Here is a 50,840-nt window from a genome sequence, read left to right on the forward strand (position 1 = left end):
GCTGCGCTCTCTCGGCTTGCGCGTCGCGGTTCGGGCTCGGCTTCGCGTTCGATCTACGGCGGTTTTGTTAAGTGGATGAAAGGAACAGATGATGCGAGTTCTTATGCGGTTCCGGTTGATCCGGCAAAGTGGCCGATTTGCCTCGTGTCCGTTGCTGTGAACAAGCAGCCCAAAAAGATTTCCAGTCGTGAAGGAATGAGGCGAACCGTCAAGACATCATCCTTTTATCCGGTTTGGATCAAAGAGGCGGAAAGGGATCTTGCCAGAATTGAACCGGCGATTCGCAAACACGATTTGGACATGGTCGGCAAAATTGCTGAAGCAAATGCACTGAAGATGCATGCGGCTATGCTGGCAGCGGATCCTCCCTTTACATACTGGGAAGAAGGAACAATGACCGTAATGCGGTGCGCCGTTCATCTGCGCGAGCAAGGCATACCATGCTATTTTACGATGGATGCCGGCCCAAATGTCAAACTGCTTTGCTCGGAAGCAGATGTCGGGCGGATTCTCGAAGATCTATCTGAATTTTTCCCTTCAGAATCCTTAACTGTTGCCCGGCCAGGACCTGGCGTTGACTATTTGAAGAACCCTATTCAATAAAGGAGACATTCACAAATTGCATGGCGTACAATGTGCACCTGGAAAACTTTATATAGCGGGAGAGTATGCGGTTGTTGAACCGGGCTATCCTGCCATCATTGCTGCAGTCGACAAATCCGTCACCGTAACCATTGAAAGAAGGGAAACATGTGGCCGAATTCAATGGGCCAATGCAACACTCGACTTGAAACGCAGTGCGACGAACCAATGGAACACTGAGGGTGATGTTTCTACGTTCCGTTTTGTCTTATCGGCAATCGAACGAACCGAGCAGTACGTACAATCGCTCGGAAAACAACTCGGCGTTTATCAACTGACCATCAGCAGTGATTTGACTAGAACAGACGGTAGAAAATACGGATTAGGTTCCAGTGCTGCTGTGACGGTTGCCTGCACGAAGGCAATCCTTGCTTTCTATGAAGTGAAAATTGAGCAACAAATCGTATTCAAGCTGGCTGCCCTTGCACATCTTTCTGTTCAAGGAAACGGATCATGTGGGGATATTGCTGCCGGCGTTTACGGCGGCTGGATTGCCTATACCTCATTTGATCGCAAATGGCTGGCACCGTTCATTTCTTCAAAAAAGGATTGGCTGCCGCTGCTCAAAATGGATTGGCCGAAGTTATCGATTCGGCCGCTTGTGCTTCCCGCGGATCTGTACTTAATTGTCGGATGGACAGGTATCCCCGCCTCAACAGCCAAGCTCATTGATCGGGTGGAAAAAGCAAGACGCGGTCAGAAAAAAGGCTACCAGCACTTTTTGAAGCAAAGCAAAGCCTGTGTAGAAAAAATGATCGCCGGTTTTTTAAACCAGCAATCCGAGTTAATTTTGGAAGGGATTCGCGAAAATCGCAGGATTCTTGCTCAATTATCCAAGCTGTGTGGGGTCTTCATTGAAACCGATAAATTGCATCAGCTCTGCAGCATTGCCGAAAATAATCGAGGTGCAGCAAAAACATCGGGTGCCGGCGGAGGCGATTGCGGCATCGTTCTTGCTGACCAGGAGACCGATCAGAAGGCACTAATCAAAGCATGGAAAGAACATGGAATTACTCCGCTTGCTCTGTATGACAGAGAGAGGTAAAAGGAAGAAGGATCGTGAGATGGAATCGCGTAAAGATCAGCATGTCCGACTATTTCAGGAAACCCACCAGAAGCATACGAATGATTTTGATTCTGTAAAATTCATCCATGATGCGCTGCCGGAAATGAGTCTTAGGCAGGTCACTTACACAACGGATCTGTCTTTCGGCAGTTGGCCGGTTCCTTTTTTTATCAATGGGATGACCGGGGGAAGCCAGAAGACAAAGAAGATCAATGAATGTCTGTCAAAAGCAGCGGCAGCAACGGGGCTTGCGGTTGCATCCGGCTCGCAGAAGGCGGCTTTAAGAGATCCGGAATTGTGCGACACTTTTCAAGTGCTGCGCCGCGTCAACCCGGATGGATTTATTTTTGCAAATATCGGTGCTGAGCTCGATGAGGAGCAAGCGAAACGTGCAGTCGATATGCTAGAAGCGAATGGGCTGCAAGTGCATTTAAATGCCCCACAAGAAATCGTAATGCCTGAAGGTGATCGCGATTTTTCTTCATGGCTAAAAAATCTGGAACGGATTGTCCGCTCTGTTGATGTTCCTGTTGTCGTGAAAGAGGTGGGGTTCGGAATGAGCCGTGCGACTTATCAGAAGCTGATCGATGCAGGTGCCGCGGCCATTGATGTTGCCGGTAACGGAGGGGTGAATTTTATCACGATTGAGAATCTCCGCCGGGAGCGGGCACGATTTGACTACTTGCAGGACTGGGGCCAATCGACGATCATCTCGATGCTTGAAGCGCAGCCCTATATTGATCAGACGGTCTTCTTTGCGTCCGGAGGGGTGCGCAATCCACTGGATGTTCTGAAAGCTCTTGCACTTGGGGCCCGTGCGGTCGGTATTTCAGGAACCTTTCTTCATACAGCACTCGCAGAAGGAAAGGATGGACTGATTGCCCAGATTAATGAATGGAAAGAACAGATGAATCAGATTATGCTGCTCCTCGGCTGCTCAAATGTACAGGCACTTCGGAACAAGAATCTGATCCTGAGCGGTTCCCCTTTAGAATGGGCACGTCTAAGAGGACCACGGCCCGAAGCGCTGGCGACCCGTTCAGCTAAGGGAAGAGAAGAGGCGTGAAAAGGGGACTGTCCTACTTGCACACCATGCTCCTGTTACTGAATCAGAAAGGAGAGTCATTGTCTATGACTGCACGTTCAAAACAGGATTCCGAATTGATTGAAATATGGGATGATGTCGTCCGGATCAAGGATCTTGTCCTCGCGATTGTGATCAACAGCATCACAACATTAGGCGGTTATTTTGCTGCACCAAATCACGCGCCGATGCCGCTCTTGTTTGGCTTAATCGGAGCGGTTATCGGGTTTATAATTTGCTCACTCTTCATTAAGCCGAAACGCATCTTTGAAGAGACGGAAAGTGAGGAATAATGGATGGATCTTATCCTTTTAGCAGAAATGATCGTTGCAGCTGTTGCGGCTGCACTTTTATATACAATTATTGGCATCATCCCGGGGACGGACGAAACGGCCGTTCTGGTTCCCGTCACGCTTATCTTAGTGCTCGCCGGTGTTCAACCCGTTGTTGTCCTCTGCTTTTTTATTTCAGCTGTGATTGCCAACAACCTCATGGATGCGGTACCTGCCGCCATTGCCGGGATTCCCGGCGGCGTTATGGCGAGTCCGCTCGTGGACCATGCGCAGTTGCTTAAACGAAAGGGAATGGCCGATCGGTCGCTGCGCAAAATGGCCGCGGGTTCGCTGATTGGCGTACTGGTCAGTGTTCCAGTCAGTCTGCTGCTTGCAAGAAGTCTGATCCCGCTTGCTGAAGCAATTAAAGCGTACGCCGATCCGCTCTTCTTTGCCGGCGCTGTTTTACTTGCCTTACTGAGTAAGAATAAGTTACTGGCCCTTGCCTCCATTCTCCCTTTCACATTGCTCATTGAAGGGCTGCGCTATCTCTATTGGGGCATCGGCATTGTACCAAGGGGAACCACAGTGTTCATCTCGTTCTTTCTCGGCATAACGATTGGACCGGTCGTTCTGACTCTATTTGAGTTGCTGAATAAAGAGAAAAGAGAATGTCTGAAGTGTGATCAACCGCGCAGGATTACCCTTCAGAAAGTACCCTTCGAATGGAAATCGCTCAATCCGTTTCGTGCGTTGAAAAAACAGGAATGGACCACAAGTGCCGGAGCTTCATTGATCAGCTGTTTTACTTTTATTCTTAGCCCGGTCGGGATGACGACGCTTCTTGGCGAACTCTTTTCAAAACGGACGCAAGATCCGGTTGATCGGTCGGTGCTTGCCATTACAACCATGAATGCACTGGCAAACGCGACCTATCTTTCCGGAACGCTGATCCCGTTGATCGCGTTAGGCGTGCCCCTTTCTCCGGTTGCCATAGGCCCTGCTCATGCGCTGTTTGACGCACCACCGGTCTTTACCACAACGCACAATATGCACCATATCCTTTCGCAGACTGATTTCATTTTGGCGACAGTGATTGGCGCCGGCGTTGCCCTCATTGTCACGTATACGCTGGCAATCAAATATGCGCAATCGATTTGTGCCTTTGTGTTCAAACGGATTCCTCACGAAGCAATACTCGGCTTGTTTTGTGCTTTCGTTCTCCTGCTTGCGTATATGGATGCGGGTTGGATGAATATCGGTGGCGTCATGCTGATCGGACTTGTTTCCGGACTGCTTCACCGCTGGGGCGTGGGTTACGGGATATTATTTATGGTCTTGTATGCGGCGCCATGGCTCGTTTCGGGCTTGTGATTATGATCCATTCGCTCGCCGATACGAGCGCTGGGCGCAGGGATGAACATCGATTTCTGATTGAATTGAATGGGTCCATTAATTTTAGCGGACGAAACATAGGTTATTCTCATATTTTGGAGGCGACGAAGATGACTGCGTTAAAAGATATTTTTAATCGAATAAAAGCGGATCCTGAAAATAGTCATTTCACAAATAAAAATATCGAACCACTCTACTATGCCACTCCGACGGCAAAGCTGTTAATCATCGGCCAGGCTCCGGGTGTGATCGCGCAAAATACAAAGATAGTGTGGAACGATCGAAGCGGCGCGCGTTTGCGAGACTGGATGGGTGTATCAAGAGATACTTTCTATCATTCGGGAAAAATTGCTGTGCTCCCGATGGATTTTTATTTTCCCGGCAAAGGAAAGAGTGGCGATTTACCGCCGAGAAAGGGATTCGCTGCAAAGTGGCACGATCCAATCATTAGGGCAATGCCGGATATCGGGTTAACCTTATTAGTCGGCTCCTATGCACAAAGGTACTACCTGAAGACGCATTCGAAAATGACGTTAACTCAGACTGTTAAAGATTATCGCAGTTATTTACCTGACTATTTTCCATTGGTTCATCCGTCACCGCGGAACTATATTTGGATAATAAGAAATCCTTGGTTTGAGAAAGACGTTTTACCGGATTTGAAGAAGTATATTAACCGAATTCTATCAGATCAGTAAGTGATGATTGAAACGCATACCGAATACATGTTGATTCGAGCACCTGTTGATGCTCCTAAAAAAGCCGAGGGAATAGATACCGTTGATGATTTATAGCCGCATAGCGGATGAGCAGCTTTTTTTTTCAAATCAAATCCGGACGGAAACTTACAACGACCGGGATAATCACGGTGAAGACCGGATACCCATCCAAATAAAACAGCACCCTCCTTTTTCAAGAAGCTACTGCTACGAAGCCTTCCTTGGTAAGGAACGAAAAATAAAAAGGATTGAATTCTTGTATACCGCAAGAACTCAATCCTTTTTGTCACGCACAGAATACACAATCGCTTCTCTGTCCTCTTTTTTGCCAAGTGCATAAACCTTTTGGCTATCTTCTTCTTCAAAAAAATGAAACGGCACTTTTCGGTTATAGTCATGAGGAAATCCGTCGAGCAGAACGATGCCGTCTGTGTACTTTAGATCGTCATCCAGATAGGGATCAAATAAATAGAGATAGTGATTCGACGTGTCTGACTTTGTTGCCAGCACATAATGCTCGCCGCCATAGTTTAATCGGAAAATGGCCGCACCGCCATTCTTAATCGCATCAACGATTTCGCTGCCTTCTCGCAAATGAACGTGTTCACCTGCATCATAGTTTCCGTGGATGTGCAGTCCTTTAATTGGTCCGTTATGATTCAGCCATTCGGAGATAAATTTCATTGCCGATTTTGACGTGCCGCTCTTGCCGACTTCACCAACTGAATTATAGGTATCGAGGGATTAGGCGGTAATTGCTTTGATCACGTCAGACGGAATCACTTCTCGCGGAAATAGATAGTTTATGGCATTCAATAGCGTTACTGTTCCGCAGTCATACTCAGACATCTGGTAATACAATGGTGTCTTCATGCGATTCCCTCACTTATTATGATTGTTTGAATCAAAGATGCCCCGGAGTGCATTGCTTATCTGTTGTTTTTAGTTAGCAATGTGATCCAAAAGATAACTGATATCTGTGATGATCAATTTTCGATTTTTGACAATCAGCGCGCCGTCATTTTTTAATTCACTAAGCATTCGATTGACGCTGCTGCGCGCGCTGATGCCGCAGAAACCGGCAATGTCATCATTTGTTAACATGAAATCAATCAAAATACCCTCGCGCACTTTGCGGCCGAATAAATCAATCAGACTATATATAAACGCACAAACGGCACCTTTTTTTCCATTCATGATCATTCGCTGGGAACGGAAAATATTCTCCGATAATTTCTTGCGATAATAACTTTTGATATAGTTCTGCAGTTCTGGTGTCGCATTGACGTATTTCCAGAAGGTGACACGGTCCACTTGATAAAAGGTTGCTTCACTTGATTCCACGCGTACATTAAAAGGCTGTTCCGTAAACTTGGAAACCTCATCCCGAAGCAGTGAGATTACATCGGGTTTTACGATATAAGAGAGATTGAATTCTCGTCCGTCTTGAAGAATAATGCTGTTTTTTATAATCCCTTTTTTGAGAACATAAGTATACCGTTCTTCTAGGCCGTGATAAGTCAGATAGGTATGTCTACTTTTGTTAATTGTTGGTACATCGTGCGCATCCAGAAAATTAATCAAATATTCAATTTCACTTAATACCATGAATTTTTCCTTCCCATCACAAACGTTCAAGTTAAAAAATAGAGATACAATTGTTACATTTAACCCTATTTTAACTGCTTTTTATCTGATGTATGTCACAAATAAAGTAAACATTTGTTAACTTTTTTTGATAATAGCAAACGAAACGGACAGTCTTTTTGTTTTGATTTATAACAGATGGTGCACGCAGAAGGGTTTGTGGGACCTTGTGATACGCATGTCACGCGTCACTTTTTCTCATACTAAGGATCACAAATCTTTTCTACTTGCTATTTTCAAAGTAAAAGAACTGAAAAGAGGGCTGTCCATTTATGGTTAGCATTGAACTTCCTTATGACAAAACAACAATTAAGGCTAATCTGCCCGATCACAATTATGCAGGCAAATTAGTATCTCAAGCGGCGACTTACCACACAGATCGGTCGGAAAACGAGATCGTCGAGGATTCGCTTAATCATCCAATTGGATCCGCGTCTTTGGAGGAACTGGCCAAAGGCAAGAAAAATATCGTAATTATCAGCTCGGACCACACGCGTCCGGTTCCGTCGCACATTATTACACCGATCCTTTTGCGAAGGTTACGTGAAGCGTCTCCGGAAGCACGCATCCGTATTCTTGTTGCGACCGGCTTCCATCGTCCGTCCACTCGCGCTGAACTTGTTAACAAATATGGACAAAAAATTGTCGATGAAGAAGAAATCGTGATGCATATCTCGACCGATGACGCAGCGATGGTTAAAATCGGCCAGTTGCCGTCCGGAGGCGACTGCATCATCAATCGAATCGCCGCCGAAGCCGATTTGCTGCTTTCGGAAGGATTTATTGAATCGCATTTCTTTGCAGGATTTTCCGGAGGACGCAAATCCGTGCTTCCAGGTGTTGCTTCCTACAAAACGATTATGGCCAATCACTCCGGTCCGTTTATTGATTCAGACAAGGCGCGTACGGGCAATCTGAATCACAATCCGATTCATAAGGACATGGTCTACGCGGCACGCACAGCAAATTTAGCATTTATCGTGAATGTTGTTCTTGATGAAGATAAAAAAATTATCGGGTCTTTCGCGGGAGATATGGAAGAGGCACATCGAGAGGGCTGCGAATTTCTTCGCGAATTGTCCAGTGTAACGAAAATTGACTGTGACATCGCTATTTCTACGAATGGCGGCTATCCTTTGGATCAGAACATCTATCAGGCAGTAAAGGGGATGACTGCGGCAGAGGCGACAAACAAAGAAGGCGGCACGATTATCATGGTTGCCGGCTGCCGAGACGGACATGGCGGCGAAGGCTTCTATCATAATCTCGCGGATGTTTCCGATCCGAAGGAATTCTTGGATCGCGCCGTCAATACGCCGAAACTGAAAACGATTCCCGATCAATGGACGGCTCAGATTCTGGCACGGATTCTTGTCCATCATCATGTAATTATGGTTTCTGATTTGGTTGATCCCGAACTGATTACCGGCATGCACATGGATCTCGCCACTTCTCTTGATCAGGCACTTGAAATGGCCTACGCGCACGAAGGCAAGGACGCTAAGATAACCGTCATTCCTGATGGACTGGGTGTCATTGTCCAATAATGATTTCGGTAAAAGAGGAGGGGCGGACAGAAAATGGAAAAGGACGAACTGCATGCGCTGTTTCAAGATATTGCTGAACCTAGTCAAGCCGCGACACGTGGAAAGGATAGCGGTTTTGCAGATCTCGGTTTTGCGAAGGTTGACCTGACACGCAAGCAGCGCAACGGCTATCCGGAAGTGATTTACGGCGAAGGGAAAACAGCGGAACAAATCATTGGCATCATTGAGACGATGCGCAAGCAGACGGTGAACATTTTATGTACACGCCTTTCCTCGGAAAAATTTGAACAGATAAAAAAAGTTGAGCCGGATGCTGCTTATCACAAAGAAGCACGCTGCGCGCTCGTGAATCGTGCTGAAGTGAAGAAAACCAGCAGCTATATCGCGATTGTGACCGCTGGGACCTCAGATATTCCGGTTGCCGAAGAGGCGGCTGTAACCGCGGAAGCCTATGGAAACCGTGTGGAACGAATTTATGATGTCGGTGTTGCCGGTATTCATCGGCTGTTTGCCCGTTTGGATGTCATTCGCGCAGCCAAAGTTGTGATTGTCATTGCCGGCATGGAAGGCGCGCTCGCTAGTGTTGTCGGCGGATTGATTGACAAACCGCTGATTGCCGTGCCGACGAGCGTCGGCTACGGCACCAACTTAAAAGGAGTGACGGCACTGCTCACGATGCTCAACAGCTGTGCATCGGGGATCACCGTGGTGAATATTGACAATGGTTTTGGTGCTGCCTACTCAGCCAGCATGATCAATCATTTGTAAAATGGCTTTGGCCCGCATGGAGGATTAAGATGAGAACTCTTTATTTAGATGCTTTTTCAGGAATCAGCGGTGATATGTTCATTGGCGCACTGCTTGATCTTGGCGTCGACTTTGACCGATTTCAATCGGAACTCGCTCAATTGCATGTCAGTGATTATCAGCTGCACAATGAGCGCCTTGCGAAAAACAGTATCTACGGGACAAGCTTTGACGTCGTACTAAATCATGAAAAGGATCACGGATTTATTGAACATCATGATCACCATCATCATCATGATGTTCGGCATTTGAGCGATATTTGCTCCCTTATCAATGCAAGCGGCTTATCTGAAAAGATCAAGAAGCAATCGATTGCCGTTTTCACTGAGATCGCCAAAGCAGAAGCGGCCGTTCATCAGATGCCTCTGGCTGATGTCCATTTTCACGAGGTCGGCGCTATGGATTCGATTGTCGATATTGTCGGCTGCTTTGTCGCACTGGACTTACTAGGCGTCGATGATGTGCGCGCGTCCGCACTAAGCGATGGGTCCGGTTTTATCCAAGTTGCACATGGGCAGATGCCGGTACCGGTTCCCGCTGTCATGCAGATGCGTATCGGCACCAATATCCCAATAAAACAGCGCACGGATGTTCAGACCGAACTCATAACGCCGACTGGAATGGGTCTCGTTAAAGAGATCGTCAGTCATTTCGGATCCATTCCGGAAGATGCAATCCTGCTCAAGACCGGATACGGGTTCGGCAAGCGCGAAACGGGATCCTTTAACGCACTGCGTGCGCTGCTCTTTGACACGAAAAAAAGCAGGCAAACGGTGAACACGGATCATGATGCGGTGCTGCTGATCGAAGCAAATCTGGATGATCAAGGCGGAGAATCGCTTGGCTTTGCTATGGATCTGCTCGTTGACGCCGGCGCACTCGATGTGTTTTTTACACCCATCTACATGAAGAAAAATCGGCCGGCATGCAAGCTCTCAGTTCTTTGCGCGCCTGAAGAACGTGACACCTTTGTTAACCTGCTGCTGAGGCACACCGCTACCATTGGTGTTCGCTATCAATTGATGCGGCGCTCAATCATGAAGCGCCAATTTAAAAAGGTAGAAACAAAGTATGGAACGATTCGTGTGAAGATTGCGAGTCGGAATGGTGTAGTTAAGCAGACTGCTGAGTATGACGACTGCGCGCATGCTGCGCGTGTGCACAAGGTCAGCTTGGCAGACGTAGAACGAGAAGTGCAGCTTCAACTGGCAAAATTAGAAAATCAATAAAAGAACAACAGTGTTTGGAGGATAGGATTGTGATGCATCAACTCGTTGCGGAATTTTTAGGGACGGCATTAATGATTGTTTTTGGTGTTGGCGTACACTGCTGTGAGGTGCTGAATACATCAAAATATCAGAATTCCGGCCACATTTTCGCCATTACAACTTGGGGTTTCGGTATTACCATCTCTTTATTCATCTTCGGAGATGTTTGTATTAATCCTGCGATGGTTGTCGCTCAAGCCGTTCTTGGCAATATTCCATGGACAAGCGTCGTTCCATTAAGCCTCGCAGAAGTGCTCGGCGGTATTTTCGGTTCCATTGTTGTCTTTATCGCTTATTATGATCAATTTAATGCGTCCAAAGACATCGACCGGGTAAAAATTCGCAACATCTTTTCAACCAATCCGAATGTACGCTATTTGCCGCGCAACTTTTTCGTCGAATTCATCGATACATTTATTTTTATTACGGCGATCCTGGCCATCGCAACAATTAAAACACCAGGCATCGTGCCAATTGGTGTCGGCTTGCTTGTGTGGGCCATCGGCATGGGCATGGGCGGACCGACAGGATTTGCCATGAACCTCGCACGCGACATGGGACCGCGTATTGCCCACGCGCTTCTGCCGATTCCGGGCGGTAAAGCGGACAATGATTGGCAATACGGAATTATCGTTCCGGGCATTGCGCCGTTCTTAGGCGCTGCATGTGCCGCACTTTTCGTCCGAGGTTTTCTCGGACTATGACCATGCTGTCATTAATACAAATAACATTAAAAAGGAAGGTAATTAATCATGAGTACGTTAACTGAAAAAAAACAGGCGCTCGTTGATCAATTGAAAAAAATGAATCGTGTGGTTGTTGCGTTTTCCGGAGGTATTGACAGTACGCTCGTTTTGAAAATGGCGCTGGATACGCTGGGCAAAGACAATGTGCTCGCCGTTGTCGCCAACTCCGAACTTTTTACGAATGAAGAGTTCGACAAAGCCGTTTCTCTAGCAACTGATCTTGGTGCTGTGGTTAAGGGAACTGAGCTCAACTATTTATCTGAAGAACACATCAAGCACAACACACCGGACAGCTGGTACTACGCAAAGAAAGGCTTCTACGCGCGCATGAACGAGATCGCGGCGGCTGTTGGCTTTAAATTTGTACTGGACGGTATGATCAAGGATGACGAAAGCGACTTCCGCCCAGGTTTGCGTGCTCGGACAGAAGCCGGTGCACGAAGCGTTCTGCAGGAAACAGGTTTCTATAAAACAGATGTGCGCGCCCTGGCAAAATTGGTAGGTCTGAACAATTGGAACAAAGTTTCTTCATGCTCTGTTTCTTCTCGATTCCCTTATGGAACAACACTGACGCTGGAAAAAATCGAAAAAGTGATGAAGTCGGAAAAATATCTTCGCGACCTTGGTTTTCCGGTTGTTCGTGTCCGCGATCATGGGGAGATTGCCCGCGTTGAGGTTCCGGCAGAACGGTTAAACGACTTGCTTGAGTTGAACGATAAAGTCGGCAAAGCACTCACACAGTTCGGGTTCCGTTACGTGACGCTTGATCTGAGCGGCTTCCGCAGCGGACGGATGAACGAAACGCTTTCAGCAGAAGAACGCAAGGCATTCGTTTCTTAAGTACAGGGTCATCAATGAGCGGCTGAAGTTTTCGTTTATCGGGAATGGAAGCGGAGGTGCGCGGGTGCGCCCGCGGCAGGCGAGTAACCGAAGCGTTGATTCAGAACAATAAAGACACGAACCAATGCTATATACAAAGAGGAATTTTCTCTTACTTTAAAGGAACTTTCTCTAAGTGGGCTTGCTTGTTTTTTTACAAGTTAAGAAAGTATGGTGTTTTGTCTTGCCGGTACGACGATAAGGTCATAAGATTCGGTTGGGCGATCAGGTAAGCAAGCGCCCGATCTGAGAAATAACCGGAAAAATTCCGCTTAATTAGAAAATGAATGAAAAAATTGCTTAAATAGACGGAGAAATTCCGCTTATCGCATCGAAAAACGTGAAAATAGAGGGTTTTTCCTGTGCTTAAGCGGAAAAATTCCCCTTATTTACCTGTGAAACAAGCGCCATGATGCATATAACCGGAAAATATCCGCTTATTTTATTCCGGCTGCGTTACTATTAAGGATCAAAATGATTCATGAACTAAAAATGTCCGTTCGTACACAAGGTTGATGATTCAAAACGGTATTTAGAGCAAAGGAGATTTCGTGTGTAAGGAACTTCGCTAAATGTAAGGGATCTTTCGCTAATGATGCATATGTCCTGCAAGCAACGCGAAAGTCATCACATCCTGTGAAAGTACGTCCTATATGCAACGCGAAAGTCATCACATCCTGTGAAAGTACGTCCTGTATGCAACGCGAAAGTCATCACATCCTGTGAAAGTACGTCCTGTATGCAACGCGAAAGTCATCACATCCTGCGGAAGTAAGGAACGGGCGTTCTTTGCCCGGTTTTTCTAAATGCGAAAGAAAGGAAGAACTAAAGTGTTGAAAAAGTGTTTCCCCTATTATACGGGCTCATTCATTTTGCACGCGATCGGCATAAGTCTGCTTCTTCTCGTAGCAAAAAGCAACCCGGTCATGCTCGGGCTCGGACTCGTCGCTTATACGCTCGGTCTTCGTCATGCCTTTGATGCGGATCACATCGCAGCGATTGATAACGTTGTGCGGAAACTGACGCAGCAAAAGAAGAACCCAATGGGTGTCGGTTTTTATTTCTCGCTCGGTCATTCTTCAGTTGTTCTGCTCATGGCTGTCGGTTTAGCCTTGTCGGTGCGCTGGGCGCAGCATCACCTGCCGCTGTTTGAACATGTTGGCGGCTTCATTGGTGCCACGGTCTCCGGAAGTTTTTTGATTGTGATCGCAGTCATTAATTTGTTTATTGTAGTTGATTTGCAGAAAGTGTTTCGTCGACTAAAGAAGCACGAATTTGATCAGGAACAATTTGAGCAGCTGCTCGAATCGCGCGGCTTTTTATCACGAGCATTTAAACCGCTGTTTGCGTTTATCAACCAAAGCTGGCATGTGTTTCCGCTCGGCTTTCTATTTGGCCTCGGTTTTGATACAGCGACAGAAATCAGTCTGCTTGCGCTTTCCGCAGAATCCGCACGCACGCATATGTCTTTTGCTGCCATACTTGCTCTGCCGCTTCTTTTCGCAGCCGGCATGAATGTCATGGACACAACCGATTCGGTCATGATGACGCGCGCGTACCACTGGGCGCTTGATACGCCTGTTCGAAAAGTTTATTACAACCTTACCGTCACTACTGTCTCTGTAATGGCGGCATTGATGATTGGTGTTGTTGAACTGGCTCAAGTTGCGGGCGAACTTTTTCAGCTTAAAGGAAGTTTTTGGAATTGGGTGCAGCGGATTGATTTAAACTGGATGGGTTATGGCTTAATCATCCTTTTTATTACGGTATGGGCTGTCGCTTATCTCATCTGGAAGTTCTTGCGCATTGATCAGCGATGGAGTAAGGCAATTTAATTACGATTGGGTTTCTACACCTCCATTCGAGTGTTGTTTCTCCTTAGAACAAAAAAGATGTCTCAAAAGTCTATTCGATTTTTTGAGACATCTTTTTTTGATATATATGTTAACCTGAAATAAAAAGAGGTTGACATATAATAAATGTAAACCTAAAATTATTTTGGTTAACAAATAAGGAGGCTTCATTTTGAAAACGCGATCGATTACGTTAGTTTCGCTATTCGTTGCAGTGATGATTGCTTTTGGCGCCCTACCAACGGTCGTCATTCCGTTTATTCCTGTTCCTTTTACGTTCCAAATGCTCGGTGTCATGCTGGTCGGAAGTATTCTCGGCGCAAGAAAAGGACTCGTCGCAATGCTCGTATTTACTGCACTTGCGGCGGCAGGAGTTCCGGTCTTGTCCGGATATCGCGGCGGTTTAGGAGTCCTGCTCGGACCGACCGGCGGCTATGTTCTGGCATGGCCGCTTGCAGCATTTGTTATTGGTCTCATTGCTGATTACATAAAGACAAAGAAATGGACGGTTGTCTGGTATTATGTCGCGATCCTAGCAGGTATTTTAGTTATTTACCTCATTGGTGTCCCTTGGTTTGCTTTTTATAATCATTTGCCGCTTCTTAGCGTGGCAGAAGGCAACCTGCCGTTGTTTCTGCTTGACCTTGTAAAAGCCGGGGTGGCTGCAGTTGTTGCTAGCCAATTAAAGCAAAGACTGTCATTTTTAAGAAAATCCGAAGCGATATAAAGGATGGTGCATTTTTTGAAATGGTATGAACTGGCGCAGCGTGTGCGTGACGGTTACGCATGTACGCGGAGCGATGCGCAGGAGATGCTGTCGGTTGCAGATGATGAGACGCTTGATCTTGTTTGCGGGGCGTATCAATTGCGCAAGCATTATTATGGAACCGCCATGAAATTGAATTTGATCATTAACGCAAAAAGCGGCCGCTGCGCTGAGAATTGCGCGTATTGTTCTCAATCGATCTACGCAGAAACATCAGTCGATGCCTATCCATTAGTGAGCGAAGATGTGATCGTGCAAGGGGCAAGACAAGCTTATGAAAATCAGATCGGAACCTACTGCATTGTGATGAGCGGACGCAAGGCAGCACCTCGAGAAATACGTGCTGTCTGCTCGGCAGTGAAAAAGATCAAAAAAGAAATGCCGATTAAAATCTGTGCGTGTCTCGGTTTGATTAATGAGGAACAGGCCAAGGATTTAAAGGCAGCGGGTGTGGATCGCTTTAATCATAATCTGAATACGAGCGCCTCTCATTATGACCGGATTGCGACGACACATCATTATCAGGATCGTGTGGATACGATTGAAGCGGTAAAACGAGCAAAAATTTCCCCATGTTCCGGAGTGATTTGCGGGATGGGCGAAACCAATGAAGACATCATTGACATGGCGTTTGCTTTAAAGGAACTGGATGCCGATTCAATCCCAATCAACTTTTTAAATCCGATTCCCGGTACGAAGCTTGAAGCTATGCATGAACTGACTCCGAATCGATGTTTGAAGATTTTAGCGCTTTTCCGATTTATTAATCCTACAAAGGAAATTCGTATCGCCGGCGGTCGTGAAGTGAATTTGCGTTCCTTGCAAAATCTTGGCCTGTATATCGCCAATTCGATTTTCATCGGCGACTACTTGACAACAAAGGGCCAGAATAAATCGGAAGATTATCAACTAATTAAAGATCTTGGTTTTTCCATTGAAACAAAAGCAGTTGAAATGAATACGTAACCATCATGGCTACGAAAGAGGACAATCGTTTTATGATGAGTCACCGGTTTGTTTTTTCAAATAACAGAATAGATTTCAAACGTTTAAAGCAGGATCTCCCTATACCGGGCGGTCCTTTTTTGATACGATGAGTAGGTTGTTTTTAATTGAAGCATCGGATGGAGCGAATGAATGATGGTTTGGAGAAGGACGATTAGCCATAATGTGCGTTACAATTACATCTATAATTTTTGTTCCTTTTTTGGTGTGACGGCGCTTTGGGTGCTCTATTTGACGCATCACGGGATGTCGCTGGTCGAGGTTGGGCTGCTCGAGAGTATTTTTCATATTAGCAGTTTCATTTTCGAGGTGCCGAGTGGGGCGCTGGCCGATCGGCTGAACTATCGGGCAGTGCTGATTATCGGACGGGTTTGCGCCATGGTCAGCAGTTTCATCTTGATTTTTTCACATGATTTTCTATGGTTCGCGGTCGGTTTTGTCATTTCAGCATGGTCCTATAATTTGAATTCCGGCACAATTGACGCATTAGTCTATGAATCATTGCACAATCTGAACATGGAAAGGAAGTTCATCAGAGTCTCGGCGAACAGTAACGCAATCTATGAATTTGCGGATACATTGGGCATCTTTGTTGCCGGTTGGTTTGTCAATGTCTACTTTGAAGGTGTGTACTGGATTCAAATCGTGATTTCTCTTTTTGCCATTCTGTCCGTTCTAATGATGGTCGAGCCGAAGAAGATGGAGCGAAAATCAGAAAAGGTCATCGGCTATTTCACAATTTTGAAGAATGCCGCTGTTTTTCTTAAAAAAAATGCGCAGTTGCGGTTTCTCATGATCTTCTTCGCATTATTCCAAGGGATCGCTGCAACGTATTATTTTTATTTTCAGTCGCTCGTGGATGGGCGCGGGTTCAAGGGCATGCAAATCAGCCTATTGATGGTGGCATCGGCTGTGTTCCAGATTATCGGTGCGAAAATCTCGCCGCAAATCGAAAAAAGAGTCGGTCAAGTCAAATTGATTAAGTGCTTTTCTGTTTTACTGTGCGCATTGCTCATCCTTTCGTTTGTGAATCAGCTCGTCATGCTGGTCATGTGCTTCATTGCCATGAATACGCTCGTCGCGGTCAGTCAGCCGATCTTCAGTAATTATTTTAATCAACTCATTCCATCGTCAAGCCGCGCAACCTTGCTCAGCGTCTCCAGCATGCTGTTCAGTGTGACGATGATCTTTCTGTTCCCATTCACTGGCTGGATGATTGAGAAGCTGAATTTTACGCTGAGTTTTGGGGTGATGGGCGGAGTATTTGCGATATTTTTAGTTGCGTTGCTTGGACTTATGAAGAAAAGGGGGAGGTGACCTGATGGCGAATAGTTGGGATCCGGAGCAAGTGGTTTCTAAGGAAGCGGCACGGCAGTTAATTGAACGGCAATTCCCTGAGCTCGCTCCGGCAACGATTTATCCGCTTGGCGCAGGCTATGATAATACGGTTTATTTGGTGAATGAACGGTATGTGTTCCGTTTTCCGCGCAGGCAGATCGCGGTGGATTTGCTGCGCGCGGAGGGCCGGCTGCTGCCGAGGCTTGCTGATCGTTTGCCGCTTCCGATTTCCATACCGTTGTTCTTTGGTTCGCCGGATGCTACTTATCCATGGCTGTTTCTCGGTTATGAGCTGGTTCGCGGGCAGCTGCCGGTCACGCTGACGCATGAAGAACGCACGCGTTCCACCGCGGATTTGGCGCGCTTTTTGCGTGCGCTGCATGATTTTTCTGCTGCTGAGGCTGCCGGACTTGGCGTTCCTAATGATGTGCTCGGGCGCTTGGCTATTGGAAAACGAAAAATGGCGCTGCTTGACCGCGTGAATCAGATGGAGACGTTAAATTTGTATTCATCAGTTGGCAATCTGCGACGGTATGCCGAGAAGACAGGTCCGATTCCTTTAACGAAGAAAAAGTGCCTGGTACACGGGGATTTGCACATTCGAAATATTGTTATTGATCAGCGCCATAAGGTGAGCGGAGTGATCGACTGGGGTGATGTTCATATCGGTGATCCTGCTGTTGATTTATCGATTGTGTACAGCTTTCTGCCAAGCAGTGCACGCGCCGAATTTTTCTCAGTCTATGGTGAAGTGAGTGACGCAACGAAAGCCTTGGCAAAATGGAAGGCGGTCTTCACAACGGTTTCGCTGCTGCTGTATGGGCATGATCAGCAGAACGCGGATATTGTTGAGGGATGCGGGCAGAGTCTGGATTTGATTTTGGAGGAATGACCTGCGTTCATGGAATTGTCGGATTTAAATAGAGGAATTGCAGATTTTGACGCTGAACTTTTTATTATGAAAGTGAGGCGATGAATTGTTCATCAAACCCATCCAACTCCCCTACCACATCCGGCAGTATGAGGCGCTGACCCATCGGTTGAAGGCGGACAGCACGTGCGACTATGTGCTGTCGCAGTACAAAAGACTAATGGCCGGTTATCGCGGCGAACAGTCTTTGGACTTTGCCCTCAGCTATCTCTCCGACAAAGATTTCCGTATTTTCCACAATCTCCGTTTGTACGATCATGTCCATTATTTTCAAATTGATTTTCTTGTGCTTTGTGACCGCTACGCATTGATTCTCGAAGTGAAAAACATTCTTGGTAAGTTGACTTTTGACACGGAGATGCGTCAGCTGATTCGTGAATTGGACGATGACATTGATGTTTTTGATGATCCAATTACTCAAGCAGAGTACTTAACAGGTTCGCTGCATCAGTGGTTGGATGAACGCGGTTTGTCATTGCCGATCATTAATCGTGTGGTGGTCGCTTCTGCTGCGCAGATTCAGGTAACGAATTTAAAAAGTGATCGGATCAAAAAAATTGTCCGTCGGGCGAATCTCAAAGCCGAATTGTTTACTATTGATAAGCAATTCAGCAAAGCACACCTTTCGACAGATGTGCTGAACAAAGTGTCGGCTGCGTTGCTCGAGGCGCATCAATCGCTGATTATCAAACCGTTTCGATCATTGATCAAGCCTGAAGCAATCATAAAAGGTGTGCGGTGCCCCGATTGCGGCGCAATGCCAATGAGAAAAGTGAAGCAGCACTGGCACTGTGCAGGCTGTGATCATCTGTCGAAAACGGCACATTTATTGGCGTTGCTTGATTACCGCCTCATCCACGGTCCGGCAATAACAAATAAACAGTGCAGGGATTTTTTGATGATGACATCAGAAACGACCGTGAAAAAGTTGCTCCGGTCGGTTGCATCTCATTTTGAAGGTGAAAAAAAGGCACGAATTTATTATTTACCTGCTGATTTCTGTGCGAATTTTGAAAAGGACCGTTAAATCCTTGAAAAGGACCGATAAATGTTGGAAACAGACCGATAAATAGTTCAAAGAGACCGATATAATTTCGAAAAGGACCGTTAAATCGCCAAAACAGACCGATAAATAAAATGAGCGGTTGAGTGCCTAGTGCTGCTCCAAACAAACAGGGCAAATTAATCGCTTATAAAGGAGGAACCTCAATTGTCCCAGCAACAAAACAGCTATCACACGGCGTTCGGTTGTTACGGCATCGCCGAACACAACGGCAAAATGATTGTCATCGACAAAACCGGCGGCCCGTATATCCATCGCTATGATCTGCCGGGCGGGAGTCAGGAAACCGGCGAGTCGCTGCTCGAAACGCTCCAAAGAGAATTTAATGAGGAAACCGGCATGACGGTTTCCGACTGCATTCAAATTGGAGCCTTTGACTTTTTTCTGCCGTGGAACTGGAAGCAGTTCACTCATGTGCATCATGTCGCGGTTTTCTACCAAATCACACAGCTCACCGGCAACTTTGAGCAACCGGTTGCGTTCGATGGGCAGGATTCTGCAGGCGCGCATTGGGTGGATCGTGACGCGCTCAACGAAAACAACGCATCTCCCTTAGTCCTGAAGGCCGCCGAGTGGCTGAGCGCGAACAAGCAGCCGAATGAAGCAACCGTTTATAAATCATGGCAGGTGCTATGATCGCGCCAGGGCCTCTCGCACTGCCCAGGCCTGGTGCTCATGGAATAGAAGCGGCGGACATTCTCGCACATCAACCCATTCCAAAAAATTGTCAGGTTCAGTCGGCTGCTGTACTTGCTTACCAAGCTCTGCAGTATAAAAATAACCATCGCTGACCATTGGCCGAACAACAGGCAGCGTTGACAGAAAATAACGTTTTGCATGGCAAAGATAGCGAATCCCATCGATGGTACAGCCTGTTTCCTCAAGCAACTCGCGCTTCAGGCACTGCTCATCGGATTCGCCGATCTCAATACCTCCGCCGGGGAGAAAATACTGAATGCTGTGTGCGCGGATCAAGGCAACTTTTGAAAAGTCATTCACTTTGAAGATAACCGCGTACGCGCCTTTTCTCACCGTATAGTTGACACCGCTTTTTACCACACCAAAAACACGCATCGTTACTCACCTCTATAAAATTCAAGAATAAGCCCATAATAACATAGAGAATAAGTTGTGGAGGGTTTGCTGTGGTCATTTTTAAATCATTAACCGCTGAAGACGCAGAGCAGTACCGAACATTGAGAATCGAAGCATTGACAAACAACCCTGAGGCATATGCGTCTGATTTGGAAACCGAGAAGCACCGGACCATGGATCAGATTCGCAAACATCTGTCTGACGCCGATGTAGTGACCGTGGGAGGGTTCGATGGAGAGCGACTGATCGCCATTGCATCGCTGCATCGGGAACCCTTACCGAAAATGGCGCACCGTGCGACGCTTACCAGCGTTTATGTCGCGCCCGAATACCGAGGACAGCGCATTGCTCGGAGGATCATGGAATACGTGATTGATGTTGTGAAAAACGAAGGCGTTGCCAAACTCTATTTGTTTGTCGTCACAACCAATGAAAGTGCTATTCGCGCCTACAAAAAATTCGGATTTAAAATCTACGGTGAGGATCATGACGCGATGAAGGAAGACGACGGATTCGTGGACGAATACCTCATGGTGAAGTATATCTAGGCCCATTGAGCGGCTGCTGCCGAACCGTCTAGGTCAGCATTGGATGACAAATACTGCGCAAGTGTCCCGGAATAGAGGATCTCCGCCTCATTCAGTTCAAGAAAATCACAGGGCTTGATAAAACAGGCGGGCTTGCTGAAAAAGTACGCACCGCTTTTTTCCAGCAGCGTTGAGACAAACTGCGAGCAAAAATAGGCGTTTCGTCTGCCTATCCTGTGATGAAGCATGATACCGATAATTCCCTTAAAATTATAATGATAGCAGTAGCCGTAATCTTGAAAATAAGCGAGCAGAATACGTGCCCGGTAATAGGCTTTCTGAGTTATTGGAAGACGCAGAATGCTGATTTGCGTTTCTTGGTCCATAGTTGCGAACTGTTCCTCAATAAATCCACCGTTAAGAAAATTCAGCTTGCCTTTCCGACCGAAACTGTAGGCGGTCATTGGCGAATCAAGAGAAATGGCCGCGTGAGAATAGGCATCGCCGGTCCAGAGCCGGACGAGTTGTGCCGGTAGTGTTTTTGAATGAGTAAGTAAGATATAAGCATACATGACTGGCATTCCTTTCAATCCGTGTACGTATACTTTACCGTGCGGGCGAGTCTTCGGAAATATGCCTCAGTCATATTTTCAGCTAGGACTTAAGGTCGATAGCTAATGATGTCACACCTGGTCGCATTTAAAATACCGACCGGCAGAACCGATCGGTATCCATTGATTAGTGGGTCTTGCTAAAGGCGGATTCATCTTTTATTTCTTCGCGCAGCCCTTTCACACTTTCATCGCGACGCTGGTTCTTTTCATGCAGCTGGCGCTTCTCGTCCTCGTTCATTTCATCACCGTGCGCTTTTAAATAGTCATTAGTCTCGTTTATGTTTTGCAGTGTGCTGCCGATGTTGCGGCTGATTTTCTCCCAATTGTCGGAACGGTCATCCGGTTTTGCCATTGTTCTTCCCCCCTCTCCGTCCTTATTATGTGATCGATAACTATGTCGATACATACCAAACCTGACCAGTATCTTTAACAGCACAGAAATTTTTTATCACAAAATTGTCCGGCTGTTCAGCTAAGAAAAAACCACAAACAAATTATTGACCGAGTGGTCAATGCATGCTATAGTGTCATTGACCAAGTGGTCAACGCGCTATTTAAAGGAGGTTCACTGAGATGCCGGTTATTGAATTGAGTCATATCAGTAAACGTTTTGGCAAGTTTGTTGCTGTAAATGATCTTTCTTTTTCTGTTGAACAAGGCGAATTTTTCGGATTTATCGGTCCGAACGGAGCAGGCAAGTCGACAACGATGAATATGATGCTGAATTTTATTAAACGAAGCGGCGGGGAGATCTCGCTTCTTGGAAAAAGCGTTCCACAGCATGATCTTGATGTAAAGAAAAGGATTGGATATGTACCGAGTGATGTGCGTTTTTATCCGCAGCTGCGTGTTCAGGACCTGATCCGCTACACCTTGGATTTTCATCATATGGAAGGGGATCAGGCAGAAATTGATCGCTATTTTGAGCTGTTTCAAATTGACCGCAAGAAAAAATTCGGTGATCTGTCTTTAGGAAATAAGAAAAAGGTCGCGTTGGTTTGCGCGCTCATTCACCATCCGGAGTTAATTATTATGGATGAACCGACGAACGGGCTTGATCCGCTGATGCACGCTCGGCTGTTCCGAGTGCTAAAAGAAAAGCAGGAGCAAGGTGCGACCATCTTTCTCTCCAGTCACAATCTGAAAGAGGTTGAGGATTATTGTTCAAAGGTCGCGTTTATTCGCAGCGGTCAGCTGGTCGGTGTTGAAGACTTGTCTCAGGTCAATAAAAAAACGAAGATCGTGACCTTGAAAGGAAGCAAGTTGCCACTCGACGAAATGAAGGCGATTGGTGCGACCTGTACCAAAAAAGAGGAACACGAAGCGCGTTTTCTTTATGAGGGCGGTCTTCCGCAGCTCTTTTCAACATTGTCAAATCTGTCAACGGATCTTGAAGATGTGACTGTTGCAAACCGCGATTTGGAAGAACAGTTCATGTCGATGTATGAACGTCAGGAGGGTGAACGGCTATGACCTTGTTCAGACTAGAATGCAGAACGCATATAAAAACACTAGTGATTTGGATTGTTGTTGTTGGTGTGCTGACTCTTGGTCTCGTGTCATTATTTCCTGCAATGAAGGACATGGGGCTGCAGCAAATGGATTTGAAGTCAATGCCGAAAGATATGTTGAAAGCATTCAATTTATCGGATATGGCAGCCTTGGCGACAATCAAAGGCTATTTTGGTTATGAATATCAGTATATCGTGATTGCCACCGGCATTTTCGCGGCGATGCTCGGAACAAATGCACTCGCCAGAGAAGAGGCGGAAGGAACAATCGGCTATCTCTATGCTCAGCCGATTACGCGTCTTTCCATCGTTGGATCGAAAATGCTCGCAAACAGTTTGCTTTATACAGTATACTGGGCAGTATCAATGGCAATTGCTTTTTTGGGATGTATTCTCTTCAAGGAGTCGGGTGCATCCGTTCATGGGCTTTTTAAGAGCTTTGCACAATTAGCTTTCTCCGGATGGGTAATGGGGCTTACTTTTCTTGTATTCGGCTTTCTTTTATCGTCGTTCCTGTCCACAAATAAGTCTGCGACTTCGTTGTCTCTTGGTGTTGTCTTTCTCACCTTTATACTTGGTGTTGTGGGTAAGATGAATGATGATTTTCAGGCACTTGTCTTCTTCTCGCCGGTTGACACAGCACTTCCAAGCACTGTCTTCAAGAATGGAATTGAATGGAACTACATTGTGACCGACCTGATTGTGATCATGGTTTCCTGCCTGCTTACGTTTTGGATCTATAAGAGGAAGGATTTGAAAGTGTAATGGATGAACCGAAAGAAAAGGCAATTTTGGACGCGGCGATTCATGAGTTTGCGGTAAAAGGATTTGAACGGGCATCGACCAATCAAATCGCAAAATCATCAGGCGTTTCAAAAGGGCTGATCTTTCATTACTTTGATTCAAAAGAGAAACTTTTTGAAAAAAGTGTGGATTATGCGGTACGTTTTATGATGAAAGAGCTTGACTATGAGAACTGGAAATTATCCTCAGATATGCTTGCGGATATGCGGAAAATATGTGAGATGGAAGTTCATGTCTACAAAAAATATCCTGATATTTACCAGTTTATCACCAATGCATTTGCTCAGCCTCCGGAACGACTGACGGATAAAATGATCAGTTTATATAATGAATTGAATGCAATGACTCCGGATTTCGTTGGGGATACGATTGAGCGACTTGACTTGAAGGACGACGTGGACGCTGGTCTTTTAAAAGAGGTACTGCTCTGTCTTTTTAACGATTACAGCAATCGGACGATGGCTTATTTAAAGAAATATCCGAATTCGAGTATTGACGATCTTAAGCCGTTGATAGAGCGGTTGTTTGCGATGATGGAAATGACTCTGCGCGGTTTAATTAGGTAAGCCGTGAATGAGAAGAAAAGCAAAAAGCGGAAGGGGGACAGAATGATCGTGCGTGTCGGCACGGTTACCGTCCCGCTTCTTTTACTTTTCGCTTGAGGCGTGAACATCTAATGAAGTGTTTAAGGCATCCTCGCGCAGAAGATCGATACGGTCCAGTACATATTATAACGGCGAATTGATTCGCTGAAAAATATAAAAATGAGATCGTTTGACGAACAAACGATCTCATTGAACATGATTTTGTGCTTATTTTATCGATTGCGCACACAGTTCTGGCTTGTGCCGGTTTCCAGAACTTCAACCACGCAGTCAAGTGCGCCTTCAACAATGTTTTGTACCGCTGTTTCTGTGAAGAATCCAACATGCGGTGTCAGCAGAACCTGATCCATTGCGATCAATTTGGACAAAAGTGGATCATCGAGCGATTGCTCACTCAGATTTTTATTGATCATCGTTTCGTTTTCAAAAGTGTCGAGCGCGGCGCCAGCAATTTCGCCATTGTCAAGCGCTTCGATTAAATCTACAGTGTTAATGAGTGCGCCACGCGCGATATTGATCAGGAAAGCACTATTTTTCATGAGAGCTAATGTCTGCTTATTAATCATATGATATGTCGAATCAAAGAGCGGCGTGTGAAGGGAAACAATGTCAGCTTCCTTCAGCACGGCCTCCAGCGATGGGCGGTACTCAAGAATCGACTTGACCCGGTCGTTCGGGTACTGATCGAATCCAATAACCGTTGCGCCAAGACCTTTGAAAAGCTCGGCAGCGGTTGCTCCGATGCGTCCGGTCCCTATGATGCCAACGGTTAATGAACGAATTTCTTTCGAAAGCAGTCCACCCCAGCTAAAGTCTTTTGCTGCGACTCGTTTTTGAAATTGAGGTATATGGCGGACAAGCTGCATTGCTTGTGTGACCGCCAGTTCGGCAACGGCGTAAGGTGAATAGGCGGGTACATTAGTGACAATTAAATCATTTTTTTCTGCTTCATTCAGGTCAATCATGTCATAACCGGCGGTGCGTGTTGCGATCTGCTTGATTCCATAGCTTTTCAGCTGTGCGTAGAGGTTCGGTCCGCCGAGCTCGGTCGGTTGTTGAATACAGATGCCGTCAAACTGTTCGGATTGGGCAACGGTTTGTTCAGAGAGAAAGTCAGAAGTTGTCGTTAATTCAGCTTGATTCTTTTCAGCCCAAAGCTTAATTATTTCTTGTTCGTGGGGCTGCACGCCATACATCAAAATTTTCATGCGTTGTATTCCTCCCTTAGCGTTCACCTAAATCTTGGTACGTTATGATCTTCACCAATAAGCTCAGTTCGTGTGCTTGATTTCACAACCAGTTTAAACAATTTGAAAAAATATGTAAACGATACCAGTTTAAAGCATAACCGCTGTTTCGTAATGAAGCACCGATGTTATCATGTTAAAAATGTATTAGAAAACGTGGCTTCGCCCAGCCTTTGGAGAAGGCGAAGCAGCCGTCACGACGGCCACGGACATCCAAGACCCGGTGAGCAAAAGGTCACCTGTCACTAGAAGTGATGGCTTTCGTGTTGCAGGACATGCGCATTTTTAGCGAAGGTTCTTTTATTGCCGAGTTGCTACTTATGTTAGTTTCCGCTAATCTTTTAAGATTTACTATTTTTTTGCAAACAAAAAAACGTCTGCTTCAAATGAAGAGCAGGCGTTTTAAAAGTAATGACGATCAAATTCCCTTAAAAGCTTCGCGATAGATGTCCGCGAGTTCGGATACAAGCGGCATCTTTGGATTAGCAGTCGTGCATTGATCGCCAAACGCGCGGTCAGACAATTTGTCGAGTGCTTTCTCGAAATCAACGTTGCTGACCCCATTCGCTTCGATGCTCATTGGCATGTTCAGTTCTTGAGTCAACTTTTTAATCGCCTGAACGAGGTTCTCGACGCTTTCCTCAGTTGTCTTGCCGCCAACGCCGATAATTTGCGCGATTTCCGCATAGCGTTCATCGGCGATAAAGTGTTTGTATTTCGGGAATGCTGTGAATTTCGTCGGTTTCAACGCGTTGTAACGGATCACATGCGGCAAAAGGATTGCGCAGCAGCGGCCGTGCGCAAGGTGGAATTCGTTGCCCAACTTGTGTGCGAGACTATGATTGATGCCTAGGAACGCGTTGGAGAAAGCCATGCCGGCAATCGTCGACGCGTTGTGCATTTTCTCTTTCGCTAATTTGTCGCTGCTGTCTTTATACGATCTCGGCAAGAACTTGAATACAAGCTGGATCGCTTTGATGCACAGTCCATCGGTATAATCATTTGCCATGTTCGAGACATACGCTTCAATGGCGTGTGTGAGCACATCCATTCCCGAATCGGCGAGCACGCGTTGCGGAACCGTCATAACAAATTCCGGATCAATGATCGCGACATTTGGCGTCAGTGCATAATCGGCGAGCGGATATTTCATGTCATTCTGTTTGTCTGTAATAACGGAGAACGAGGTCACTTCCGATCCCGTACCCGATGTCGTTGGAATCGCGACGAATTTTGCCTTCTTACCTAAGTCCGGAAATTTGAACACACGTTTGCGGATATCCAAGAACTTCTGCTTGAGTCCGAAGAAGTCGGTTTCAGGGCTTTCGTAGAACAGCCACATACCTTTAGCAGCGTCCATCGCCGAACCGCCGCCAAGCGTGATGATCACATCGGGTTTAAAGCTGTGCATCATTTCCGTACCCTTTATAACCGTTGTAACCGACGGATCAGGTTCAACATCTGAGAAGACTTCAACGTGAACCGGTTCTCTGCGTTGTCTCAGGAAGTGAAGTACCCGGTCGACATAACCGAATTTCACCATTCCGGGATCTGCAACGATGAACGCGCGTGAAATATCAGGCATAACCGACAGATAGTTTGCCGCGTTTTTTTCAAAATAGATCTTTGGTGGGACCTTGAACCACTGCATGTTGTTGCGACGATTGGCCATTGTTTTAATATTGATCAGATTCGCAGTACCCACGTTTGTTGAAACCGAGTTGCCGCCGTATGTGCCGCATCCCAAAGTAAGCGAAGGGATAAAATAATTGTAGATATCGCCGATCCCGCCTAGCGATGACGGCGCGTTGACGATCAATCGCCCAGCCTTCATCTTCATTGCGAACGCATCGATCACCTTTTGATCAGTTGAGTGAATAACCGCTGAGTGGCCGATTCCGCCGAATTCCAGCATTTCTTCGCAGAGCCGGAGTCCTTCATCAGTGGTTTTTGCTTTAAAGCAAGCGAGCACAGGACTCAGTTTTTCGCGCGAAAGCGGAGACTCAGGTCCGACGGTGCTCAATTCCGCAATGATGACTTTCGTATCATCCGGAACGGTTACTCCGGCAAGCCCTGCGATAAAGGCGGCAGGTTTGCCGACAATCTGCGGATTTACGGCGCAGCGGCGTTCATCAATGACGAGTTTTTCAACCTTTTTCCTTTCCTCGCTGTTCAAAAAGTAGCATTTGTTCGCAATCATTTCCTGTTTAACAGCTTCATAGATTGCCGCGTCAACGACGACTGCCTGCTCCGAAGCGCAAATCATGCCGTGATCAAAAGTTTTGGAAAGAATCAAGTCATTTACGGCTTGCTTAATGTCGGCAGTTTTTTCAACGTATGCCGGCACATTTCCTGGTCCAACGCCGATTGCCGGTTTGCCGGAACTGTAGGCCGATTTCACCATACCGGAGCCTCCGGTGGCGAGAATGAGTGAGACACCTGGGTGATGCATTAACGCTTGGGTCGCATCAAGTGATGGCGCTTCAATCCACTGAATGCAATTCTTTGGAGCACCTGCAAGAATTGCTGCGTCACGGACAATCCGAGCTGCCTCGCTGCTGCATTTTTGCGCGGACGGGTGAAAAGCGAAGATTATCGGATTTTTAGTCTTAATGGAGATCAGCGATTTGAATAGGGTTGTCGAGGTCGGATTTGTAACCGGAGTGACACCCGCGATCACACCAACCGGTTCTGCGATCTGCACAATTTCGTCATATGGATCCTCGTTAATGATGCCGACTGTCTTGTTCTCTTTAATCGAGTTATAGATATATTCGGTTGCAAAAATATTCTTGATCATTTTATCTTCATAAACACCGCGTTTGGTTTCCTCGACAGCCATTTTTGCCAGCTCCATATGTTTGTCAAGCCCGGCCAGCGCCATTTGTTTCACGATCTCATCAATTTGGGATTGATTCAGTGGCCTAAAGTCATCCAGTGCGGTCTTTGCATTCGTGACTAATTGGTCAATAGTTTTTTTCAGAGTTTCTTTCTTTGAGTCTTTTGGATTTAATGCTTGTTCTTCAATAGCCATATGATTTGCCTCCTTTAGGTATAAACCATGACATTGTGAAATATTTCACATGTATAATTTACTTTAAAACGATTGGATTGGCAACGTCAATGATAGCGCTGTCACAAAGTTGAAACTTGATTATGTCTAATTTGTGGCGATCAGATGAATGAGGTTTTATGCGAGTATAAATTGGGTTGAATCTTTGCGGAGAGCAGACATATGGCGTGGCGAAGACTTGTCCCTCTTGAGAAAAGCAAGATTCAGCACCAATGCGAATGGTCGCAAAAATTGCTTATAATATAGGAAACAGTCGGTGAAACGGAGAGAGACGCACTCATGAAAATATGTATTATTGCAATGGCGGCCATGCTGTTCTTATCTGGATGCCGCGACGCTGTGCAAAATGGAGACCAGCAACATCTAAAGCCATCACCCTATACGAAAAACAGTTTTAAACACGTTAAAGGCATTCGCGTTTACATGGATAAGCGCAGCTATCCAGCGCGATCAAAAGATGTAACGCTGATTATCGAGAATAATACGGATGAGGGCGTTACTTTTGGAATGGACTATACGATTGAAATGAAACAGAAAGGCAGCTGGTACGTAATGCCGTTCCGTAAAGATGGTGCTTTTACCGCAATGGCCGAGCAGTTGAATTCGCATCAGATTGTCAGAAAAAAGATATCACTGGACTTATTGAGCGACAAACCGGAAAAAGGGAACTACAGAGTCATTAAGAAGATCGGAGCTCAAACGTTTCGTGCATCATTTGAACTGCACTAATGAGAATCCCGAAGAATTAGCAATTGGCGGGTGGAAAAACAGTAGACGAATAAAGGTAAGAGTCAGGTTAGACCGAATGCTGAAGTCAATCTAACGAGGAAAAAGTTGAACCCAATCCCCGGAAAGTCGAACCGAATGCGACCAAAGTCGAACCCAAGATAGGAGAAGTCGAACCGAAGAATAAAAGTTGAACCTAACGAGTGAAAAGTCGAACCGAACCAGAGCAAAGTCGAACCCAAGATAGGAGAAGTCGAACCGAAGAATAGAAGTTGAACCTAACGAGTGAAAAGTTGAACCGAATCATTGCAAAGTCGAACCCAAGATAGGAGAAGTCGAACCGAAGAATAGAAGTTGAACCTAACGAGTGAAAAGTCGAACCGAATCATTGCAAAGTCGAACCCAAGAGAGGAGTTCAACCCAATCCTTGGAGAATTCAACCTCAGAGAGAAAAAGTCGTAACGAATTCCCAAACTCGTAACGAACCGAAGGAAAATCGTAGCGAACTCACAGAAAGTAGTAGCGAACTCCCAGATTCGTTACGAACGAGCCCAAAATCGTAACGAAGTAATCAAAGTCAATCAGCGGTAAAAATCGTGCAGTTTGCCAAGTTGAAGACGAAGATTGACGAGATACAATCTGCTTATCGGGGCATGATTGTCGATCCGGAAAGCTTGACCTTGACTCATTTTGGCGACCATTGGAATGTTTCCGTTGATACAGTTGTTTCGTATACTTATGTGTACACGTTGAAATCAGACAAACAAATGAGAGACGCTTCTTATCAAAGAGGGATTACCTTTCGATTGATCTATGATTCGGAACAGAAACGATGGTTAGTGAGCGGTATCTCAGATAATTTCATAAATGAGCAAACAGCTTCCGGTTGGGAACACAAGAAAGAAGTGACCATTCCGGATCCGATTAAGCATGTTTGGCCGAATTTATAGGAGATATTCCTCGACTCAGCACGAGCCATACACTTTTTTATCGGCGATCTCATGAACGAAGCCAAGCTTGTCTGCGTTGTTCCATTACCATTTTTGTTCAATTTGAACTAATTCCGAACATTCTATTTGAATAAATGATTTAGCGTTCGCCTTTTCCGTTGACGGAAGATCCGCTGTGCTGATATAATGAACGGTGTAAAAAAAGAGTTTTTGTTTCGTGCACATTCATTGAAATTATTTTTCAAGGGCGCATTATGAAAGTATTCGCATTTATTCACGCTTCAATCGTTTTGGAGCTTTTTTTAGTTTGGGTTCATAAGCCACTGAATAGGAGCTTCGGCTCTGCCCTGAAAAATAAGGATGATGAACGCGGACAAAACGAGACATTTAAGGGGGATTATTGTGAACGAGAATTGGTTGTCACGTTATTTTCAATTTTCCGATCTAAAGACGACGTTAGGCCGTGAAACATTGGCCGGTTTGACCACTTTTATTTCCATGGCGTACATACTGTTCGTCAATCCAAGTGTTCTCAGCGCATCAGGTATGGATAAGGGTGCGGTATTCACAGCTACAGCGATTTCCAGTGCGCTTGGCTGCTTGATCATGGGTATTGTCGCTAAGTACCCGATTGCCATTGCTCCGGGTCTCGGTGTCAACGCATTCTTCGCTTATTCGGTATGTATCGGCATGAAGATTCCTTGGGAAACTGCGTTGGCTGGTGTATTCCTTGCTTCCGTTATCTTCTTTCTTATTACAATTTTCAAGCTTCGTGAAATTATTATTGACGCGATTCCGCAGAGCCTCAAGCTGGCAATGGCAGCAGGTATCGGACTTTTTATTGCATTCATCGGCCTTCATGAAGGCGGATTGATTGTTGCTGATAAAGCAACGACCGTTGCTTTTGGACCGCTGAATGTCGGCACGACATGGCTGACCATTTTCGGATTGATCGTAACGGTTATTCTGATGGTTCGCAAAGTTCCCGGCGCGATTTTCATCGGTATGGTATTGACTTCGATTGCTGGAATTATTTTCAAACTGATTCCGCTTCCGTCTCAGATTATCTCTACTGCGCCAAGCCTCACGCCGACCTTCGGCAAGGCGATTACACATGTTCCGGATATCAATACACTGCAACTCGGCGTTGTCGTTCTGACCTTCCTGCTTGTGACCTTCTTTGATACGGCAGGCACGTTGATTGGACTTGCTGAACAAGCCGGATTCATGAAGAATAATAAAATGCCGCGTGTCGGACAAGCACTGCTTGCTGACTCGACATCAATGCTTGCCGGTTCTGTACTTGGTACATCACCAACCTCTGCTTACATTGAATCATCAACAGGTATCGCTGTTGGCGGCCGCTCCGGATTCACTGCGGTTGTGACCGGTATTTTGTTCTTGGTCGGCATGCTGTTCTCGCCGCTGCTGTCCGTTGTAACGGCACAAGTGACGGCTCCGGCACTCATTATTGTCGGCGTACTGATGGCAAGCTCTTTGAAAAAGATTCCGTGGGACAAATTCGAAATTGCGGTTCCTGCATTTCTGACTGTACTTGGCATGCCGCTGACTTACAGTATTTCAGATGGTATCGCACTCGGTTTTATCCTTTACCCAATTACGATGATTACAGCCGGACGTTGGAAGGAAATTCACCCGATTGTCTACTTCCTGTTCTTCGTATTCATTGTCTTTTTCGCACTGATTTAAAAACGAGTAAATAAAAGTCTTCTCCATTTAACTATGGGGAAGATTTTTTTGTTTCCAATCACAAGGGTGATGCACTTCTTTATTGGATGGAAAACATCTTCACTTTCACCATTCGGTCTTGAGAGCGACGAGTCAGTCTTCACAATTTTTTAACTTCATCATGCCCTGAATATCGTTGCCTCATCGGAGACATGATAAGAATAACCCAATCTAAAGGACGTGAATGATAAATGACTGCGTTGATAATCACGGTTCTTTTCTGGCTGCTTGGTCTGGCAGTGCTGAGCGCGAGCTTTTTCCTGACGAAAGAAATGAAAGAAGCAGGGGAACATCTGCTTGAGGATGCCGCCCATGAGAAAGGCAAGGATGATTCCGCAAGTATCGCCATGGCAATCGAAGGTAAATTTCTTAGACGTATTCCCAGCTATATAATTCACATGGTGACAGGCGTCATCGGCGCCACGCTGCTTGCATTCGGTTTTGTCGCACTTGCCTTTTACTTTCATTGATGATGTACAGTCGAAGTCTGTCGAAGCAGCAAAAAAATTGATATAATGAATGTAGCTAATTTCGACCAGAAAAGGCATAGAATATGTACTTTGCCAAACCAAGATAAAGCGGTGAACGTATTTGAACAAGCGCAAAGCGAAGAGTTCTGATCAACGATCAAGCATTCCGCTACGAAAAAAGCAATTTATCGTTGGGGATCAAGAAACAATTACTCAATGTCTTGAACGCATGAAGCGCGAAGGCTACACGCCAATTAGGCGGACAGAGAAGCCGATCTTCCGTGAGACGCCATCCGGCCCAGAGTGTTTTGGCAGCCAATGTGTTTTGGAAGGAAAATACATTCCCAAAAAAGGCGAACAATAGCTTCTTTAAGCTCGGTTAATGTTCGATAATACGGTTGACACACTGCGAATATTGCTGATATGATGAGAGGGTCAAAAAAGAAAAGCGAACCCTCATATATTTTTGGGAATATGGCCCAACTGTTTCTACCTGGCGACCGGAAATTGCCGGACTATGAAGGGAAAATGGTAACGTTTTGTTTGAGGCCGCTGCCCGCGGTTAAAGACCAGACGGTTGTTTTCTCTTTGTTTTCAGGAAAACAGCTGTTCTGGGCTTTTTATTGTCTAGAATTTGAACGTGGTTCATAAAGTCGGGAAAAGATGGAAACAAAGATCCTGTCGATTCGGCACGAACTTTTGAAAAACTTTTTCCCAGGTTTTCGAAAATCCTCTATTGGGAGGCAGTATTGTGAGTCAAGCAGTAGTTGGTGTGATTATGGGAAGCAGCTCTGATTGGGAGACCATGAAGAATGCATGCGACATTTTGGATTTAATGGACATTCCTTATGAGAAAAAGGTTGTGTCAGCGCACCGCACACCGGATCTCATGTTTGACTACGCGGCAACTGCACGCGAACGCGGCTTAAAAGTAATTATTGCCGGAGCGGGTGGCGCGGCGCACTTACCGGGCATGACTGCGGCTAAGACGACCTTGCCGGTCATCGGTGTCCCTGTAAAATCGAGGGCGCTCAGCGGTATGGACTCATTATTATCCATTGTACAGATGCCGGCCGGCATTCCGGTGGCGACGGTAGCGATCGGGGCAACAGGTGCGACGAACGCCGGTCTACTCGCTGCTCAGATTCTTTCAGCATTTGATAGCGAATTGAAGGATCGATTAGAAGCTTATCGGGAATCTCTAGCCAAGAAGGCAAAGGAAAGTGATCTGAAATGAAGCAGAAAACGATCTTGCCGGGACAAACCATTGGCATTCTCGGCGGCGGCCAATTAGGACGGATGATGGCGATCAGCGCGAAACAAATGGGGTACAGAATCGCTGTTCTTGATCCAGTTAAGGATTGCCCATGCGCGCAAGTCGCGGATATCGCGATTGTTGCCGATTATGACGATCCTGAAGGCGCAAAGAAAATGGCTGAATGTGCCGATGTCGTGACTTATGAATTTGAAAATGTAGACGTTCAGACGGTGGACTACCTGCAGGAGAACAGTTATCTTCCTCAGGGCGGCCACCTGCTTGAAATAACCAAGGACAGGCTTAATGAAAAAGCGGCAATCTGCAGCGCAGGATTGCCGGTTGTTCCCTATATGCCTGTCCGTAATCATGATGAATTGAAAAAGGCTATTGCTGAAATTGGATTTCCTTCTGTATTGAAAACAACACAAGGCGGCTATGATGGCAAAGGGCAGTACGTTCTCAAATCAGAAACAGATTTAGAGGAAGCACTCCCTTACGTCGGAAAGACGCCTTTTGAACTCGAAAAATGGCTTCCGTTTGAAAAAGAAATTTCTGTTATTGTTGTGCGCAGCACCACAGGTGAAACATCTGTTTTTCCGGTTGCTGAAAACATACATCGTCATAATATTTTGCATCATACTCTAGTGCCGGCGAGAATATCAGACAGCCTCCGCGATGAAGCAACCGAACATGCCTTGCATCTTGCAGAAGCTCTCAAACTTGTCGGCACGCTTGCCGTTGAAATGTTTGTCGGCACGGACGGGAAGGTGTACGTCAATGAGACAGCACCGCGTCCGCATAATTCCGGGCATTTCTCAATTAATGCCTGCGAGACATCCCAGTTTGAACAGCATGTTCGTGCAATTTGCGGTCTGCCGCTATCCAGCACGCAGCTGCTCAAGCCGGTGATTATGATCAATATCCTTGGTGAGCATGTCCAGCCGGTTTTGGACAAAATTGATTTATTGACGTCCGCACATCTTCATCTCTATGGGAAGGACGCGGCGAAAACCGGACGTAAAATGGGTCACCTGACCATTCTTGGTGACACAGTTGATGAGGCAATTGAGCAAGCAGAGAGATTAGGGATATGGAAAATTGAACAGGAAGTGGGTAAGCATTCATGATTGATCGGTATACACGGCCGGAAATGGGCGCGATTTGGACAGAAGAAAACAGATACAAGGCATGGCTTGAGGTTGAAATTCTTGCCTGCGCAGGATGGTCTGAACTCGGAGAAATTCCAAAAGAAGATGTTGAAAAACTACGGAAAAACGCGACGTTTACCGTTGATCGGATTCATGAGATCGAACAACAAACCCGTCATGATGTGGTTGCCTTCACGCGAACGGTTTCAGAATCGCTTGGCGAAGAGAAAAAATGGGTGCATTACGGCTTAACCTCAACGGATGTCGTGGACACCGCTCAAGGGTATTTGCTAAGACAGGCGAACGAAATTTTATTAAAAGATATTGAACAGTTTATCGAAGTCATCCGCCAAAAGGCGAAAAAATATAAGAATACGGTCATGATGGGCCGTACGCATGGTGTTCACGCAGAACCGACAACCTTCGGCCTTGTTCTAGCGTTGTGGTATGAAGAAATGAAACGCAATTTGGAACGCTTCAAACGCGCAGCCGATGAAGTGCAATACGGCAAGATTTCCGGCGCGGTCGGCACCTATGCCAATATCGATCCCGCTGTTGAATCGTATGTCTGTAAACACCTCGGTATCAAGCCGGCACCAATTTCGACACAAGTATTGCAGCGTGATCGCCACGCGCATTACCTGTCTGTTCTGGCACTGATTGCTACGTCAATTGAGAAATTCGCGGTTGAAGTGCGCGGCTTGCAGCGTTCGGAAGTACGCGAAGTTGAAGAATATTTTGCCAAGGGTCAGAAAGGTTCATCGGCGATGCCGCATAAACGCAACCCGATCGGATCGGAAAATATGTGCGGCCTTGCACGCGTGATTCGCGGCTATATGCTGACTGCTTACGATGATGTGCCGCTTTGGCATGAACGCGATATTTCCCATTCTTCAGCGGAACGGATCATTCTTCCGGATGCAACCAGCGGATTGGATTATATGCTGAACCGTTTCTCAACAATCATTGAGAAACTAACCGTTTTCCCGGAAAATATGAAACGCAATATGAAGCGTACCTTCGGGCTGATTTTCTCGCAGCATGTGCTGCTCGCTTTGATTGAGAAAGGCATGAGCCGTGAGACGGCCTATGATATTGTTCAACCGAACGCAATGAAATCATGGGAGACGGAAACACCTTTTAAAGAAATCGTTGAAAGCGATGCGCGCATTACCAGTCAATTGACACAAGCGGAAATCGACGCCTGCTTCGATGAAACCTACCACCTGAAAAATGTTGACTTTATCTTTGAACGTTTAGGTTTGAACGACTAAATCTGTATCTTCAGCGAAAAGGGGAAAAACAAATGAGTCAGCTTTTATATGAAGGAAAAGCGAAAAAGATGTTCACGACTGATGACCCGAATGTGCTTCGTGTGGTCTACAAGAACGACGCGACTGCGTTTAACGGCCAGAAGAAAGCGCAATTTGAAGGAAAAGGTCGTTTGAATAACGCGATCTGCACAAAGATTTTTAAAATGCTGCAGAAGAAGGGCATCTCGACGCATTACATCGACACGATTTCCGAGACAGAGCAATTAGTCAAAGCGGTAAGCATTGTTCCGATCGAAGTGGTAGTTCGCAATGTCGTTGCCGGCAGCCTTTCAAAACGTCTGGGCGTTGATGAAGGCGAAACGCTTGGCCGTACAATCGTTGAGTTTTACTACAAAAGCGATGAACTCGGTGACCCAATGATCAACAGTGATCATGCATTGGCGATGGAACTCGCTACGAAAGAAGAACTCGCAGAAATTCGCCGCCTCGCCCTCAGCATTAATGAGTCACTGCAGGCATTCTTTGCAGAAGCGGGCATTTTGCTTGTCGACTTTAAAATCGAATTCGGCAAACTAAAAGAAACAGGCGCCATTGTTCTTGCTGATGAGATTTCACCGGACAGCTGTCGTCTGTGGGATAAAGAGACTCATGAAAAGCTTGACAAAGATGTTTTCCGCCGCAATATCGCTGATCTTCCTGAAACCTATGAAAAACTTCTTAAACGCTTGGAGGATGTCAAATGAAAAAGGTGAAGGTGTTTATTACTTTGAAAGAAAGCGTGCTTGATCCTCAAGGTCAGGCCGTGATGCAATCGCTGCATAATATGGATTACAAAAATGTTCAGGACGTGCGCATTGGTAAATATATTGAACTCCAAATGGATGACTCCGCGGATGTTGCCGAACAAGTGGATACAATCTGCGACAAGCTGCTTGCCAATACCGTAATTGAAAACTATCGCTATGAAGTCGAGGAGGAGGTACACTCGTGAAAACCGCAGTCATTGTTTTTCCCGGCTCCAACTGCGATCAAGACATGTACTATGCGATTAAGGATGGACTGGGTGAAGAAGTAGACTATGTGTGGCATGCGGAAACGTCGCTGGACGGCTATGACGCGATCATGATTCCGGGCGGCTTCTCCTATGGCGACTACTTACGATCAGGCGCGATCGCACGCTTCTCAGGCATTATGCCTGCTGTGATCAAGGCTGCTAAAGAAGGAAAACCGGTACTGGGTGTGTGCAACGGCTTTCAGATTCTGCTTGAAGCAGGTTTGCTTCCCGGCGCGATGTTGAAGAATCAGCACTTGAAATTCATTTGTGAAACCGTAAATCTTCAGGTTAAAAATAATGATACGCAATTTACGAAGTTCTACGCTAACGATGAAATCATCCGCATTCCGATCGCGCATGGCGAGGGCAATTACTTCTGTGACGATGCGACGCTCAAGGAATTGCAGGACAACAATCGGATTGTCTTCACCTATTCAGGAGAAAATCCGAACGGATCAAAAGCTGATATCGCCGGCATTATTAATGAAGCAGGCAACGTGCTCGGCATGATGCCGCACCCGGAACGCGCCGCTGACGCGCTGCTTGGCAGTGACGATGGTCTGCGCTTGTTCCAGTCAATCCTAAACCATTGGAGGGAATCTACTCATGCCGCTTACACATCTTGAACCATCACCAGAGCAGATTGAACAAGACAAAGTGTACCGAACAATGGGTCTTACTGAGGAAGAATATCAGAAGGTCAAGGATCTGCTCGGACGCAAGCCAAACTATACGGAGACCGGACTGTTTTCCGTGATGTGGTCGGAGCACTGCAGCTATAAGACATCGAAGCCGGTATTAAAATATTTCCCGACAACCGGCGAACATGTACTCCAGGGTCCCGGTGAAGGTGCCGGCATTGTTGACATTGGTGACGGGCAGGCGGTTGTTTTCAAAATCGAAAGTCATAACCACCCTTCAGCGATCGAGCCTTACCAAGGCGCGGCTACCGGTGTCGGCGGCATCATCCGCGATGTGTTCTCCATGGGCGCGCGTCCGGTAGCACTGCTTGATTCGCTGCGCTTTGGCGACTTGGACAGCTCACGTGTCCGCTACCTTTTTGAAGAAGTGGTCAGCGGGATTGCCGGATATGGAAACTGCATCGGTATCCCAACGGTCGGCGGTGAACTTCAATTTGATCCTTGCTATAACGGCAATCCGCTTGTTAACGCGATGTGCGTTGGTATTATGAGTCATGACGACATTCAAGTCGGCCAGGCACGCGGCATTGGCAATACAGTGATGTATGTCGGCGCGAGCACCGGGCGCGACGGCATTAACGGAGCGACCTTCGCTTCCGAAGAAATATCCGAAAAATCGGATGAAAAGCGTTCGGCGGTACAGGTTGGCGATCCGTTCATGGAAAAACTGCTTGTCGAGGCGTGCCTTGAATTAACCAAACATGACGCGCTTGTCGGCATTCAGGATATGGGCGCGGCTGGGCTTGTTTCCTCAGCGAGTGAAATGGCGGCTAAGGCCGGTGTCGGCATCCACATGAATCTTGACTTGATTCCGCAGCGGGAAACAGAAATGACGCCTTATGAAATGATGCTCTCCGAATCTCAGGAACGTATGCTGATCGTTATTAAGAAGGGCAGCGAGGAAGAGATCAAGGCAATTTTCGCACGCTGGGGACTTCACGCAGTCGCAGTAGGTGAAGTCATTGAGCAAGAGGTGCTCCGTCTTGAACATAAGGGCAAGATTGTAGCGGATGTTCCATCTGATTCTCTGGCATCCGCTCCTGTTCGCCACATGCCGTCCAAGGTTCCGGCAACTTATCTTGCGAATCAGGCGGCTCCGGCATGGAAGCCTGAAATTAATAATTACGCAAAAACGATTAACAAACTGCTCAGTCAGCCGACCTTAGCTTCAAAAGAATGGGTGACTCGTCAGTATGACTATATGGTGCAAACGAACACGGTTGTCGCACCGGGTTCCGACGCCGCGGTTGTCCGCGTGCGTGGCACAAAAAAAGGCCTTGCCATGACAACGGACTGCAATGCCAAGTACTTGGCGCTTGATCCGAATGTCGGCGGAAAAATCGCGGTTGCTGAAGCCGCAAGAAATATTGTCTGCTCCGGTGGACTGCCGCTCGCAATCACGGACTGCCTCAACTTCGGCAGTCCTGAGAATCCGGAAGTATTCTGGGAAATTGATGAATCCGTCAAAGGTATGGCTAACGCATGTGATGTTTTGAAAACGCCGGTTATCAGCGGCAACGTCTCCCTTTACAATGAGACGGATCGCGGCGCGATTGATCCAACCCCGGTTGTCGGTATGGTTGGTCTCGTTGAAGATCTTGATCATGTGATGACTGCGTCCTTCAAAAACGAAGGTGACGCGGTGTATGTCATCGGCGAAGCGAAGCCTGAATTCGGCGGCAGCGCCTTACAGATTCTGATTGATGGTGAAGTGAGCGGCAAAGCTCCGGCACTTGATCTTGAAGTGGAGAAGAGCCGTCAGGAAAAAGTTCTTGAAGCCATCAAATCAGGCTATCTCGCCTCGGCACACGATATTTCCGAAGGCGGTCTTGCCGTTGCCGTTGCTGAATCGGTATTCGGCACGGAACTCGGTTGTGACCTTAAGTTTGATACTGACCCTGCAGTTGAACTTTTTTCAGAAACTCAGTCACGTTATTTGGTTACTGTCCCTGAAGCGAAGAAGAAAGACTTTGAAGCATTAGTAAACGATGCTGTGTTTGTCGGCAATGTCACACGCAGTGAAACCATAAATCTAGCCTTTGCATCGTCAACCGTCACTCTGAATCGGAACGAACTCGAAAACGAATGGAGAGGGGCTCTGTCATGCATTATGTCGGCAAAGAACTGAATGAAGAATGCGCCGTCTTTGGAATTTGGGGTCATGAGAAAGCAGCAAAATTAGCCTACTACGGGCTGCACAGCATGCAGCATCGCGGCCAGGAAGGCGCGGGCATTGCGAGCACCGACGGTAAGGTCATCTATGATCATAAAGGTCTCGGTCTCGTAAATGATGTATTTGATAATGAAAAACTTGACGCGTTGGACAAAGGATTTGCTGCCATCGGGCATGTCCGCTATTCAACGCAAGGCGGCAATATCTATGCCAACGTTCAACCGCTTGTCTTCCGTTCGCAGAAAGATTCACTTTCCATTGCGCATAACGGAAACCTAGTCAATGCTCATAAATTGAAAGGCGAGCTTGAAGAACGTGGCAGTATTTTTCAGACGACTTCCGATACCGAAGTTATTGCTCACTTAATTAAACGAGATTATTCTGATAATTTTCTCGAAAGCGTTAAACATGCGCTTTCTATAATTAAAGGCGCCTACGCACTGACGATGCTTACAGAACACCAGTTAATCGCTGCGCTTGATCCGAACGGTCTGCGTCCGCTGTCACTCGGCAAACTCGGCAATGCTTGGGTTGTCGCCTCGGAAACATGCGCGTTCGATTTGATCGGCGCAAAATATGTTCGTGATGTGAAGCCGGGCGAAGTGATTGTGATTGACAATGAAGGCCTTCACTCTGACTTCTTCACTACTCGGACGGAACCGGCAATCTGCAGCATGGAATACATTTATTTCTCTCGCCCCGACAGCAATATTCAAGGCATTAATGTCCATGCCGCACGTAAGAATCTTGGACGCATGCTGGCACAAGAAGCGCCGATTGAGGCCGATGTGGTTACCGGTGTACCGGATTCAAGTATTTCCGCTGCAATTGGTTATGCCGAAGCAACAGGGATCCCTTACGAACTGGGTATGATCAAGAACCGCTATGTCGGACGGACCTTCATCCAGCCGTCTCAGGAACTGCGCGAACAAGGGGTAAAGATGAAGCTGTCTGCAGTGCGCGCTATTGTTGAGGGCAAACGTGTCGTGATGGTGGATGATTCAATCGTACGCGGGACAACCAGCCGCCGAATTGTCGGCATGCTGCGTGACGCGGGCGCGACCGAGGTTCATGTTCGGATCAGTTCACCGCCAATCACGCATCCATGTTTCTATGGCATCGATACATCAACGTCATCCGAATTAATTGCGTCTACGCATTCAGTAGAAGATATTCGTGAATTGATTGGCGCCGACTCACTTGTTTATTTAAGCCCTGAAGGATTGAAGAAAGCGATCGGGCGTGACCCGGCAATGAAGAATTGTGGACAGTGCATGGCTTGCTTCACCGGCAAGTACCCGACGGAAATTTATCCGGATACGGTTCTGCCGCATGAAAAAGAACTGCTTGTCTGAGGAGGACCATCATGGCGAACGCATATAAAAAAGCCGGTGTGAACATTGAAGCCGGCTACGAGACAGTAGGACGAATCAAGAAACATGTGCAGCGCACCTTCCGCCCGGAAGTCATGGACGGTCTTGGCGGATTTGGCGGTGCAATTGACTTATCGCAACTGAATTTAAAGGAACCAGTGCTTGTATCAGGAACGGACGGCGTCGGCACAAAATTGATGATCGCCATCGCGACCGATCGCCACGATACGGTCGGCATCGACGCCGTGGCGATGTGCGTGAACGATATCATCACACAAGGTGCAGAACCGATTTACTTTCTCGATTACTTGGCCTGCTCCGCGCTGAAGCCGGAAAAAGCGGAAGCGATTGTCAAAGGGATCGCAGACGGCTGTGCGCAGGCAGGCTGTGCGCTGATCGGTGGCGAAACAGCAGAGATGCCAGGCATGTATGACGAAAACGATTACGATATTGCCGGATTTTCTGTCGGCGCCGTTGAAAAGGCAAACATGATCAAGCCCGATCGGGTAAAGGACGGCGACCTCTTAATCGGGCTCACGTCAAGCGGCATTCACAGCAACGGATTTTCACTTGTCCGCAAGCTTGTTGCCGATGCCGGGTTAACCTATGCCGACACCTATTCACCTGATTCGGAAAAGACTGTTGGCGAGGTTTTGCTGACACCGACGAAGATTTACGTGAAACCGGTGCTTGATCTGCTGAAAACGGTAGACGTTCACGGTATTGCGCATATTACGGGCGGAGGATTCTATGAAAATGTGCCGCGTATGTTCCCAGAGGGATTGACGGCGAAAATGGACGTTTCAGCATGGAAACGTCCGGCGGTGTTCGATTGGTTAAAAGAATTGGGCAAATTGCAGCTCGATGACATGTTCCATACGTTTAACATGGGACTCGGTATGGTGCTGGCGGTTGCTCCGGAGGATGCTGATAAAGCTCTGGCAGTACTGAAGGTCTCCGGTGAAACGCCGATCATCGTGGGAAAAGTTGTCGAAGGTCATGAACTGACGCTGGTGAATTGTGATGAAGCATAAAATAGCGGTTTTCGCATCAGGACATGGTACCAATTTTATTGCGATCAATGAAGCGATTCAAGCGGGACGTATTCCTGCGACCATCGAACTGCTCGTCTGCGATCAGCCGGGAGCGGCTGTTATTGAACGAGCAAAGCAAGCCGGTGTGCCGGTCTTGGTGGTTTCCAGAAAAGACTACCCATCAAAGGCTGCCTTTGAACAAGTGATTGCCGACGCATGCAAGGAACACGATGTCGCGTATATTTTTCTGGCAGGTTACATGCGGATTCTCGGCAAGGTCATGCTTGCCGCGTATCCGCACCGGATTATTAACATTCATCCATCATTGCTGCCCTCGTTTACCGGACTGGATGCGATCGGTCAAGCCTTCAATAAAGGCGTTAAGATCACAGGTATCACGATCCATTATGTGGATGAAGGCATGGACACAGGTCCGATCATTGCCCAAGCCGCCGTTCCGGTGGAAGATGACGATACAGTTGAGACGCTCGAAGCACGCATTCATGAAACAGAACACAAGCTTTATCCGGCAACCATTGCCAAATTGCTAAGTGAATAAAAAATTTAATTTAAAGTAGTTCAAAAAGGAGGACAAAAAGGGCCGAGGTCAGGCAAATCGCCACGTCCTGTGGCATGCCTGACACTAGCTCGTCCTTAGCGTCGAAGATCAAGGAAGCGCAGTTTTGAGCTACCTGCGCGTACTTTCACAGGACGTGATGACTTCAACGTTGTGCACAGGACGTACTTTCACACGACGTGATGGCTTTCGCGTTGCGTACAGGACGTACGCGTTATTAGCGAAAGGTCATGTTACTTAGTTGAAGTTCCCCTGTTGATACGTGAGGAGCGGAGAAACAAGCTGACACAGAACTTCCGCAGGATGCGGTGACTTCTGCGTTGTGTACAGGACGTACACGTTTCTAGCAGAAGATCCTCAGTACCTTTTTCCCGGACTTTTTGAACATCCTCTAAGATATAGAATCTATGGATTGAAAATAGAAAGGAAGTAGCGAAGTGGCAAAACGAGCATTAGTCAGTGTTTCTGATAAGACAGGGCTTATTGATTTTGTGAAAAAATTGGTGGACGCCGGTATTGAAATTATCTCAACCGGCGGTACGAAAAAAGCGATCGAAAATGCAGGTATTCCGGTCATGTCGATCAGCGAAATCACAGATTTTCCGGAAATTCTTGACGGACGCGTAAAGACGCTGCATCCGGCAGTTCACGGCGGTCTTCTAGCGGTTCGTGATAAAAAAGAACATATGGATGCGATCAAAGGTCTCGGCATCCAACCGATTGATTTTGTGGTTGTGAACCTTTATCCATTCAAAGAAACCATTTCCAAACCGGATGTTGCTTATGATGATGCCGTTGAGAACATTGATATTGGCGGTCCAAGCATGCTTCGCTCCGCAGCGAAGAATCATCGCAGCGTTACCGTTGTCTGCGATCCTGCAGATTATGATTTGGTTGCCGAAAGTCTCGATGCGAATGCCGATGTTCCGTTTGAACTGAAACAAAAGCTGGCAGCAAAGGTTTTCCGACACACCGCGGCTTATGACGCTTTGATCGCTGACTACTTTACCAAGCAAGTCGGCGAAGAATTCCCGGAAAAGCTGACCCTGACTTACGAAAAGAAACAGCCGCTTCGTTACGGTGAAAATCCGCATCAGATGGCTGCATTCTACAGTGATCCGATTGAGGATGAATCGACCATCGCAGCTGCGAAACAACTTCATGGCAAAGAACTTTCTTATAACAACATCCGTGATGCCGATGCGGCGCTTGGTATTATTAAAGAATTCAAACAGCCGGCCGCGGTTGCTGTCAAACATATGAACCCATGTGGCATTGGCATTGGCGAATCTGTCAATGAAGCTTATGATAAAGCTTATGAAGCTGATCCTATTTCAATTTTTGGCGGAATAGTCGCGCTGAACCGTGAAGTGGACGCAGCACTGGCTGAGAAGCTGCACAGCATTTTTCTCGAAATTATCATTGCACCGTCTTATTCCGAAGAAGCCATCGCTATTTTGGAACATAAGAAGAAAAACCTGCGCTTACTGCAAGTCGACATGAGTGATGAACCACAGGATTTTACTCAGTACACCTCCGTCCGCGGCGGCATGCTTGTTCAAGATCTGGATACGAAGGGCTACGCGGATATTGAAGAAAATCTAAAAGTAGTTACCGACCGTAAACCGACTGAAGCAGAAATGGAAAGCCTGAAGTTTGCTTGGACGATTGTAAAACACGTGAAATCCAATGCCATTGCACTTGTGAATGACGGGCTGATGGTCGGCATGGGTGGCGGCCAGACAAACCGTGTCGGTGCGGCGAAAATTGCGCTTGAAGAAGCGGGAGAAAAAACAAAAGGTGCGGTTCTGTCATCAGATGCGTATTTCCCAATGAATGATACCGTTGAAGAAGCTGCTAAGGCAGGTATCACCGCGATTATTCAGCCGGGCGGATCGATTCGTGATCAAGAATCCATCGACATGGCCAACAAGTATAACATTGCGATGGTATTCACCGGCATGCGCCACTTCAAACATTAATTTCATTCGCTGTTGAAAGGGGAACGATCATGAATGTGTTGATTGTCGGCGGCGGTGGCCGCGAACACGCGATGGCATGGAAAGCATCGCAAAGCAAGCTTGTTGAAAAAGTTTACGTTGCACCAGGCAGTGATGGTATGGCATCGGTTGCCGAATGCGTGCCAATTGATGTTATGGACTTCAAAGCACTTGCGACTTTTGCCAAAGATCATGATGTCGCGCTGACGCTTGTCGGTCCGGAACAGCCACTCGTCGGCGGGATTGTCGATGTTTTCACGGCGAATGGTCTGAAGGTTTTCGGACCTTCGAAAGCTGCGGCTCAGATTGAGGGAAGCAAAGCTTTCGCAAAGGCGATCATGGAAAAATATCAGATTCCGACCTCACATTATCAGACTTTTACCGATTATCAAGAGGCTAGTGATTATCTTCAGAAGGTCGGCGCTCCGATCGTTCTAAAAGCAGATGGCCTCGCTGCCGGAAAAGGCGTCATCGTCGCATTAACGATGGCTGAAGCCGAAGACGGTCTGAAAATGATTATGAAGGACAAAAAGTTTGCGGATGCCGGATCGCGCGTCGTCATAGAAGAATATCTTGAAGGCGAAGAGTTTTCGCTAATGGCCTTGGTGAACGGGAATAAAGTTGTTCCGCTCGCCATCGCACAGGATCACAAGCGTGCATTTGAGGGCGATAAAGGTCCGAATACCGGTGGAATGGGTGCCTATTCACCGGTTCCGCAGATCGCTCAGTCCATTGTGGACGAGGCAGTGAAAACTATCTTGCAGCCGACCGCGGATGGCATGGTATCCGAAGGCTTCACGTTTGCAGGTGTGCTCTATGCCGGATTGATTTTGACTACGGCCGGTCCGAAGGTGATCGAATTCAATTGCCGCTTTGGTGATCCGGAGACACAGGTCGTTCTGCCGCGCCTGGAATCAGATTTCGTCCAAACGGTGCTTGATGTTTTGGACGGCAACCAACCCAAGCTCGCATGGAGTGAAAAAACAGCCGTCGGCGTTGTGCTCGCGTCAAGCGGATATCCGGGCAGCTACGAAAAAGGCCGGAAACTTGGCGACCTCGCCGCGCTACCGGAAGACGCACTGCTTTTCCATGCCGGAACAAAAAAATCCGCTACGGACTGGCTGACCAACGGCGGCCGTGTGCTGCTCGTTACACGGCTCGGCGATGATCTGCGCTCGGCTCGCGACGCAGTCAATAAGGATCTCGAAAGCATCCAAACCGATGCCGTGTTCTTCCGAAAGGACATCGGGCATCACGCACTGGAAGCTTCGGAATAATCGATTAGTAATAAAAACTGTCTTTGCCTAAAGAGGTGAAGACAGTTTTTTTGATACTCGTGTTTAAATTGTTGGGATTGTTGAATTGTTTGGTGACAATCGGTTACAATTAAGTTAAGGAGGCTGAAGAGATGATGAGAACAATAGATTACGATCAAATTGAAATGTGGGAAAGCGTTCAAACCTTGTCAAAAATTAATCGAGAACAGGCAATAGTTGTGCTCAAAGTCGCTATTGAACGATCTTTTCGTCAAGTTGGTATTGTTCTTCCTAATTTATCCGGCCAATCACTGAAATTACCAGAACAAGATGAATTAAACCAGTTGAAACAGCTTGAAAAAAAGTTAAACAACGCTGCTGAGCAACAGAAAATTAACGATGATTTATTAGCGGAATATATAGACGGATTGATCCAATTGACGGCGAATAACCGGCCGCAGTTCAGAAAAGCAGTCACTGCTTCATTATTGAAGCAAACAAGAATAAAACGGAGAATCAATCGAACAGCACATATGCAACCAATTATGATCTCATCATTAAAAGGAGAAACAAAACCATTTTATACACCTAAAGAGGTCGGGAAAAAACTGGGATTGAGCGATCAAACGATTCGCCGACTCTGTGAGAAGGGAAAATTTTCAGAGGCATATCAAACGGAAGGCGGACATTGGCGAATTCCTCGCGATGCATTTATCACCACAAACAAACAAGATGAGCAAGCAGAGACAGTTCTGCAGAGGATTGATAAAAAAAATCGCCGGGGTGGGGATGTCGATGAATTTAATTTATGATGTAAAAATTCCTCCGAAAGTTTTTATAGATACAACTGTATTGTGCGGCGCAATACGAGTCGATGGGATTAATCGACGAATTCTAAAGGCCGCACGGTATCCAAATTTTTTTGTTCCGGTTTTTTCAAGGGTCTGTCTCTTTGAATTCATGAATCATGCATTAGAAGGATTAGGAAAAGGAATAAATAGAGTCGCCTATACACCTGCAGAGATTGATGAATTTCTGCAGATTTTTTTAAATCCAATTTTTGAGCATTATACCAAGTTGCCTGTAAATAGTTTAGTCGGACGTTACAGTTCGGAAACAATAATGAGAGAAAATTTGCCGATTGGACAGGTTCTTATAGAATTAAGCCGATGTTCAGAAGAAGAAGCAAGAAAAATTGCTCAATCTCAAGAAATGAGCAAACCGCTGTCAGTATTTGACCAAAATGATTTTCATGTTTGGGTCACAGCCATTCGTGAAAATTGCCAATACATAGTAACAACCAATCACCAGCGTTTCCCCGAACAAATCGGCACGATCAAACGGATTCACCCGAGTGAATTCTATGAACAGCTCATCAATCCTTAATACGATTCAAAGGATCGTCTCCAGTTTCACGACCATCTGTAAATACTTGGTAATCTCTTAACAACGTCAGCCATGCCAGATGTTCACAAAGCATTTTGAGCGATCAATATTTTTTACGAATGATCTGCCAGTAAACGAGCCCAGCGAATACGGTTAAAGACAGTGATGTTGTGAGGCATATTCTTAAAAAGACGTAATTCAGAGTTCGCCAACTTGTATAAAGAATAATTAAGGACAATAAGCCGAGTAGGAATACAAATAAAAATCGAAAAAGCTGATAAGCCATAAACACGGCACGTTCGTCTTTGCCTTCTTTAGCGACCGAAAGGACAAGACCAATGACCGCAAAAAATGCCGCGATAGTCAAGCTGTTCGTAAACATGATAATCTTCTCCATTATTTGCTTTCCTCCTTGTATTGAAACACCTGAGTTATAGCAACATCTAATACCTTTGCTATTTTAAAAGCCAGAACTAAAGATGGGGAATACTTTTTGTTTTCAAGCGAAAGGATTGTTTGTCTGCTTACACCAGCTTTCTCAGCTAAATCTTTCTGAGTCATTTTGCGTTCTGCCCGCAAGACAGCAATTCGATTCGTTAATTGCTGACTTTTTTCGTTCATCAGTATTTTTCATCTCCTAAGCATAGAATTTAAATGTAACATCATTAATGTAATGAAAACTTTACTTTGTGTCAAGTTTGTTTTACCTTGACAAACAGATTATTCACCTTAGTCTGGGAAATCAATAAGGTGAGATTGGATAATGAATCTTTTATTTATGGATACCTTGGAGTACTTATCATTTCTGTTCTTATTATTATATGGAACACCATTCATGGAAAACCTTATTCAGATTTAAGTTCAATTATCTGTGCATCGATTGCCAGTGCGTCATTTTTTAAATACAAAAAGAATAAACGGATGAGATCGCTTTTTGCCGGACTGCTTGCTGCCTCTGCTTCTATCGCTTGTTTAATTCTGTATTTTGCATTTGGTGCTTGATTTATGAACAACGAAAATGGAAAACTGATCCTAAAAAATAGATTGAGAGTTGCAAGAGCAGAAAAAAATATCTCACAGCAGGAACTTGCTCATCTGGTCGGGGCATCAAGGCAAACGATTAGTGCGATCGAAAACGGACAATTTAATCCATCTGCAAAGCTGGCACTCATATTGTGCATTGCGTTAGATAAAAAATTTGAAGAGCTTTTTTATTTCTAAAAAATCACCCAATGTAGAATTAAAGTATGGCAGAGTAGATTTTGCAACAAAACGATCTGCAAAAAACGTAAAGAGGTATCCGTGTAATGGATACCTCTTTGACGTTCAGTTCTTATTATTTCGGGCAACAATTAGAAAGCGGTGCTCGTTCGTTTGTACATATCCTTGCCGTTCAATCTGTTTGTGCAGCAAATATAGCGTGTCAAAACAGCGTTCTACTGAAAATCCAGGGAATTCCCATGAAATGATCGTGGCATAATACACGATGGCCCCAACATCATAAAAACGCAGATAAGGAAAATACTCAAACTGTTGCTCAATTTTAAAACCAGCCTGTTTTAAGTCCCCGACCACTTGTCTCAATGTATTATGCGGATAAGGGCGCTGATACTCCGGAATTAATCGCTTGGATAACGTATAGTTGTTATCCGCACCCACCTGTTTCGTGATAAACAAACCATTAGGCTTTAAAGTCCGTTTAATATCACTTATGTTCATACCTGTATGCTGATTGATAATGAGATCAAACGTATGATCCGGACAGGGAATATCTCCTTCATTCTCATTCTTATGAATGTGTATCCCTAATGGAGCGAGACGCTTCTCAATTAACTGTATGTTAGGAGCCCAGGCTTCTGTAACCGAGGTATTGTGATAGGGGTGACGCAAAGAGAGCAGGAATTCTCCGCCGCCGGTTCCCATATCAAGTAATTTGTCCGTTGGATTTAAACGGGCCAATACTATTTTTCGATAACTCCATGGTAGATGTTCACTTTCCCATCTTCCCTTAAGGTGTGAAAAATTCCACCCTTGAAAATCAGCCTTTTCTTCCTGCTGCCACAATCTTTTTAAAGTATGTTTATCCATATAACTACGCCTCCGTTTTCATTTGATAACATGGAACGGTGCAGTTAACTGCTCACCTATTTTTTATTGAGCTATTACTCGATCCAGACGGTAAGCAGATTAAATGAACTGCACCGAGTAGCTACCTAGCTTCAGAATCATGTTTTAACCTCCTATTTATAATTATAATAGCACGAGCAATAAGTCGTTTGGATTCTACTGAAACTGATTTGGCGATTTCTTCACGCTGGTCTCATGGAAAGTGGATCGCGACGAGCTGAAAGGGGCTCTGGTGCCTTTCCCAGAGTAAATGATGCACCGTGCTGTTCCAAATCAAGCGCTCACCCGCTGGAGCCTGAAAAGCTGGCTTCAACAGTATGAGCGCGTCTGCACGCAAAAAAATAGCTCCTCCTCCTTCGATGCTATAGCTTTTGCTGAATCAAAGTAATATAGGTTAAAATAAATATTTTTTATGATTTTGTATAAGTTTACTTTACTTTTGTGAGGGTAATATTATAATTTTATTTAAGAGGTGATGGTTGTGAAGAAAGATTTTGGTGATTCGATATCAAATAAAGTTTATGAACATCGTGTACTTGCCAGATTGTCTCAGCAAGAATTAGCAGAGAAAGTCGGGGTTTCCAAACAAACCATCTTCGTAATGGAAAAAGGAAATTATATTCCGACTCTGCTGTTAGCTTTTCGAATTGCCGAATTTTTTAATGTTGATGTAAACGATATTTTTACTTATGTGAGAGGAAATGATCAAAATGAAAATTAAGTAGTTGAGACCGTATAATTGTGTAAAAAGGGTTATCTGAATAAGAGGAATCGACGGGCGTGCGTTCTGTTTTTCCGGAGGGTGGGCCGGCCCACCCTCCGGAAAAACAGCGGGATTCGTCTTCTCTGCTCCCTCATTTTTTTCATAGAAAATGAGCCGGAGCCCATCATCTCAGTTAGAATAGAGTTGTCTAAAACCAAATTCTAAAGGAGAGACTCAGGGATGGCTCAATTACAGATTACTCTAAATGAACAACTTCTGCATCAATTATTTCTTGGAGATTCTAAGGAATCCGGCGTCGACGCGCTTTTGGAGGCGATCCTCAATCAGGTGCTGCAGGCACAGGCTGGCGAACAGGT

General features: G+C 46.1%; 56 protein-coding genes, 1 pseudogene and 1 riboswitch (1 of these 58 only partly in view). Of the genes and pseudogenes, 45 read left to right on the forward strand and 12 right to left on the reverse strand.

Translation table 11 applies throughout. The annotated features are described in order from the left end of the window. From mvaD to BM003_RS10570, 6 genes are all read left to right on the forward strand, one after another. A protein-coding gene (mvaD, locus tag BM003_RS10550; protein WP_093672856.1) for a diphosphomevalonate decarboxylase crosses the window boundary here: on the forward strand, window positions 1-603 show its 3' portion. It extends 378 nt beyond the left edge of the window; the window shows 603 of its 981 coding nt (coding positions 379-981); the start codon falls outside the window, past its left edge; it ends in the stop codon at window positions 601-603. Between the two features lie 16 nt (window positions 604-619). Beyond that, entirely contained in the window at window positions 620-1,687 is a 1,068-nt protein-coding gene (locus BM003_RS17655; protein ID WP_177184751.1) for a phosphomevalonate kinase, read from the forward strand. 19 nt (window positions 1,688-1,706) lie between these two features. After that, window positions 1,707-2,774 (forward strand): type 2 isopentenyl-diphosphate Delta-isomerase, encoded by a 1,068-nt coding sequence (gene fni / locus BM003_RS17660; RefSeq protein ID WP_177184752.1) that lies wholly within the window; start codon window positions 1,707-1,709, stop codon window positions 2,772-2,774. Between the two features lie 65 nt (window positions 2,775-2,839). Then, window positions 2,840-3,085, forward strand: coding sequence for a hypothetical protein (locus BM003_RS10560; RefSeq protein WP_093672858.1), 246 nt, complete (start codon window positions 2,840-2,842; stop codon window positions 3,083-3,085). A gap of 3 nt (window positions 3,086-3,088) precedes the next feature. Continuing rightward, complete coding sequence (locus BM003_RS10565; protein WP_093672860.1) at window positions 3,089-4,438, forward strand: tripartite tricarboxylate transporter permease; 1,350 nt, start codon at window positions 3,089-3,091, stop codon at window positions 4,436-4,438. Window positions 4,439-4,569: 131 nt separating this feature from the next. Continuing rightward, window positions 4,570-5,157 carry a uracil-DNA glycosylase family protein gene (locus BM003_RS10570; RefSeq protein WP_093672957.1) on the forward strand — a complete coding sequence of 196 codons (588 nt, stop codon included), beginning with the start codon at window positions 4,570-4,572 and terminating at the stop codon, window positions 5,155-5,157. Here BM003_RS10570 and BM003_RS10575 read toward each other — a convergent pair. From BM003_RS10575 to BM003_RS10585, 4 genes are all read right to left on the reverse strand, one after another. Next, window positions 5,151-5,375, reverse strand: a complete 225-nt coding sequence (locus BM003_RS10575; protein ID WP_143128453.1) for a hypothetical protein — start codon at window positions 5,373-5,375, stop codon at window positions 5,151-5,153. The genes BM003_RS10570 and BM003_RS10575 overlap by 7 nt on opposite strands. A gap of 76 nt (window positions 5,376-5,451) precedes the next feature. Then, a complete protein-coding gene (locus BM003_RS10580; protein WP_218143244.1) occupies window positions 5,452-5,862 on the reverse strand; it encodes a hypothetical protein in 411 nt (136 codons plus the stop codon). A gap of 60 nt (window positions 5,863-5,922) precedes the next feature. Continuing rightward, a complete protein-coding gene (locus BM003_RS18115) occupies window positions 5,923-6,051 on the reverse strand; it encodes a hypothetical protein (RefSeq protein ID WP_281242895.1) in 129 nt (42 codons plus the stop codon). 69 nt (window positions 6,052-6,120) lie between these two features. Further along, window positions 6,121-6,786 carry a Crp/Fnr family transcriptional regulator gene (locus BM003_RS10585; RefSeq protein ID WP_093672864.1) on the reverse strand — a complete coding sequence of 222 codons (666 nt, stop codon included), beginning with the start codon at window positions 6,784-6,786 and terminating at the stop codon, window positions 6,121-6,123. Between the two features lie 311 nt (window positions 6,787-7,097). Between BM003_RS10585 and larA the strand changes: the two genes are divergently transcribed. The 12 genes from larA to BM003_RS10645 all read left to right on the forward strand — a co-directional run bounded on the left by larA (window position 7,098) and on the right by BM003_RS10645 (window position 19,664). Further along, the gene (larA, locus tag BM003_RS10590) at window positions 7,098-8,372 is read left to right on the forward strand and encodes a nickel-dependent lactate racemase (protein WP_093672866.1); all 1,275 of its coding nucleotides are present in this window, start codon (window positions 7,098-7,100) and stop codon (window positions 8,370-8,372) included. A 33-nt stretch (window positions 8,373-8,405) separates the two neighbouring features. Further along, complete coding sequence (gene larB, locus BM003_RS10595) at window positions 8,406-9,140, forward strand: nickel pincer cofactor biosynthesis protein LarB (RefSeq protein WP_093672868.1); 735 nt, start codon at window positions 8,406-8,408, stop codon at window positions 9,138-9,140. Window positions 9,141-9,169: 29 nt separating this feature from the next. Next, window positions 9,170-10,408 carry a nickel pincer cofactor biosynthesis protein LarC gene (gene larC, locus BM003_RS10600; protein WP_093672870.1) on the forward strand — a complete coding sequence of 413 codons (1,239 nt, stop codon included), beginning with the start codon at window positions 9,170-9,172 and terminating at the stop codon, window positions 10,406-10,408. A 32-nt stretch (window positions 10,409-10,440) separates the two neighbouring features. Further along, on the forward strand, window positions 10,441-11,151 hold the full coding sequence (gene larD, locus BM003_RS10605; protein ID WP_218143247.1) for a D/L-lactic acid transporter LarD: 711 nt from the start codon (window positions 10,441-10,443) through the stop codon (window positions 11,149-11,151). Between the two features lie 48 nt (window positions 11,152-11,199). After that, window positions 11,200-12,033 (forward strand): ATP-dependent sacrificial sulfur transferase LarE, encoded by an 834-nt coding sequence (gene larE, locus BM003_RS10610; RefSeq protein WP_093672874.1) that lies wholly within the window; start codon window positions 11,200-11,202, stop codon window positions 12,031-12,033. A gap of 845 nt (window positions 12,034-12,878) precedes the next feature. After that, the gene (locus BM003_RS10615; protein ID WP_093672876.1) at window positions 12,879-13,907 is read left to right on the forward strand and encodes a HoxN/HupN/NixA family nickel/cobalt transporter; all 1,029 of its coding nucleotides are present in this window, start codon (window positions 12,879-12,881) and stop codon (window positions 13,905-13,907) included. 190 nt (window positions 13,908-14,097) lie between these two features. Continuing rightward, complete coding sequence (locus BM003_RS10620) at window positions 14,098-14,652, forward strand: biotin transporter BioY (RefSeq protein ID WP_093672878.1); 555 nt, start codon at window positions 14,098-14,100, stop codon at window positions 14,650-14,652. Window positions 14,653-14,667: 15 nt separating this feature from the next. After that, window positions 14,668-15,657 (forward strand): biotin synthase BioB, encoded by a 990-nt coding sequence (bioB, locus tag BM003_RS10625; protein ID WP_093672880.1) that lies wholly within the window; start codon window positions 14,668-14,670, stop codon window positions 15,655-15,657. Window positions 15,658-15,828: 171 nt separating this feature from the next. Beyond that, window positions 15,829-17,013: an MFS transporter gene (locus tag BM003_RS10630; RefSeq protein ID WP_093672882.1), complete on the forward strand. Its 1,185-nt coding sequence runs from the start codon at window positions 15,829-15,831 to the stop codon at window positions 17,011-17,013. 4 nt (window positions 17,014-17,017) lie between these two features. Beyond that, on the forward strand, window positions 17,018-17,926 hold the full coding sequence (locus BM003_RS10635) for a phosphotransferase (protein ID WP_093672884.1): 909 nt from the start codon (window positions 17,018-17,020) through the stop codon (window positions 17,924-17,926). A gap of 85 nt (window positions 17,927-18,011) precedes the next feature. Continuing rightward, on the forward strand, window positions 18,012-18,992 hold the full coding sequence (locus BM003_RS10640) for a nuclease-related domain-containing protein (protein ID WP_093672886.1): 981 nt from the start codon (window positions 18,012-18,014) through the stop codon (window positions 18,990-18,992). A 183-nt stretch (window positions 18,993-19,175) separates the two neighbouring features. Beyond that, a complete protein-coding gene (locus BM003_RS10645; RefSeq protein ID WP_093672887.1) occupies window positions 19,176-19,664 on the forward strand; it encodes an NUDIX hydrolase in 489 nt (162 codons plus the stop codon). Here the strand turns inward: BM003_RS10645 and BM003_RS10650 are convergent. Further along, window positions 19,659-20,102, reverse strand: coding sequence for an NUDIX hydrolase (locus BM003_RS10650; protein ID WP_093672889.1), 444 nt, complete (start codon window positions 20,100-20,102; stop codon window positions 19,659-19,661). The two genes, BM003_RS10645 and BM003_RS10650, sit on opposite strands and share 6 nt — an antisense overlap. A 71-nt stretch (window positions 20,103-20,173) precedes the next feature. Here BM003_RS10650 and BM003_RS10655 point away from each other — a divergent pair, with 71 nt between their 5' ends. Then, on the forward strand, window positions 20,174-20,671 hold the full coding sequence (locus tag BM003_RS10655) for a GNAT family N-acetyltransferase (protein ID WP_177184753.1): 498 nt from the start codon (window positions 20,174-20,176) through the stop codon (window positions 20,669-20,671). Here BM003_RS10655 and BM003_RS10660 read toward each other — a convergent pair. Both BM003_RS10660 and tlp read right to left on the reverse strand, forming a co-directional pair. After that, window positions 20,668-21,222 (reverse strand): hypothetical protein, encoded by a 555-nt coding sequence (locus BM003_RS10660; RefSeq protein WP_093672893.1) that lies wholly within the window; start codon window positions 21,220-21,222, stop codon window positions 20,668-20,670. The two genes, BM003_RS10655 and BM003_RS10660, sit on opposite strands and share 4 nt — an antisense overlap. A gap of 166 nt (window positions 21,223-21,388) precedes the next feature. Further along, window positions 21,389-21,616, reverse strand: coding sequence for a small acid-soluble spore protein Tlp (gene tlp, locus BM003_RS10665; protein ID WP_093672895.1), 228 nt, complete (start codon window positions 21,614-21,616; stop codon window positions 21,389-21,391). 221 nt (window positions 21,617-21,837) lie between these two features. Between tlp and BM003_RS10670 the strand changes: the two genes are divergently transcribed. The 3 genes from BM003_RS10670 to BM003_RS10680 are packed head-to-tail and all read left to right on the forward strand — an operon-like array spanning window position 21,838 to window position 24,145. Then, window positions 21,838-22,737, forward strand: coding sequence for an ABC transporter ATP-binding protein (locus tag BM003_RS10670; protein WP_093672897.1), 900 nt, complete (start codon window positions 21,838-21,840; stop codon window positions 22,735-22,737). Further along, window positions 22,734-23,540, forward strand: a complete 807-nt coding sequence (locus BM003_RS10675; protein WP_093672899.1) for an ABC transporter permease subunit — start codon at window positions 22,734-22,736, stop codon at window positions 23,538-23,540. Before BM003_RS10670 ends, BM003_RS10675 begins: the two co-directional genes overlap by 4 nt. Then, the gene (locus BM003_RS10680) at window positions 23,540-24,145 is read left to right on the forward strand and encodes a TetR/AcrR family transcriptional regulator (protein ID WP_093672901.1); all 606 of its coding nucleotides are present in this window, start codon (window positions 23,540-23,542) and stop codon (window positions 24,143-24,145) included. Before BM003_RS10675 ends, BM003_RS10680 begins: the two co-directional genes overlap by 1 nt. A gap of 251 nt (window positions 24,146-24,396) precedes the next feature. On the opposite strand, the gene BM003_RS10685 is transcribed toward BM003_RS10680, so the two are convergent. Beyond that, window positions 24,397-25,392 (reverse strand): D-2-hydroxyacid dehydrogenase, encoded by a 996-nt coding sequence (locus BM003_RS10685; RefSeq protein WP_093672903.1) that lies wholly within the window; start codon window positions 25,390-25,392, stop codon window positions 24,397-24,399. Window positions 25,393-25,849: 457 nt separating this feature from the next. Continuing rightward, on the reverse strand, window positions 25,850-28,465 hold the full coding sequence (gene adhE / locus BM003_RS10690) for a bifunctional acetaldehyde-CoA/alcohol dehydrogenase (protein WP_093672905.1): 2,616 nt from the start codon (window positions 28,463-28,465) through the stop codon (window positions 25,850-25,852). Window positions 28,466-28,783: 318 nt separating this feature from the next. On the opposite strand from adhE, the gene BM003_RS10695 reads away from it, so the two are divergent. The 19 genes from BM003_RS10695 (at window position 28,784) to BM003_RS10785 (ending at window position 47,633) form a co-directional block, all read left to right on the forward strand. After that, window positions 28,784-29,233, forward strand: a complete 450-nt coding sequence (locus BM003_RS10695) for an immunoglobulin-like domain-containing protein (RefSeq protein WP_093672907.1) — start codon at window positions 28,784-28,786, stop codon at window positions 29,231-29,233. A 608-nt stretch (window positions 29,234-29,841) separates the two neighbouring features. Next, window positions 29,842-30,180, forward strand: a complete 339-nt coding sequence (locus tag BM003_RS10700; RefSeq protein ID WP_143128455.1) for a hypothetical protein — start codon at window positions 29,842-29,844, stop codon at window positions 30,178-30,180. Window positions 30,181-30,597: 417 nt separating this feature from the next. After that, window positions 30,598-31,890 (forward strand): NCS2 family permease, encoded by a 1,293-nt coding sequence (locus BM003_RS10705; protein ID WP_177184754.1) that lies wholly within the window; start codon window positions 30,598-30,600, stop codon window positions 31,888-31,890. A 230-nt stretch (window positions 31,891-32,120) separates the two neighbouring features. Then, the gene (locus tag BM003_RS10710; protein ID WP_093672911.1) at window positions 32,121-32,399 is read left to right on the forward strand and encodes a hypothetical protein; all 279 of its coding nucleotides are present in this window, start codon (window positions 32,121-32,123) and stop codon (window positions 32,397-32,399) included. 121 nt (window positions 32,400-32,520) lie between these two features. Then, window positions 32,521-32,763, forward strand: a complete 243-nt coding sequence (locus tag BM003_RS10715) for an NETI motif-containing protein (RefSeq protein ID WP_245734214.1) — start codon at window positions 32,521-32,523, stop codon at window positions 32,761-32,763. Window positions 32,764-32,835: 72 nt separating this feature from the next. Further along, a riboswitch (purine riboswitch) is annotated at window positions 32,836-32,937 on the forward strand. 240 nt (window positions 32,938-33,177) lie between these two features. Further along, window positions 33,178-33,636 carry a 5-(carboxyamino)imidazole ribonucleotide mutase gene (gene purE / locus BM003_RS10720; RefSeq protein ID WP_093672963.1) on the forward strand — a complete coding sequence of 153 codons (459 nt, stop codon included), beginning with the start codon at window positions 33,178-33,180 and terminating at the stop codon, window positions 33,634-33,636. Further along, the gene (gene purK, locus BM003_RS10725; RefSeq protein ID WP_093672913.1) at window positions 33,633-34,784 is read left to right on the forward strand and encodes a 5-(carboxyamino)imidazole ribonucleotide synthase; all 1,152 of its coding nucleotides are present in this window, start codon (window positions 33,633-33,635) and stop codon (window positions 34,782-34,784) included. The genes purE and purK overlap by 4 nt, the downstream gene beginning before the upstream one ends. Then, window positions 34,781-36,079 carry an adenylosuccinate lyase gene (purB, locus tag BM003_RS10730; protein ID WP_093672915.1) on the forward strand — a complete coding sequence of 433 codons (1,299 nt, stop codon included), beginning with the start codon at window positions 34,781-34,783 and terminating at the stop codon, window positions 36,077-36,079. The genes purK and purB overlap by 4 nt, the downstream gene beginning before the upstream one ends. 32 nt (window positions 36,080-36,111) lie before the next feature. Continuing rightward, window positions 36,112-36,822, forward strand: coding sequence for a phosphoribosylaminoimidazolesuccinocarboxamide synthase (gene purC / locus BM003_RS10735; protein WP_093672917.1), 711 nt, complete (start codon window positions 36,112-36,114; stop codon window positions 36,820-36,822). Further along, entirely contained in the window at window positions 36,819-37,070 is a 252-nt protein-coding gene (purS, locus tag BM003_RS10740) for a phosphoribosylformylglycinamidine synthase subunit PurS (protein WP_093672919.1), read from the forward strand. Before purC ends, purS begins: the two co-directional genes overlap by 4 nt. Further along, window positions 37,067-37,759, forward strand: a complete 693-nt coding sequence (gene purQ, locus BM003_RS10745) for a phosphoribosylformylglycinamidine synthase subunit PurQ (RefSeq protein ID WP_093672921.1) — start codon at window positions 37,067-37,069, stop codon at window positions 37,757-37,759. The genes purS and purQ overlap by 4 nt, the downstream gene beginning before the upstream one ends. Further along, window positions 37,740-39,962, forward strand: coding sequence for a phosphoribosylformylglycinamidine synthase subunit PurL (gene purL / locus BM003_RS10750; RefSeq protein WP_093672923.1), 2,223 nt, complete (start codon window positions 37,740-37,742; stop codon window positions 39,960-39,962). The genes purQ and purL overlap by 20 nt, the downstream gene beginning before the upstream one ends. Further along, a complete protein-coding gene (purF, locus tag BM003_RS10755; RefSeq protein WP_093672925.1) occupies window positions 39,938-41,362 on the forward strand; it encodes an amidophosphoribosyltransferase in 1,425 nt (474 codons plus the stop codon). Before purL ends, purF begins: the two co-directional genes overlap by 25 nt. 11 nt (window positions 41,363-41,373) lie before the next feature. Next, a complete protein-coding gene (purM, locus tag BM003_RS10760; protein ID WP_093672927.1) occupies window positions 41,374-42,414 on the forward strand; it encodes a phosphoribosylformylglycinamidine cyclo-ligase in 1,041 nt (346 codons plus the stop codon). Further along, window positions 42,404-42,973: a phosphoribosylglycinamide formyltransferase gene (purN, locus tag BM003_RS10765; RefSeq protein ID WP_093672929.1), complete on the forward strand. Its 570-nt coding sequence runs from the start codon at window positions 42,404-42,406 to the stop codon at window positions 42,971-42,973. Before purM ends, purN begins: the two co-directional genes overlap by 11 nt. A 455-nt stretch (window positions 42,974-43,428) precedes the next feature. Further along, on the forward strand, window positions 43,429-44,973 hold the full coding sequence (purH, locus tag BM003_RS10770; RefSeq protein ID WP_093672931.1) for a bifunctional phosphoribosylaminoimidazolecarboxamide formyltransferase/IMP cyclohydrolase: 1,545 nt from the start codon (window positions 43,429-43,431) through the stop codon (window positions 44,971-44,973). A gap of 29 nt (window positions 44,974-45,002) precedes the next feature. Next, on the forward strand, window positions 45,003-46,268 hold the full coding sequence (purD, locus tag BM003_RS10775; protein ID WP_093672933.1) for a phosphoribosylamine--glycine ligase: 1,266 nt from the start codon (window positions 45,003-45,005) through the stop codon (window positions 46,266-46,268). 131 nt (window positions 46,269-46,399) lie between these two features. Then, window positions 46,400-47,059 (forward strand): helix-turn-helix domain-containing protein, encoded by a 660-nt coding sequence (locus BM003_RS10780; RefSeq protein WP_093672935.1) that lies wholly within the window; start codon window positions 46,400-46,402, stop codon window positions 47,057-47,059. Beyond that, the gene (locus BM003_RS10785; protein WP_093672937.1) at window positions 47,043-47,633 is read left to right on the forward strand and encodes a PIN domain-containing protein; all 591 of its coding nucleotides are present in this window, start codon (window positions 47,043-47,045) and stop codon (window positions 47,631-47,633) included. Before BM003_RS10780 ends, BM003_RS10785 begins: the two co-directional genes overlap by 17 nt. Window positions 47,634-47,736: 103 nt before the next feature. On the opposite strand, the gene BM003_RS10790 is transcribed toward BM003_RS10785, so the two are convergent. Together BM003_RS10790 and BM003_RS10795 are read right to left on the reverse strand one after the other, a co-directional pair. Beyond that, a complete protein-coding gene (locus BM003_RS10790; RefSeq protein WP_093672939.1) occupies window positions 47,737-48,030 on the reverse strand; it encodes a hypothetical protein in 294 nt (97 codons plus the stop codon). Then, complete coding sequence (locus BM003_RS10795) at window positions 48,030-48,254, reverse strand: helix-turn-helix transcriptional regulator (RefSeq protein WP_093672941.1); 225 nt, start codon at window positions 48,252-48,254, stop codon at window positions 48,030-48,032. The genes BM003_RS10790 and BM003_RS10795 overlap by 1 nt, the downstream gene beginning before the upstream one ends. Before the next feature lie 129 nt (window positions 48,255-48,383). Here BM003_RS10795 and BM003_RS10800 point away from each other — a divergent pair, with 129 nt between their 5' ends. Then, a complete protein-coding gene (locus BM003_RS10800) occupies window positions 48,384-48,635 on the forward strand; it encodes a DUF6442 family protein (RefSeq protein WP_093672943.1) in 252 nt (83 codons plus the stop codon). 3 nt (window positions 48,636-48,638) lie between these two features. After that, the gene (locus tag BM003_RS10805) at window positions 48,639-48,854 is read left to right on the forward strand and encodes a helix-turn-helix transcriptional regulator (protein WP_093672945.1); all 216 of its coding nucleotides are present in this window, start codon (window positions 48,639-48,641) and stop codon (window positions 48,852-48,854) included. A 105-nt stretch (window positions 48,855-48,959) separates the two neighbouring features. Here BM003_RS10805 and BM003_RS10810 read toward each other — a convergent pair whose 3' ends face one another. After that, the gene (locus BM003_RS10810) at window positions 48,960-49,721 is read right to left on the reverse strand and encodes a class I SAM-dependent methyltransferase (protein ID WP_093672947.1); all 762 of its coding nucleotides are present in this window, start codon (window positions 49,719-49,721) and stop codon (window positions 48,960-48,962) included. 514 nt (window positions 49,722-50,235) lie between these two features. On the opposite strand from BM003_RS10810, the gene BM003_RS10815 reads away from it, so the two are divergent. After that, the gene (locus BM003_RS10815) at window positions 50,236-50,481 is read left to right on the forward strand and encodes a helix-turn-helix transcriptional regulator (protein WP_093672949.1); all 246 of its coding nucleotides are present in this window, start codon (window positions 50,236-50,238) and stop codon (window positions 50,479-50,481) included. 222 nt (window positions 50,482-50,703) lie between these two features. Further along, a pseudogene (locus BM003_RS17955) lies at window positions 50,704-50,840 on the forward strand (IS256 family transposase); the annotation flags it as partial.

The sequence above is a fragment of the Sporolactobacillus nakayamae genome, from assembly GCF_900113325.1.
GTDB classification, from domain to species: domain Bacteria; phylum Bacillota; class Bacilli; order Bacillales; family Sporolactobacillaceae; genus Sporolactobacillus; species Sporolactobacillus nakayamae.

Coding starts and splice junctions, on each gene's coding strand:
- fni (WP_177184752.1), top strand. CDS start 1,707: ATGGAATCGCGTAAAGATCAGCATGTCCGACTATTTCAGGAAACCCAC.
- BM003_RS10560 (WP_093672858.1), top strand. CDS start 2,840: ATGACTGCACGTTCAAAACAGGATTCCGAATTGATTGAAATATGGGAT.
- BM003_RS10565 (WP_093672860.1), top strand. CDS start 3,089: ATGGATCTTATCCTTTTAGCAGAAATGATCGTTGCAGCTGTTGCGGCT.
- BM003_RS10570 (WP_093672957.1), top strand. CDS start 4,570: ATGACTGCGTTAAAAGATATTTTTAATCGAATAAAAGCGGATCCTGAA.
- BM003_RS10580 (WP_218143244.1), bottom strand. CDS start 5,862: ATGAAATTTATCTCCGAATGGCTGAATCATAACGGACCAATTAAAGGA.
- BM003_RS18115 (WP_281242895.1), bottom strand. CDS start 6,051: ATGAAGACACCATTGTATTACCAGATGTCTGAGTATGACTGCGGAACA.
- BM003_RS10585 (WP_093672864.1), bottom strand. CDS start 6,786: ATGGTATTAAGTGAAATTGAATATTTGATTAATTTTCTGGATGCGCAC.
- larA (WP_093672866.1), top strand. CDS start 7,098: ATGGTTAGCATTGAACTTCCTTATGACAAAACAACAATTAAGGCTAAT.
- larB (WP_093672868.1), top strand. CDS start 8,406: ATGGAAAAGGACGAACTGCATGCGCTGTTTCAAGATATTGCTGAACCT.
- larC (WP_093672870.1), top strand. CDS start 9,170: ATGAGAACTCTTTATTTAGATGCTTTTTCAGGAATCAGCGGTGATATG.
- larD (WP_218143247.1), top strand. CDS start 10,441: ATGCATCAACTCGTTGCGGAATTTTTAGGGACGGCATTAATGATTGTT.
- larE (WP_093672874.1), top strand. CDS start 11,200: ATGAGTACGTTAACTGAAAAAAAACAGGCGCTCGTTGATCAATTGAAA.
- BM003_RS10615 (WP_093672876.1), top strand. CDS start 12,879: ATGCGAAAGAAAGGAAGAACTAAAGTGTTGAAAAAGTGTTTCCCCTAT.
- BM003_RS10630 (WP_093672882.1), top strand. CDS start 15,829: ATGATGGTTTGGAGAAGGACGATTAGCCATAATGTGCGTTACAATTAC.
- BM003_RS10635 (WP_093672884.1), top strand. CDS start 17,018: ATGGCGAATAGTTGGGATCCGGAGCAAGTGGTTTCTAAGGAAGCGGCA.
- BM003_RS10650 (WP_093672889.1), bottom strand. CDS start 20,102: ATGCGTGTTTTTGGTGTGGTAAAAAGCGGTGTCAACTATACGGTGAGA.
- BM003_RS10660 (WP_093672893.1), bottom strand. CDS start 21,222: ATGTATGCTTATATCTTACTTACTCATTCAAAAACACTACCGGCACAA.
- tlp (WP_093672895.1), bottom strand. CDS start 21,616: ATGGCAAAACCGGATGACCGTTCCGACAATTGGGAGAAAATCAGCCGC.
- BM003_RS10670 (WP_093672897.1), top strand. CDS start 21,838: ATGCCGGTTATTGAATTGAGTCATATCAGTAAACGTTTTGGCAAGTTT.
- BM003_RS10675 (WP_093672899.1), top strand. CDS start 22,734: ATGACCTTGTTCAGACTAGAATGCAGAACGCATATAAAAACACTAGTG.
- BM003_RS10680 (WP_093672901.1), top strand. CDS start 23,540: ATGGATGAACCGAAAGAAAAGGCAATTTTGGACGCGGCGATTCATGAG.
- BM003_RS10685 (WP_093672903.1), bottom strand. CDS start 25,392: ATGAAAATTTTGATGTATGGCGTGCAGCCCCACGAACAAGAAATAATT.
- adhE (WP_093672905.1), bottom strand. CDS start 28,465: ATGGCTATTGAAGAACAAGCATTAAATCCAAAAGACTCAAAGAAAGAA.
- BM003_RS10695 (WP_093672907.1), top strand. CDS start 28,784: ATGAAAATATGTATTATTGCAATGGCGGCCATGCTGTTCTTATCTGGA.
- BM003_RS10710 (WP_093672911.1), top strand. CDS start 32,121: ATGACTGCGTTGATAATCACGGTTCTTTTCTGGCTGCTTGGTCTGGCA.
- purE (WP_093672963.1), top strand. CDS start 33,178: ATGGGAAGCAGCTCTGATTGGGAGACCATGAAGAATGCATGCGACATT.
- purK (WP_093672913.1), top strand. CDS start 33,633: ATGAAGCAGAAAACGATCTTGCCGGGACAAACCATTGGCATTCTCGGC.
- purB (WP_093672915.1), top strand. CDS start 34,781: ATGATTGATCGGTATACACGGCCGGAAATGGGCGCGATTTGGACAGAA.
- purC (WP_093672917.1), top strand. CDS start 36,112: ATGAGTCAGCTTTTATATGAAGGAAAAGCGAAAAAGATGTTCACGACT.
- purS (WP_093672919.1), top strand. CDS start 36,819: ATGAAAAAGGTGAAGGTGTTTATTACTTTGAAAGAAAGCGTGCTTGAT.
- purL (WP_093672923.1), top strand. CDS start 37,740: ATGCCGCTTACACATCTTGAACCATCACCAGAGCAGATTGAACAAGAC.
- purF (WP_093672925.1), top strand. CDS start 39,938: ATGCATTATGTCGGCAAAGAACTGAATGAAGAATGCGCCGTCTTTGGA.
- purM (WP_093672927.1), top strand. CDS start 41,374: ATGGCGAACGCATATAAAAAAGCCGGTGTGAACATTGAAGCCGGCTAC.
- purN (WP_093672929.1), top strand. CDS start 42,404: ATGAAGCATAAAATAGCGGTTTTCGCATCAGGACATGGTACCAATTTT.
- purD (WP_093672933.1), top strand. CDS start 45,003: ATGAATGTGTTGATTGTCGGCGGCGGTGGCCGCGAACACGCGATGGCA.
- BM003_RS10780 (WP_093672935.1), top strand. CDS start 46,400: ATGATGAGAACAATAGATTACGATCAAATTGAAATGTGGGAAAGCGTT.
- BM003_RS10785 (WP_093672937.1), top strand. CDS start 47,043: ATGAATTTAATTTATGATGTAAAAATTCCTCCGAAAGTTTTTATAGAT.
- BM003_RS10790 (WP_093672939.1), bottom strand. CDS start 48,030: ATGGAGAAGATTATCATGTTTACGAACAGCTTGACTATCGCGGCATTT.
- BM003_RS10795 (WP_093672941.1), bottom strand. CDS start 48,254: ATGAACGAAAAAAGTCAGCAATTAACGAATCGAATTGCTGTCTTGCGG.
- BM003_RS10805 (WP_093672945.1), top strand. CDS start 48,639: ATGAACAACGAAAATGGAAAACTGATCCTAAAAAATAGATTGAGAGTT.
- BM003_RS10810 (WP_093672947.1), bottom strand. CDS start 49,721: ATGGATAAACATACTTTAAAAAGATTGTGGCAGCAGGAAGAAAAGGCT.
- BM003_RS10815 (WP_093672949.1), top strand. CDS start 50,236: ATGGTTGTGAAGAAAGATTTTGGTGATTCGATATCAAATAAAGTTTAT.